The sequence below is a fragment of the Phyllobacterium sp. CCNWLW109 genome (genome assembly GCF_037203905.1).
GTDB classification, from domain to species: Bacteria; Pseudomonadota; Alphaproteobacteria; order Rhizobiales; family Rhizobiaceae; genus Phyllobacterium; species Phyllobacterium ifriqiyense.
Window position 1 is genome coordinate 969,888 of the sequence record NZ_JBBCBK010000002.1, and the last position, 52,920, is coordinate 1,022,807.

Sequence of the window (52,920 nt, forward strand, 5' to 3'; positions counted from 1 at the left end):
AACCTGGGTAAAGCAGGTCGTAGCCGTTGGCTCGGTCGCAAGCCTCACAATCGTGGTGTCACCATGAACCCGGTCGATCACCCCCATGGTGGTGGTGAAGGCCGTACATCCGGTGGACGTCATCCGGTTACTCCGTGGGGCAAGCCTACGAAGGGCAAGAAGACGCGCTCCAATAAGTCGACGGACAAGTTCATCGCTCGTTCGCGTCATCAGCGCAAGAAGTAAGAGAGGTAGTCTGAAATGGCTCGTTCAGTTTGGAAAGGCCCGTTCATCGATGGCTATCTTCTCAAGAAGGCTGAGAAGGTACGTGAGGGCGGTCGCAGTGAAGTTATCAAGATCTGGAGCCGTCGCTCCACGATCCTGCCACAGTTCGTCGGTCTGACCTTCGGTGTGTATAATGGTAACAAGCATGTGCCGGTTTCGGTCAACGAAGAGATGATCGGACACAAGTTTGGTGAATTCGCTCCGACGCGTACCTATTACGGTCATGGCGCGGACAAGAAAGCGAAGAGGAAATAACGATGGGCAAGGCTAAGGCTCCGCGCCAGCTAAAGGACAACGAGGCGAAAGCCGTTGCCCGCACGCTCCGCATCAGCCCTCAGAAGCTCAATCTGGTGGCTGCTCTGATCCGTGGCAAGAAGGTTAACGCCGCTCTTGCCGATCTGGAATTTTCGCGCAAGCGCATTGCAGGAACGGTGAAAAAGACTCTCGAATCAGCTATCGCCAACGCAGAGAACAACCATGATCTGGATGTTGATACTCTGGTTGTTGCTGAAGCCTATGTAGGCAAGTCAATCGTGATGAAGCGTTTCCACGTTCGTGGCCGCGGTCGTGCAAGCCGGATCGAGAAGCCATTCTCGCATCTGACGATCGTTGTTCGCGAAGCTGAGGAAAAAGGGGAGGCCGCATAATGGGCCAGAAGATTAATCCGATTGGTTTCCGCCTGGGCATCAATCGCACCTGGGACTCGCGTTGGTACGCGAATACTGGTGAATATGGCAAGCTGCTGCACGAAGACCTGAAGATCCGCAAGTATCTGATGGATGAGTTGAAGCAGGCTGCCATTTCCAAGGTAGTTATCGAGCGTCCGCACAAGAAGTGCCGCGTTACGATCCATGCTGCCCGTCCAGGTCTGATCATCGGCAAAAAGGGCGCCGATATCGAGAAGTTGCGCAAGAAGCTGTCAGAAATGACCAATGCGGATACAACGCTCAATATCGTCGAAGTCCGCAAGCCAGAGACAGACGCTGTTCTGGTTGCTCAGTCGATCGCGCAGCAGCTTGAACGCCGCGTCGCTTTCCGCCGTGCCATGAAACGTGCCGTTCAGTCGGCAATGCGTCTTGGTGCAGAAGGCATTCGTATCAATTGCTCGGGTCGTCTTGGCGGCGCGGAAATTGCTCGTATGGAATGGTACCGTGAAGGCCGTGTGCCTCTGCATACCCTTCGTGCCGATATCGATTACGGAACTGCTGAAGCGCACACTGCCTACGGCATTTGCGGTGTTAAAGTCTGGGTATTCAAGGGCGAAATCCTTGAGCATGATCCAATGGCTTCCGAACGCCGTGCTGTTGAAGGCGATGCCAGTCATCAGGGTTCAGGCCGTCGTCGCGAAAACGCTTAAAATAGCGTCTTTCGTAACTGAGAATTTTGGAGTAGAGAACAATGCTGCAGCCTAAGCGCACAAAGTTCCGCAAGCAGTTCAAGGGCCGTATCCACGGCGCATCGAAGGGCGGCACGGATCTGAATTTTGGTGCTTTCGGCCTGAAGGCCCTCGAGCCGAACCGCGTTACAGCGCGTGAGATCGAGGCCGCTCGCCGTGCAATTACCCGTCACATGAAACGTGCCGGTCGCGTGTGGATCCGGATTTTCCCGGATGTGCCAGTTACATCGAAGCCTACTGAAGTCCGCATGGGTAAAGGTAAGGGTTCGGTTGATTATTGGGCGTCCCGTGTCGCACCAGGCCGCATCATGTTCGAGCTCGACGGTGTTTCGGAAGAAACCGCCCGTGAGGCACTTCGCCTCGGAGCTGCGAAACTTTCGGTCAAGACGCGCTTTATTCAGCGCATCGCAGAATAAGGGGTGGATGTTATGAAATCCGCAGAAGTTCGGGCCTTGAGCCTCGATCAGTTGAATGAAGAACTTGGTTCGCTGAAGAAAGAGCAGTTTAACCTGCGCTTCCAGAAGGCAACCGGTCAGTTGGAAAAAACCGCTCGCGTTCGGCAGATCCGCCGTGATATTGCGCGCATCAAAACTGTCGCCCGCCAAAAAGCGGTCGAGAGCAAGGCTTAAGGAAGAAAACCATGCCTAAACGCATTCTGCAGGGCGTTGTCGTGAGCGACAAAAACGACAAGACCATCGTGGTCAAGGTCGAGCGGCGCTATTCGCACCCGCTCCTCCAGAAGACTGTGCGCCAGTCCAAGAAGTACAAGGCGCATGATGAGAGCAACCAGTTCAAGGTTGGCGACCGGGTTTCCATCGAGGAATCCAAGCCAATTTCGAAAGACAAGTGTTGGGTTGTCGTAACTGACGCCCCGGCAAGTTAATATTAATATCTGTATGTAAGTACGCAACAATCGCGAGGGGCAAAGAAAGCCCAGTCCGGTTGAACAAGAAGAAGGCGGCTAGTCATGATTCAGATGCAAACAAACCTCGACGTGGCGGATAATTCCGGCGCACGTCGTGTCATGTGCATCAAGGTGCTGGGCGGCTCGAAGCGGAAATATGCTTCGGTCGGCGACATTATTGTCGTTTCGATCAAGGAAGCAATTCCGCGCGGCCGTGTTAAAAAGGGTGACGTGATGAAGGCTGTGGTTGTTCGTACAGCCAAAGACATCCGTCGCGCAGATGGTAGCGTAATTCGTTTCGACAAGAACGCTGCTGTTTTGATCGACAATAAGAAAGAGCCTATCGGCACGCGTATCTTCGGACCGGTTCCGCGCGAACTTCGCGCAAAGAGCCACATGAAGATCATCTCGCTGGCTCCAGAAGTTTTGTAAGGAGCAGACGATGCAGAAGATCCGTAAAGGCGACCGCGTTGTCGTTCTGGCTGGTAAGGACAAGGGCCGTACCGGCGAAGTAATCAAAGTTTTGCCGAAGGATGAGCAAGCGCTCGTTCGCGGCGTTAATCTTGTAAAGCGTCACCAGAAGCAGACACAGAGCCAGGAAGCCGGCATTATTTCGAAAGAAGCGCCGCTCCATCTGTCGAACATTGCTATTGCCGACAAGGACGGCAAGCCAACTCGCGTTGGTTTCAAGGTCCTAGAGGACGGCAAGAAGGTACGTGTAGCAAAGCGTTCAGGAGATCTGATCGATGGCTGATGCAAACATTACACCTCGTCTGAAGACACAGTACTTTGACGTGGTTCGTAAAGCTCTTCTCGAAGAGTTCAAATACGAAAACGAGATGCAGATCCCACGCATCACCAAGGTTGTTCTCAACATGGGTGTAGGCGAAGCAACAGCTGACTCGAAGAAGCCAACTGTCGCAGCTGAAGATCTGGCATTGATTGCTGGCCAGAAGCCGGTTATTACCCGTGCGCGCAATTCGATCGCTACCTTCAAGGTGCGTGAGAATATGCCGATCGGTACGAAGGTAACTCTTCGTAAAGAGCGCATGTACGAATTCATTGACCGCCTGATCACGATCGCGCTTCCACGCGTTCGAGATTTCCGCGGCCTGAATCCAAAGAGCTTTGACGGCCGTGGCAACTTTGCCATGGGTATCAAGGAACACATTGTGTTCCCGGAAATCAACTACGATAAGGTTGATCAGATCTGGGGCATGGACATCATCGTTTGCACGACTGCAAAAACGGATGATGAAGCCCGCGCTCTTCTGCGCGCCTTCAACTTCCCTTTCCGCCAGTAACGGCAAGCGTAGCGAGGTATTTGAAATGGCAAAGACGAGCGCAGTCGAAAAGAACAAGCGCCGCGGTCTTCTGGTTAAGCGTTTCGCTGCAAAGCGGGCGCGCCTGAAGGCTGTCGTGATGAATCAGTCGCTTCCTCTGGATGAGCGCTTCCGCGCCACCATCCAGCTGGCAGAACTGCCACGCAATTCCACCAAGGTTCGTATTCGCAATCGTTGCGAAGTATCGGGTCGTCCGCGCGGTTATTACCGCAAGATCAAAATGTCGCGTATCGCATTGCGCCAGCTGGGTTCGCTCGGCCAGGTGCCTGGCATCGTGAAATCGAGCTGGTAAGGAGAGAACGCGATGTCTATGACAGATCCTCTCGGCGATATGCTGACACGTATCCGTAACGCAATCATGCGCAAGAAGGGCAAGGTTTCAACACCAGCCTCCAAGCTTCGCGCTCGCGTTCTGGATGTTCTTCAGTCCGAAGGCTATATCCGTGGATACAGCCAGGTAGACTTCGACAACGGCAAGTCCGAAATCGAAATCGAACTGAAGTATTTTGAGAATGTACCGGTAATTCGTGAGATTACCCGTATTTCGAAGCCCGGTCGCCGCGTTTACGTGTCGGTCAAGTCGATCCCGCAGGTTGCGAACGGTCTTGGTATTTCGATCCTGTCGACGCCGAAGGGCGTTATGGCAGACCACGAGGCACGTGAACAGAATGTCGGCGGCGAACTGCTCTGCCGTATATTCTAAGCACCGGCTTGAAAAGGTTTGAAAAATGTCTCGTATCGGTAAAAAACCAGTGGCAGTCCCGCAAGGCGTAACAGCCAGCGTAGACGGCCAGACCATCAAGGCCAAAGGCCCGAAGGGCGAATTGTCCTTCGTTGCCAATGACGACGTAGTGGTCAAGTTTGAAGACGGTGCTGTCAGCGTTAACCCGCGTGACAACTCCAAAGTCGCTCGTTCAAAGTGGGGCATGAGCCGCACTATGGTCGTCAACATCTTCACGGGTGTTAAGGACGGTTTTGAAAAGCGTCTTGAAATCAGCGGCGTCGGCTATCGTGCAGCCATGCAGGGCAAAAACCTGCAGCTGTCACTTGGCTTCAGCCACGAAGTTGTCTATCAGGTGCCGGAAGGCATCACAGTTGCAGTGCCGAAGCCGACGGAAATCGTCGTAACCGGCATCGACAAGCAGCAGGTAGGCCAGGTCGCAGCTGAAATTCGCGAATATCGTAGCCCAGAGCCTTACAAGGGCAAGGGCGTGAAATATGCGGGCGAGAAGATCGTTCGCAAAGAAGGTAAGAAGAAGTAAGGAACTCGTGTCATGGCATCGCCGAAAGAAATCATTCAGCGTCGCGCTTCGCGTGTTCGCCGCCAGCTCAAGGCGGTTGCCGGTGACCGTCCGCGGCTCAGCGTCCACCGTTCTTCAAAGAATATCTATGCGCAGATCATTGATGATGCGCATGGTCACACTATTGCATCCGCATCCACTCTCGAAGCTGACCTCAAGGGCAAGCTGAAGACTGGTGCAGATTCGGATGCAGCGGCACTGGTTGGCAAGCTCGTTGCAGAGCGCGCCGTCAAGGCTGGCATCAAGGAAGTTGTCTTCGATCGTGGCGCGTATATTTACCACGGCCGTGTAAAGGCGCTTGCTGAAGCTGCCCGCGAAGCAGGTCTTAGTTTCTAAGATCGGACTTCAGGGTCAAGACTTTCGAAGTCCGGGACTGCAAGGGCTCGTCTCTTGTAAGCCGGACTTCGCGTACTAAAACTGTTACCGCGATCTATGTGGATCAATTCATATCCACGGCGCTGTAATGTCATTCGTGCTACCGGAAAAGAAAAAGGAATTAGGAGCATGGCACAGGAAAAGAGAGGCCGCGACGATCGTGGTGGCCGTAACGAAGAGCGCGATAGCGAATTCGTTGACAAGCTCGTACACATTAACCGCGTCGCCAAAGTTGTTAAGGGCGGACGTCGTTTCGGTTTTGCTGCTCTCGTCGTTGTCGGCGATCAGAAGGGCCGCGTTGGTTTTGGTCATGGCAAGGCGCGCGAAGTGCCGGAAGCTATCCGTAAGGCAACTGAAGCTGCCAAACGCGAAATGATCTTCGTTCCGCTGCGTTCGGGCCGTACATTGCATCACGATGTGCATGGCCGTCACGGCGCCGGCAAGGTTCTGCTTCGTGCAGCTACAGCTGGTACGGGTATCATCGCCGGTGGTCCAATGCGCGCAGTCTTCGAGACTCTCGGCGTACAGGACGTTGTTGCCAAGTCGCTCGGTTCGTCGAACCCATACAACATGGTTCGCGCGACATTCGATGCTCTCAAGCATCAGATGCACCCGAAGGACATCGCTGCACAGCGCGGTATCAAGTATTCGACACTGCAGGCTCGCCGCCGCGATGTGGTCGGTTCGGAAGAATAGGCCATAAGTGGCGCAGCAGGGCAGGGCCTACGGCTTTGCTCACTGTAGAGACTAAAGGACAAAGTCATGGTTGAGAAGAAGAAGGGTAAGACGGTTACGGTCGAACAGATCGGCAGCCCTATCCGCCGTCCGGCAGAACAGCGTGCAACGCTTGTTGGCCTGGGCCTCAATAAAATGCATCGTCGTCGCACACTTGAAGATACGCCTTCAATTCGCGGCATGATTGCCAAGGTTCAACATCTCGTCCGCGTCGTGGACGAGGCTTGATACCGGAGATTAGACAAATGAAACTCAATGATCTGAGTGAAAATCCAGGCGCAACCAAGGCTCGCAAGCGCGTCGGCCGCGGTATTGGTTCTGGTTCCGGCAAGACAGCCGGTCGTGGTGTCAAGGGTCAGAAGTCCCGTTCGGGCGTTGCCATCAACGGTTTCGAAGGCGGACAGATGCCAGTTTACCGTCGCTTGCCAAAGCGCGGTTTCACCAACATCTTCTCGAAGAACTTCAACACCGTGTCGGTCGGCCGCGTGCAGACTGCAATCGATGCCAAGAAGCTCGACCCGAAGGCTGCTGTCACGATTGAAACGCTCAAGGCTGCCGGCGTTATCCGCCGCGCCAAGGATGGCGTTCGTCTTCTGTCTGACGGCGAAATCACGACTGCGGTAACTTTCGAAGTTTCCGGTGCATCAAAGGCTGCGATCGAAAAGATCGAAAAGGCCGGCGGTACAGTCAAGCTGCCAGCTGCACCTGCAGCAGCAGAATAATACGGACAGACAAGCGGCGATCTTTACGATCGCCGCTTGTACCTTTTCTCCCCACATCATATTTGGGGGTAAGACCGTCGATTCTCGATACCGGGTTTAGAACGGGCTCTAACGCAATTTCAGGAAAAGTGGCTGCCGGTTTTCCGTTTGAAATGGCGAAAGAACAAAAGTCGAAGCGGGATACCGCTCTGACGGCACAGACCGGAGACTATAATGGCTTCAGCCGCTGAACAGCTCGCGTCAAATCTCAATTTCTCAGCTTTTTCAAAAGCCAGTGAGCTCAAGAAGCGTATCTGGTTTACACTTGGCGCATTGCTGGTTTACCGGCTTGGCACCTATATCCCGTTGCCGGGCATCAATCTCGGCGCATTCGCTCAGGCTTTCAACAATCAGGCGCAGGGTATCCTCGGCATGTTCAACATGTTCGCGGGCGGTGCGGTTGAACGCATGGCGATCTTTGCGCTTGGTATCATGCCTTATATCTCGGCATCGATCATCGTCCAGCTCATGACGTCCGTCATTCCTGCTCTCGAGCAGTTGAAGAAGGATGGCGAGCAGGGCCGCAAGGTTATCAATCAATATACACGCTACGGCACCGTGCTGCTTGCGACTGTACAGGCCTATGCGATTGCTGTCGGTTTGCAGGGCAGTCAGGGCATTGTCACCGATCCGGGACCCTTCTTCCTGTTCTCGACGGTGATCACTCTTGTCGGCGGCACAATGTTCCTGATGTGGCTTGGCGAGCAGATTACTGCGCGCGGCATCGGTAACGGTATTTCGCTGATCATCTTCTCGGGCATCGTCGCCAACCTGCCGCAAGCCATTTCCGGTACGCTGGAACTTGGCCGTACCGGCGCTTTGTCCACGGGCGTCATTCTGGCGATTATCGTGCTGACGATTGCTGTTATCGGTATTATCGTCTTTGTTGAACGCGCACAGCGCCGCCTTCTGATCCAGTATCCGAAGCGTCAGGTCGGTAACCGCATGTTCCAGGGCGATACTTCGCATCTGCCTTTGAAGCTGAACACTGCTGGCGTTATCCCGCCGATCTTCGCTTCCTCGTTGCTGCTTTTGCCTGCAACCGTTGCCGGATTTGCCCAGAATGAACAAATGCCTGCCTGGGCGACGAGCATCCTGTCTTCGCTCGGCCATGGCCAGCCTGCCTATATGTTCCTCTACGCTGCGATGATCGTTTTCTTCGCCTTCTTCTACACGGCGCTTGTCTTCAATCCGAAGGACACTGCCGATCAGTTGAAGAAGCATTCAGGCTTCATTCCTGGCATTCGTCCCGGTGAGCGTACAGCAGAATATATCGATTTTGTGCTCACCCGTATCACAGTCCTCGGCGCAGCTTATCTGGTTCTGATCTGCATGCTGCCGGAGTTCCTTATTTCGTGGGCTGGTGTTCCTTTCTATCTCGGCGGCACGTCGCTGCTGATCGTCGTGAGCGTTACGCTCGATACGGTTGCACAGATCCAGGGGCACCTGATCGCGCATCAATATGAGGGGCTTATCAAGAAGTCGAAGCTCCGTGGAGGGAAACGCAACAGATGAGATTAATACTTCTCGGACCACCGGGGGCAGGTAAGGGAACTCAATCTCAGCGCTTGGTCGAAAAGTTAGGCATACCGCAACTCTCCACGGGGGACATGTTGCGCGAAGCAGTCACTAAGGGAACAGATGTAGGCCTGAAGGCCAAAGCCGTCATGGATGCCGGCAATCTGGTTTCTGACGAGATCGTCAATGCGATCGTCTCCGAACGCATTGATCAGCCGGATGCAGTCAAGGGATTTATTCTCGACGGCTATCCGCGCACTCTGGTTCAGGCCGATGCAGTAGAGCGCATGCTCGCTGATAAGGATCTGGAGTTGGATTGCGTGATCGAGCTTGAAGTGGACGACAACGTTCTCGTCGAGCGCATATCGGGCCGATATACCTGCGCAAAATGCGGGACCGGGTATCACGATACCAATAAAAAGCCGAAAGTTGCGGGTGTTTGCGACAAATGCGGCTCGACGGAATTCAAACGCCGTCCGGACGACAATGCTGAAACGGTGCGCACGCGCCTTGAGGCATACTACAAGCAGACTTCGCCGTTGATTGGCTACTACTATGCCAAGGGCAAGTTGAAGAAGGTTGATGGCATGGCCGACTTTGAAGAGGTCACGGCATCGATCGAGAAAATTCTGTCGGAACTCTAGGACTGACTTAATTTTCTTGGAGGAGTTGACTTTTGACAGCGATTCCTTCAAGTACGGCGCAAATTCGCTTGGATATAAAGCGGTCGGCGCCGATCCGGTAATAAAGGTTCGGGGCTGATCGTTTATGTTTGTCCTCGAATATTAATTTTCATCCCGTCATCTGGCTGCCGTATCGGTAATCCAGCTCTGCCGGTTAACAAGGAGAACAGACGTGGCTCGTATCGCTGGCGTCAACATCCCGACGAACAAGCGCGTTGTTATCGCGCTTCAGTACATTCACGGGATTGGTCAAAAATTTGCACAGGAAATCGTCGAGAAAGTCGGCATTCCTGCAGAGCGTCGCGTCAATCAGTTGACCGATGCCGAAGTGCTGCAGATCCGTGAAACGATCGATCGTGATTACCACGTTGAGGGTGATCTGCGTCGTGAAGTTTCCATGAACATCAAGCGTCTGATGGATTTGGGCTGCTATCGCGGCCTGCGTCATCGCCGCTCGCTTCCGGTCCGCGGTCAGCGCACGCATACAAATGCGCGCACCCGTAAGGGTCCTGCCAAGGCAATTGCCGGCAAGAAGAAGTAATATTGTCCGGCGCGGTTCGCTGCGCCGGTTCTGCCTTTTGGGGCGGACGTGCTGGTTTCACACGTTAACTGAACCACGGTGGAGCCTCTGGAAATACGGAGGCGTCGAGATCAACTGAAAGGACTACTATGGCCAAGGAAGCCACACGCGTTCGCCGCCGCGAGCGGAAGAACATTTCGTCGGGCGTTGCCCACGTGAATTCGACATTCAACAATACAATGATCACCATCACTGATGCGCAGGGCAATGCGATTGCCTGGTCGTCGGCTGGTGCGCAGGGCTTCAAAGGCTCGCGCAAGTCCACACCATTTGCTGCTCAGATGGCTGCTGAAGATTGTGCAAAGAAGGCACAGGAACACGGCATGCGTTCTTTGGAAGTTGAAGTTTGCGGACCTGGCTCCGGCCGTGAATCCGCTTTGCGCGCATTGCAGGCTGCGGGTTTCACAATCACATCGATCCGTGACGTGACACCGATCCCGCACAATGGCTGCCGTCCGCGCAAGCGTCGTCGCGTCTAGTCTTTTGCTCTAGGATTTGGCCGGTGGGTTGATTTCAACTCATCGGCTTCAAGCCCCTGACGGGGTTTCCACGCTTCAAGGCCACGATTGGATGGTGGCACTGGCAAGGATAAGGAAAACATAGATGATCCAGAAAAACTGGCAAGAATTGATCAAGCCGAACAAGGTCGAGTTTCAGACTTCCGGCTCGAAGACCAAGGCTACTGTCGTCGCTGAACCGCTAGAGCGCGGTTATGGCTTGACGCTGGGCAATGCCTTGCGCCGCGTTCTTCTGTCTTCGCTGCGCGGTGCTGCCGTGACTGCGGTACAGATCGACGGCGTTCTGCATGAATTCTCGTCGATCCCTGGCGTTCGCGAAGATGTTACAGACATCGTCCTCAACATCAAGGAAATCGCTATCCACATGGAAAGCGATGGTCCAAAGCGCATGGTCGTCCGTAAGGAAGGCCCAGGCGTTGTAACAGCTGGCGATATTCAGACTGTTGGCGATATTGAAATTCTCAACCCGGAACACGTTATCTGCACGCTCGATGAAGGCGCTGAAATCCGCATGGAATTCACTGTCAACACCGGCAAGGGTTATGTTCCAGCTGACCGCAACCGCGCTGAAGATGCTCCGATTGGTCTTATTCCAGTCGATAGCCTTTACTCACCGGTCCGCAAGGTTTCCTATAAAATCGAGAACACCCGTGAAGGTCAGGTTCTCGATTATGACAAGCTGATCCTCCAGATCGAGACTGATGGTTCGATCTCCGGTGAAGATGCTGTTGCTTACGCAGCACGTATTCTTCAGGACCAGCTGGCGATCTTCGTCAACTTTGACGAGCCGCAAAAAGAAGTTCAGCAGGAACAGGTTACTGAACTCGCGTTCAATCCTGCTCTGCTCAAGAAGGTCGATGAACTCGAACTTTCGGTTCGCTCGGCAAACTGCCTGAAGAATGATAATATCGTCTACATTGGCGATCTCATTCAGAAGACAGAAGCAGAAATGCTGCGCACACCGAACTTCGGTCGCAAGTCGTTGAACGAAATCAAGGAAGTTCTGGCTTCCATGGGCCTCCATCTTGGTATGGAAGTTCCAGCTTGGCCGCCAGAGAACATCGAAGATCTCGCCAAGCGTTACGAAGACCAGTACTAATCCGGGCTCTGCCCGACAAATAAGCCCGGGCAATGAGCCCGAACTGAATAATTAGCCCGGGCAATGAGCCCGAAAAGAAAACTGAAGGAGAAGGCTCATGCGCCACGGTAATTCAGGCCGCAAGCTTAACCGGACTGCCAGCCATCGTAAGGCGATGTTTGCCAATATGGCTGCATCTTTGATCGAGCATGAGCAGATCGTGACAACGCTGCCCAAGGCCAAGGAAATTCGTCCAATCGTAGAAAAGCTTGTCACACTCGGCAAGCGCGGTGATCTGCACGCTCGTCGTCAGGCCATCTCGGCTATCCGCGATGCCAAGCTGGTTGCCAAGCTGTTCGATACGCTTGCACCACGTTATGGTCAGCGTAATGGCGGCTACATCCGCATCATGAAGGCGGGCTTCCGCACCGGTGACAATGCGCCGCTCGCAGTTGTCGAATTCGTTGATCGTGATGTCAGCGCAAAGGGGTCCAAGGATTTGGCCCGCGTTGAAGAAGAGCGCGCTAACGAAGCCGAAGCAGCGTAATCAACGCTTCTACGGTAGAAAGTTTAAAGGGAGCTTCGGCTCCCTTTTTCTGTTTGTGGCTTTGGGGACTATCCAACCAGCGCAGAGGGTGCGCAACATTGTGGCTCTCGTTGGTAAGCGAGGCGTATCGACTGCCTATCGATAGCTTAGTGATTGTGGATATCTTGAAGCCACCCACCCGAACTTAGCGCTGTGTCAAAGCAAGCTTTATACCCAACCCGATAAAAGCAGCGGCGAATGAGCGGCGCATCCATGTGAGAACGATGGGCCGGGAAATTACCTTGTCTCGAACAGAAGCTGCAAAGAGCCCATAAATGGCGAAGACAACGAATGTCATTGCCATGAATACACCGCTGAGACCGAGCATGGTCAGCACGGGTCGCCTTTCATCTGCGGTTACGAATTGCGGCAGGAAAGCGAGAAAGAAGATCGATAGTTTCGGATTAAGAATATTAATGAGGATTGCGGTCAAAGTTACACGACTAAATGAGCTTTCGGTGTTTTCCTGATCCACCCGTAGTGAGCCGTTATCGCGCAAAGCATTCCACGCCATGAACAAAAGATAGATAACGCCGAGATATTTGAGCGTCTGAAACGCAATGGCGCTCGTATGCATGATAGCAGCCAGCCCGCCTATCGCCGCTGCCATATGGGGAATTATGCCGATTGTGCAACCAAACGCCGCGGCGATGCTCGCTCTTGCGCCCCGCGTCAATCCGGTCGCCAGCGTATAGACCACGCCGGTACCGGGCGATATGACAATGATCAGTGATGTGATGATAAATTCCAGACTCATAGACTAAGCTCCTTACTCTTATGGAGAAGGATTAAATCAAGGAATGCTGGCAGCGTCTTGGACAGGATTGCAGCGCTTATCGCCAGATGGCCGGAGGCTTACTATAGCGATGCCGCATAGGAACCGGGCGACAATCCAAACTTTTGCGCGAAAATGCGGTTCATGTGGCTTTGGTCGGCAAAGCCGCTAGCTGCCGCAGTTTCTGCAAGCGCCATGCCTTGCAAGATCAGGCGGCGGGCAATATCGGCGCGTCGCTGCATAAGATAGGCGTGGGGGGTAAAGCCAGTTGCCGCTGCAAAGCCTCGCAGAACCTGAAAGCGGCTGAGGCCGCTTATTTTTGCCAGATCCGACAAAGTATATGATGCGGTTGGTGCATCATCTATGTGCTGCCTCACCATATGAATGGCAGGGGGGATCGGTTCTGATTTAGCTGGTTTTTTGTGCGTGATGGAAAGCAGGTCAATCAGTTTTTCTTCAGGAAGAAGCGGCTCATGCGCATTGCGCGTCAAAGCGCTGAAAAGCTCCTGAAATTGTTTGGCGGCGAGGGCGTTATCCATGGCCGGTTCAGTGAATTCTGTTGTGGTCGCACCACCTTCGTTAATATCATCAATGATATTTTCAATGAGAGCGGGGTCAAAATAGATCATCCGCCAAGAGCGGCCTGAATCGCCGATTGGTACGCCATCATGTATTTCGCCGGGATTGACGGTGATGACATAACCCGGTCCGGCTTCCACAGTACCGCGCCCGCTAAGGGATTTTTGTGCCCCTTGATGAATGACGCCAATGCCGAACTGGTCATGTGTATGGCGCGCAAAAGAATGGCGCGTAGCTGCCTCGACAATTTGTATGCCAGGATTGCCGCTCGGATAAATCCGGAAATGGCCTCTTATATTGCCCAATCGTCCATTGCCTGTTTGGTGCATATTATCTGAATGCCGATTAAAGAGGAAGTCGCATCAAATAAGCTGATGGTGAAACGATATGTCTCAAATTTGCTTTGTTTAATAGCTGGTATCCTCGCTCGAAATCACCACATTGGTCGAAGCAGTTTGACTGATTCATTAGCTATCGGAGATTAATATGGGTTCTGTTTCGCGAAGCTCGACAATAGGCGCTTCGGCCCGGGCGATTTTGCTTGGTGCGGCTGTCTTTTCCGCTACCGCTCTTCCGGTTTATGCGCAGACTGCAGATACTACAAAGCAAGTGCCAGAAAGCCGCACCGAGGCGCAATTATCCTTTGCGCCACTGGTCAAACAGACGGCAGGCGCTGTGGTCAATGTCTACGCGGCCCATTCGGTTCAGCAACGCTCGCCTTTTGCGGGTGATCCATTTTTTGAACAGTTCTTCGGTGGGAGACAGTTTAGCGGTCCGCCTCGCGTTCAGTCGTCCCTTGGCTCCGGCGTGATTGTGGACAGTTCGGGTATTATCGTAACCAATAATCATGTCATCCGCGACGCTGACACCGTAAAAATCGCGCTGTCAGATGGCCGCGAGTTTGAATCGAAAGTCCTTCTCAAGGATGAGTCGACAGATCTGGCCATATTGAAAATTGATGCCGGCGAACCGCTGCCATCTTTGAAACTTGCAGATTCCGACAAGGTTGAGGTGGGTGATCTGGTTCTGGCTATCGGCAACCCGTTCGGTGTCGGTCAGACTGTGACGAGCGGTATCGTCTCGGCACAGGCGCGCACGCGCGTCGGTATTTCCGACTTTGATTTTTTCATTCAGACCGATGCGGCCATCAATCCCGGTAATTCGGGCGGTGCCTTGATTGGCATGGATGGAGAACTTGTCGGTGTGAATACCGCAATTTTCTCCAAGTCCGGTGGCTCCGTTGGAATCGGATTTGCCATACCGGCCAATATGGTGCGCGCAGTTGTTGATACAGCCAAGGGCGGCGCAGACACATTCGAGCGCCCCTATATCGGCGCTGCTTTCCAAAACGTGACCGCTGATGTGGCCGAAAGTCTTGGAATGAGACAGCCTTACGGCGCGCTCGTAACCGATATCACCAAAGGTGGCCCGGCTGATAAAGGCGGATTGCAGGTTGGTGACGTGGTGTTGAATGTTGATGGCGTTCGCATTGAAAATCCGGATGGGCTTGGATATCGCATGACGACGGCGGGCATCGGCAAGACAGTCAAGTTCGACATATTGAGCCGTTCCAAGGAAAAGTCCGTCTCAGTGACTTTGCAAAAGCCCGATCCTGACTCTGCGGACAATAAACTGATGATTCAAGGCAAGAACCCGCTTTCGGGTGCACTTGTTCTCAAGCTAAGCCCTGCAAGCCTCGCGCGTTTGCGCTTGCCGGAGGGGACGGACGGTGTTGCTGTTGACAAGGTCTATCCAAACTCTCCAGCTGCGCGTATCGGTTTGCAACCCGGCGATATTATCCGGGGCATAAATGGCACCTCAATTGACAGTATTGCCGATCTTAGCAAGGCAATGTCGACCAATCCCGTGCTTTGGCGCTTCGAATTTGAGCGCGGGGGTGCCATAATTCGTCAGATCATTCGGTAGAGCGTTTTGCTTTTTAAAAACGACGCTCTAAACTTTTTTACGCAATTTCGGACGCAAAACCGCTTCACACTTTTGCTGGAATTGCTTTAGACGCGACAAGGCAGCAAGAGCATGGCGGATTTATTTTCAGTAAGCGGCGATCCTGCTTCGGACAGAAGCAGGCCGCTTGCTGACCGCCTGCGACCGCGTAACCTGAGCGAGGTCACCGGCCAGACACATCTGACGGGACCGGAAGGCGCGCTGACGCGGATGATCGATTCCGGTTCGCTCGGATCGATGATCTTCTGGGGACCGCCCGGAACAGGCAAGACCACCGTTGCCCGGCTGCTCGCCAATGAGACAAATCTCGCATTTGAGCAGATATCTGCGATATTTTCCGGTGTGGCCGACCTGAAAAAGGTCTTTGAGATGGCACGGTCACGGAAAATGTCCGGCCGCCAGACATTGCTCTTTGTTGACGAAATTCATCGCTTCAACCGCGCCCAGCAGGACTCATTTCTGCCGGTCATGGAGGATGGAACGATCGTGCTGGTGGGCGCCACGACGGAAAATCCCTCCTTTGAACTCAATGCGGCTTTGCTATCGCGGGCGCGGGTTCTGGTGTTTAAACCCCATGATGAAACCAGTCTTGTGGCATTGCTCGAGCGGGCGGAAAGCCATGAGGGCAAAGCGCTTCCGTTGAATGACGAGGCGCGGGCAAGTCTGGTACGCATGGCGGATGGTGATGGCCGCGCAATTTTGACGCTGGCTGAAGAGGTTTGGCGCGCGGCGCGTGAAGGCGAGGTTTTTGATGCGGAACGGGTGCAGCAGATCGTGCAACGGCGCGCTCCTGTCTATGATAAGGGGCAGGATGGCCATTACAATCTGATCTCTGCCTTGCATAAATCGGTGCGCGGCTCTGATCCCGACGCGGCATTATACTATTTGTGCCGCATGTTCGATGCTGGTGAAGACCCGTTGTTTCTGGGACGCAGGCTCGTGCGCATGGCAAGCGAAGACATTGGCCTTGCCGATCCGCAGGCTCTGGTCATCTGCAATGCAGCAAAGGATGCCTATGATTATCTGGGGTCGCCCGAAGGTGAACTGGCGCTGGCGCAAGCCTGCGTCTATCTCGCTACGGCGCCGAAATCCAATGCGGTTTATACAGCCTATAAGGCAGCAATGGGAGCGGCCAAGGCCAATGGCTCACTGCTTCCGCCCAAACATATTCTCAATGCGCCGACCAAGCTGATGAAGGGTGAGGGTTATGGCAAGGGTTATGCCTATGATCATGACCAGCCTGACGCCTTTTCCGGACAGAACTATTTTCCGGAAGCGCTTGGACGGCAAAGCTTCTACGATCCGCCGGAGCGCGGGTTTGAACGGGAAATCCGCAAGCGCATGGAATATTGGCAAAAGCTGCGCCAGGAGCGGGGCGAGGAGTAGCGTTGGCTGCACAATCGCTATGCGTGGTTCGACGGGGCTCACCATGAGGAAGATTGATGTACTGCAATAATAGTCTCCAGCGTGGAAAATTCAACTTTCTGCAATCAACGAGTTTCCTCATGGTGAGCCCCGTCGAACCACGCACATGATCTATGCATGCTTTTATCCCAAACCTCTTTACCTCAAAGCAATCTGCATTTAGAAGTCCGCGACCGGATAAGAAATCCGGGAGTTTTAGAAAACCACCCGCAATCGTTGGCGGGACTGGATAGGAGAAGTCTTATGTCGCAAGCAGTTGCCAAAACTGTATCGATGCAATTCCCCGATGGCTCAAAGCGTGATTATGACGCCGCCATGACCGGTGCGGAACTTGCAGAATCCATTTCAAAATCGCTCGCCAAGAAAGCTGTGGCCTATGCTGTCGATGGCACGGTCCGCGATTTGTCTGATCCGCTTGGTGCCTCAGGCGCTATCGAAATATTGACCCGCGATGATCCGCGCGCGCTTGAACTCATCCGTCATGATTGCGCGCACGTTCTGGCAGAGGCGGTACAGGAGCTTTTCCCCGGAACGCAGGTCACTATCGGGCCTGTTATTGAAAACGGCTTCTATTATGATTTTGCCAAAAACGAGTCGTTCACGCCGGAAGATCTTCCGCTGATCGAGAAGAAGATGCGGGAGATCATCGCCCGCAACAAGCCTTTCACCAAGGAAATCTGGTCGCGTGAAAAGGCCCGTCAGGTCTTTGCCGAAAAGGGCGAAGTCTACAAGGTTGAGCTCGTTGATGCGATTGCCGAAGGGCAAGACCTGAAAATCTATGCGCAGGGCGACTGGTATGATCTATGCCGTGGACCGCATATGGCCTCAACAGGGCAGATCGGCAACTCCTTCAAGTTGATGAAGGTTGCAGGTGCCTATTGGCGCGGTGACAGCAATAATCCGATGCTGAGCCGCATTTATGGTACGGCCTTTGCCAATGATAATGATCTCAATGCCTATCTTCATATGCTGGAAGAGGCGGAGAAGCGCGATCATCGCAAGCTCGGCCGTGAAATGGACCTGTTTCATTTCCAGGAAGAGGGTCCGGGCGTCGTGTTCTGGCATGCCAAGGGCTGGCGCATGTTCCAGTCTCTGGTCAGCTATATGCGTCGGCGGCTTGATGGCGTCTATCAGGAGGTCAACGCACCGCAAGTGCTCGACAAGTCGCTTTGGGAGACTTCCGGTCACTGGGGCTGGTATCGTGACAATATGTTCAAGGTGACGGTCGCAGGCGACGAGACCGACGATGAACGCGTCTTTGCACTCAAGCCGATGAACTGTCCGGGCCATGTGCAGATATTCAAGCATGGCCTGAAATCATACCGTGATCTGCCGGTGCGCCTTGCAGAATTCGGCAATGTGCATCGCTATGAGCCATCAGGCGCGTTGCATGGCTTGATGCGTGTGCGTGGCTTTACGCAGGATGACGCGCATGTGTTCTGCACGGATGAGCAGATGGCCGCAGAATGCCTGCGCATCAATGATCTGATCCTTTCAGTGTACAAGGATTTCGGCTTCGAAGGGATCACGATCAAGCTTTCGACCCGTCCTGAAAAACGCGTTGGCTCGGATGAATTGTGGGACCGTGCCGAGGCGGTCATGACCGGCGTACTTGAGCAGATCCAGCAACAGTCAAACGACATCAAAACTGGAATTCTGCCGGGCGAGGGTGCGTTTTACGGCCCCAAATTCGAGTATACGCTGAAAGACGCTATTGGCCGTGAGTGGCAATGCGGCACGACGCAGGTCGACTTCAACCTGCCGGAGCGTTTCGGTGCATTTTATATCGACTCAACATCGGAGAAGAAGCAGCCGGTTATGATCCATCGCGCCATTTGCGGTTCCATGGAGCGCTTTCTCGGCATTTTGATCGAGAACTTTGCGGGTCACATGCCGCTATGGTTCGCGCCGGTGCAAGTTGTGGTTGCGACGATCACGACGGAAGCCGATGATTATGGCCGTCAGGTCGCCAAGGAGCTGAAAGCCGCGGGTCTTCAGGTCATAACCGACTTCCGCAATGAGAAGATCAATTACAAGGTGCGTGAGCATTCCTTGCAGAAAGTTCCGGTGATTCTCGTTTGCGGCATGCGTGAAGCAGAAGAGCGGACAGTGAATATGCGCCGTCTTGGTTCGCAAAACCAGACTTCTCTCTCATTGGACGAGGCAATACAGCAATTGAAGCACGAGGCTACGCCTCCCGATCTTCTGCGTCTGGCTGCCGAATGACAATGCCGTTGACAGCGCGGTGATTTCATCGCGCTGTCACAAATATCCGGGATAATCCCCGAATTAACCTCCGGGGTTTTCACGCGGTGCAGTTTTCCGAACTTTCCTATGCCAACGATACTCAGACGCGCCTTACGCAATGGCTGATCCGCTCGATTGAGGCGATCTCGGGCAGAAATCATTATGTCGGGCTGTATAATGTATGGCGAACTGAGATAGTCCCTGCTGGTATCGATGTTTTTTGCCGCATGATGGAACTGATCAACATCAGGTTAGAGGGGCCGGATCAGTGGCCGCCGCAAAATCTGCCTAACACGCCGCTGGTGCTTATTGCTAATCATCCATTCGGTATTGGAGACGGCATCGCAGCTTTGGCGCTGGCCGAACAATTGGGCAGGCCTTTCCGCGTGCTGATCAATAATGATCTGCTGAAAGTACCGGAAATCCGCCCTTATGCTTTGCCGGTATGTTTCGACGAAACCAAGGAAGCCATGGCGATGAACATGGCAACGCGGCACGAAGCAGTGCGCTTGCTCAAGGAAGGCGTGACAATCATTGTCTTTCCAGCAGGCGGTGTTGCGACAGCGCGCAAGGGTTTTGGTCGTGCGGAAGATCTGCCTTGGAAAATATTCCCTGCCAAGCTCATCAGGCAAGCACAGGCTTCTGTCATTCCAGTCTACTTCAGCGGGCAGAATGGCTGGCTATTTCACCTCGCCAGCAAAGTATCGATGACGCTGCGCATATCATTGTTGATTCGAGAATTCCGGCGTCTTTCCGGTAAATCCATCAATGTGCGGATCGGCAATATCATCAGTTGGGATGAATTGAAGGTGCTGGAAGATCGCCAGACGCTTTTGCAATATCTCTATAATGCTGTTTTTTCGCTGCAGCCGGGTTCATCGAGCAAATAAGAGCTCAATACTCATGTCGCTGGCGTTTAGTGAATTTGCGCATGTGGTGCGTGGTTCGACAAGCTCACCATGAGGAAGGGTGGAGGTTACAGAGGCAAAACCTGCACCGTGGCGGCTGTCATGCAAAACACCATCTTCCTCATGGTGAGCTTGTCGAACCACGCAAAGCAGCCATGCAGCCTGTTTTGAGCAGATGGTAGGGGTCAGTCCAGCGGCTCTTCGCCTTTCGCCGGCTGGTTGGCGCTTGCCGCCGTGCTTGCGCCATTGGAGGCGATGACCTCCACATCCTGATTGCGACCGGCAACAACCTTGAAGTCACGCTGGTAAATCTTGTCCTTGTTCTTGGCGATGATGACATAATCACCTTCCGCAAGCACCATGGATGCGAAAGCCCCCACGCTTTCCCGGACAATATCACCTGACGTGGTGAGAACAGACCAAGCCGTATCGGCAAGCGCTTCGCCGCCAGCTTCGCGCACCAGTTTCATCGTCATCAGTGCCGCGCGGTGTTCAACATTCGCTTCCGTGATTTTACCTGCCTCAACGCGGATGTCAGACCGAATGACGGCGTTCGCCGTGCCGTAGTTTGACACGATTTGATAGGTTCCAGTGTTCAGACGGACAACGCTGTCCGGCTTGACATCGGGAATGATCAAAGCGCGTTCGCCATTGGCGTCTTCATGATCCTCATAAATCGAAAATCGCAGACGATCGGGAGGAATGCGACCACCGCCAGCAAGCACAGCATTAAGCTTGATCCCGCCAGCATCGAGAATCATTGTTTCAGTGCGCTTGGCGCGTGTCATGGAAATGCGCTTGGTTGCGCCAGCACGGCCAAAGGCGACGTGGATCAGGTAGCTGCCGGGAGCAAGATTGAACGAAGTGGTACCGCCTTTGGCAGTGGCGAGAAGCGCCAGCTTGCCGTCGGGGCCGGGATCGGGTGAGAATACCCGCCATACCAGCCCCCGGCCAATCGCTTCACTCTCGTCTGAAAGTTTTGCAGTAACAACAAGCTCGGGCTCATTGACCAGCGGATTGTTCTGCGGAGCCTTTGGATTGGCATATTCATTCAGATTGGGAATTTTAGGTATATCGCCTTTACCGGCGGGCGGCGCAATGGTGGGTAGCTCAAGCGGGGCGACTTCCGGTGAATCCGGTGTCAGCGACTGTGCAAATGCGACTGGTCCCGACGCCAGACACGCACATGCCGCGATAGCAAACAAGGGTTTGCGGAAAATGCTGCCCGTGGCAATTGTCTGGAATACGCCCATGCAAGCTTTTGATCCGAAGCCGATGGCAATTTCAAGGCTTTTCTCGCTCTCATGTCTTTACTTGACCGACAAAACGAAGCCATTGTCCGCGCAATAGTGCAACAGGGTCGCTACGATTATTCCATGAACACTTCCTCATCCAATCCAATCCTCGATTTTTTGTCGACACGAAGCTCCACCCCGATCTCGGCCATCGGCCTTCCAGGACCATCTGACGAAGAGATTCGCAAGATCATTACGATTGCTTCGCGCGTGCCGGATCATGGTCGTCTGACGCCCTGGCGCTTTATTCTGTATCGGGGTGATGCACGTGTCGAAGTCGGGAAATATCTCGCCGAACTTTGTGAAGAACGTGAAGGGCCACTGACTGAACAACGCCGCGAGCAGGAACTGAAGCGCTTTGCTCGCGCTCCGCTGGTCATTGGCGTGGTGTTCTCTCCAGTTGAACATCATATTCCGGAGTGGGAGCAGTTTCTTTCCTCGGGTGCGGCGGCGATGAAGCTTTGCCTGGCCGCCAATGCATTGGGCTATGTCACCAATTGGATCAGCAATTGGTACTCGTCGGACGAAAAGGGCCGGGCGCTGCTAGGGCTGGCCCCACATGAGCGGGTCACGGGGTTTGTTCATATTGGAACTTGCGCGCAGAAAGTGCCGGAGCGGCCTCGCCCGGAAGTGGATGCGGTACTTTCCGAATATTCGGGGCCGTGGAAAGGCTAGCGTAAGATCAAAATGATCGCGCTCTGGCAATGAGCCGCTCCGCCCGCTTCAGATGCGGGCGGTCGAACATTTTACCATCAATACCAATTACACCGGCAGCGGGCTCAGCCGCGAAGGCTGCAACGATACGCTCTGCCTGATCGACCGCTTCAGCCGAAGGCGTGAAAATCTGATTGATGATTGCGACCTGGGCCGGATGAATTGCCAGTTTGGCTGTGAAACCATCGCGCGCGGCTTCGGTGCATTCGCGGGCAAGACCTTCTTCATTGCGATAGTCGATGTAGACCGTATCAATGGCCGCAACATCAGCGGCGGATGCGCCAAGGACCGTCAAGGCGCGAGCCATGCGAAACACGTCCGTGTAATGACCCGCCTCGTTGCGCACCGCGGTTGCGCCGATAACTGCCGAAAGGTCTTCCGCACCCCAACTGAGGCCGATTAATCGTTTGGATGCATCCGGATAGGTGGCTGCAGACAAGGTACCAATTGCAGTCTCGGTAATGATTGCAATGATCTGCGTGACGCCTTCAGAAAGCCCTGCCTGCGCTTCGTGCACATTCAGTTTCACCGAAAGCCGCGTCACATCCTTACCGCTATTGGATTTGGGCAGAAGAATGCCAACGGGCAGCGACGGCATAATGGCGGCAAGATCATCATCGGCGAAACCGCTGGAGAGATCATTGATGCGAACGAAAAGGCGAGGCGAGGCCGTACCGCGGTTCGATTTCAGAAAATCAGCGGTGATCTGCCGCGCGGCGGCCTTGCGCTCTGCGCTTACCGAATCTTCAAGATCGATCAAAAGCATGTCGGCTTCGCTGGCGAGTCCTTTTTCAAGTTTCTTTTCCGAATCGCCGGGAACAAACAGGAGCGAGCGCATCACGCCGCACTCTTTGATTTCATCATGGCTTGCCGCGTGCATTTTGCAACGAGAACACCATGCTGGTTGAAGGCACGGTGTTCGAACTCGACAATGCCGCGATCAGGCTTGGATTTGGACGGGCGTGTTGAAATAACCTCAGTCTCAACATGTACTGTATCGCCATGAAATAGCGGGGAAGGAAAAGTGACATCGGTCATGCCGAGATTGGCAATTGTCGTGCCAATCGTCGTGTCATTGACAGAAATACCGATCATTAAACCCAACGTAAACAATGAGTTGACGAGAGGCTTTCCCCATTCTGTCTTGCTGGCAAAATCAAAGTCAATATGCAGCGGCTGGGTGTTCAATGTCATGACCGAAAATAGCATATTGTCACTTTCAGTGATCGTTTTGCGAAGCGAATGATTGAAAACGCGTCCGACCTCGAACTCTTCCAGATACAATCCAGCCATGATGATTTCGAACCTCCGCAATGATTTGCGGGACATTATGACGGTGCTCTGCGGATCGCAACAGGGGCAAAACCCTTGTCGTCATGGTTAATGGATATGGTGAACTGATCGTAAACCTTTTTCCGCTAGGCTTTTGCTAGAAAAAATGGGGGCGATAAGGGATGCCGGTACAGCAATATCTCAGAATGATCGAGAATGCGTCAGTGGCGCAACGTTGTCATGCAACGGCGGCTTTGGCGCATATCTATCTGCATTCAGAACTCGACAATGATGAGCGTTGCGCGACAGAGGCTGTACTAACGCTCCTGCTGGACGATTCTTCGCCAAAAGTGCGCCTCGCGCTGGCTGAGGCGTTTTCTACAAGTGTCCGCGCTCCTGCCCATATCGTTGCTAGTCTCGCACGCGACCAGATTGAAATCTCGACCTATATGCTCGGCCGCTCGGTTTTGCTCAGCGATAGTGACCTGATTGACTGTGTTGTGAGTGGTTGCGGCGAGGCGCAACGCGTCATTGCCGGTCGGGCACGCGTTTCGCCAACTGTTTGTGCCGCCATTATCGAAGTTGGCGAGACCGATGCCATACTGGAGCTGCTGGCCAATACACAGGCGAAAATAATGCCGGTGAGTTATCGTCGACTGCTTGAACGGTCAGGACATATTGCCGAAGTGCGTGCATTGCTCGTCGATCATGAAAGCCTGCCAGCCGATTGCCGCCACTCGCTTGCAGTCAAGACCGCAGAGGCGCTGTGCCAGATGAATATTGTGCAGGCACTCATGGGAGGTCGCAGAGCGGAACGAATGACACATGATGCCTGTGTTAAAGCATCCATCGGCCTCGTTGCCGCAACGCCTATCGAAGAATATCCGGCTCTCGTTGAACACCTACAACTGCGCGGAGACATAACAACAGCTTTTGTCATTCGGGTGGTTGCGAAAGGACAGATCGATTTCTTCGGCGCGATCCTTGTTGCGCTGTCCGGTTACAAGCATAGTCGCGTGCGCGGCCTGCTCATTGATGGCCGTCCGAACGTGCTGGGGGCGCTGTTTAGCGCTGCGGGTCTGGCCGAAAGCACGCACGCTTCCCTGTACACCGCAGTTCAGGCATGGCGCGATATTATCAACGGCAAGCGCAAGCTGGGTTTGCATGATGTCGCGCGCGCAATGATTGAGCAGATTACGGGGTTAGAGGCCTATGCAGGGGCTGTTCCCGCCGCCGCCAATGATGATCTGCTTTCCTTGCTCAACGGTATTCACCGCGATGCTATTCGCGAAAATGCGCGCCGAAGCATGTTGTCGATAGCGGCGGCATAGGCTTCTGACCGCTTGATCGAACATTTCATTACAAAATAGTGCCACTCTTTGAATGAAATAATCGATGCGCCGCACCAGAACCGGCGCATCATTGCTTTTTTATTGGCATTGAAAGCCAGGATTTCCAATATTATACTTGGTAAACCTAATTAAATCAGGCGTTTATGTCTGACTTCTGATTCAAAACTCTAGATACAGCAATTCGATTGTGCCAAACGGCCCGTTGCCGTCCCATTGGTCTTTTATGCTATTATGGACAAAGGCATAATCGATTGGGAGGTCTGCATAATGTCGGACAATGGTAGTGTTGAGTTTGGCCCGCTAAGTCTGCACGTCCCTGAACCGGCTGTGCGTCCGGGCGGTACGCCGGATTTTTCCAACGTCACCTTTCCCGATGCAGGCTCGGTGAGACGCCCCGATGTCGATACAAACCCTGAAGACATGCGTGACCTCGCATTTTCGATTATTCGTGTGCTTAACCCTGAAGGCGAGGCTGTCGGGCCATGGGCAAATCTGCTGACCGACGATCAGCTGGTTGAAGGTCTGCGCCATATGATGACGCTGCGCACGTTCGATGCGCGTATGCAGATCGCCCAGCGGCAGGGCAAGACTTCATTTTATATGCAGCATCTTGGCGAGGAGGCAGTCAGTTGCGCTTTCCGTAAGGCGCTGGTGCAGGGCGATATGAATTTTCCGACCTATCGTCAGGCTGGTCTGTTGATCGCCGGCGGGTATCCCATGGTTGAAATGATGTGCCAGATCTACTCCAACGAGCGCGATCCGTTGAAGGGCAGGCAGCTGCCAATCATGTACTCTTCCAAAGAACACGGTTTTTTCTCGATCTCTGGCAATCTGGCCACCCAGTATATTCAAGGTGTTGGCTGGGCCATGGCATCCGCCATCAAGAAAGACAGCAAAATAGCTGCCGCATGGATCGGCGATGGCTCCACGGCCGAGTCTGACTTCCATGCCGCGCTGGTTTTCGCTTCAACCTATAAGGCGCCGGTAGTTCTCAATATCGTCAATAATCAATGGGCGATTTCGACATTTCAAGGCATTGCGCGCGGCGGCTCAGGTACATTTGCAGCGCGTGGCCTTGGTTTCGGTATTCCGGCGCTGCGCGTCGATGGCAATGATTACCTCGCGGTTTTTGCAGTGGCGCAGTGGGCAACCGAGCGCGCGCGCCGCAATCTGGGCCCGACGCTGGTGGAATACGTCACCTATCGCGCCGGCGCGCATTCGACCTCGGATGATCCATCTGCTTATCGGCCCAAGATGGAGTCGGAGGCCTGGCCGCTGGGCGATCCTATTGTTCGGTTGAAGAACCACCTGATTGCACGCGGCGCATGGTCGGAAGAGCGTCATACCCAGACCGAAGCCGAGATACTCGACACAGTCATCGCTGCGCAGAAAGAAGCCGAAAGCTTCGGAACATTGCATGCCGGAGGCAAGCCATCAGCGCGCGATATGTTCGAGGGTGTTTATGAACAAATGCCTCCGCATCTGCGTCGTCAACGTCAGCAGGCGGGGGTTTAAGCCAAATGCCACGCAAAACAATGATCGAATCCATTCGTGATGCAATGGATACAATGATGGAACGCGACGAAAACGTGGTTGTGTTCGGCGAGGATGTCGGCTTTTTCGGTGGCGTCTTTCGCTGCACGCAAGGGCTGCAGGCAAAATATGGAAAGACGCGGTGTTTCGATGCGCCCATCAATGAGGCGGGCATCGTCGGAGCTGCAATTGGCATGGCGTCCTATGGACTTAAGCCATGTGTTGAAATCCAATTCGCAGATTATGTCTACCCCGCCTATGACCAGATTGTCTCGGAGGCTGCACGCTTGCGCTATCGCTCGAATGGCGACTTTACCTGCCCGATGGTCGTGCGCATGCCGGTCGGCGGCGGCATTTTCGGTGGGCAAACACATAGCCAGAGCCCGGAAGCGCTTTTTACCCATGTTTCGGGCCTGAAGGTGGTTGTGCCGTCCAACCCATATGATGCCAAGGGGCTGCTTATTGCGGCAATAGAAGATCCGGATCCGGTGATCTTCCTTGAGCCCAAGCGCATTTATAATGGTCCGTTTGATGGACATCACGACCGGCCAGTCACGCCGTGGTCCAAGCACGATCTCGGCGAAGTGCCTGATGGTCATTATACGGTGCCGCTGGGCAAAGCCATCAAGCGCCGTGAAGGCTCACAGCTAACGATCCTGACCTATGGCACCATGGTTTACGTGGCAGAGGCCGCTGCAGCTGAACATAATATTGATGCGGAAATCATCGACCTGCGCACATTACTCCCGCTCGATCTCGAAACGATTATTGAATCCGTTTCAAAAACCGGGCGCTGTGTCGTGGTTCACGAGGCGACCTTGACATCGGGCTTTGGCGCGGAACTGGCGGCACTCGTGCAAGAACATTGTTTCTATAAGCTTGAAGCGCCGGTGGCTCGCGTTGCCGGTTGGGACACGCCTTATCCCCATGCCCAGGAGTGGGATTACTTTCCCGGGCCATCGCGGGTCGGGCGTGCGCTGGTTGAAACGCTGGAGGGGCTCTAAGATGGGCGAATATGTCATCAAGCTGCCGGATGTCGGCGAAGGCGTTGCAGAAGCAGAGCTTGTCGAATGGAATGTAAAGGTCGGTGATCTGGTACGCGAGGATATGGTTCTTGCCGCCGTGATGACCGATAAGGCAACGGTGGAAATCCCGTCGCCGGTCGATGGTGAGATTATCTGGCTTGGCGGTGAGATCGGTGAGGTCATTCCGATCGGCTCGCCGATCATTCGCCTGAAGATCGACGGCGAGGGCCATGCACCGGCAGCCACGGAGCCCTCCAAGCCTGCCAAGGCTGAAGCGCCTGCACCGGATGAAAAGCCTGCCGAGGCCGCAAAGTCCCAGAGCAAGCCTGCAGCAGCTGCTGCAAAGCCACAGGAAGCTGTAAAGCCCGCTGCCAAACCTGTTTTCAATACGAGCGCGCCGCGCAGCGAAGGTGAAAAGCCTTTGGCTTCTCCAGCTGTACGCCAGCGTGCGCGTGATTCCGGCGTTGATTTGCGTCAAGTGAGCGGCACAGGACCGGCAGGCCGGATTACTCACGAAGATCTTGATGCCTTCTTCGCGCGCGGCTCGCAGAAACCCGGTAGTGCAGCGCTCAGCCCGGACAATTCCGTCAAGGAGATCAAGGTTGTCGGGCTTCGCCGCAAGATTGCCGAGAAAATGGCAATCGCGAAATCCCGGATTCCGCATATTACCTATGTCGAAGAAATCGACGTGACATCCTTGGAAGAGCTGCGGGCAGCCCTGAATAGCAAAAGGCGCCCGGATCAGGCCAAGCTGACGATCTTGCCGTTCTTGATGCGGGCCATGGTCAAGGCCATTGCCGATCAGCCGCAGCTCAATGCTCTGTATGATGACGAGGCGAATATTATTCATCAGCATGGGGGCGTGCATATCGGGATTGCCGCGCAGACGCCTGGCGGCCTCGTGGTGCCGGTGGTCAGACATGCCGAGGCAAGAACGCTTTGGGACTGTGCTGCAGAGGTTAATCTGCTGGCAGATGCTGCAAAAACGGGTACAGCGACACGTGAACAGCTGAGTGGCTCGACGATAACGATCACTTCACTCGGTAGCATGGGCGGCGTGGTGACCACGCCTGTGATCAATCACCCGGAAGTAGCAATCATCGGCGTCAACAAGATCATGATCCGGCCCATGTGGGACGGCACTGCCTTCATACCGCGCAAGATGATGAACCTGTCGTCAAGCTTCGACCACCGGGTTATCGACGGCTGGGATGCCGCCGTATTCATCCAGCGCATCAAGGCGCTTCTCGAAACGCCAGCCATGATATTTGTTGAGGACTGAGCCATGAAGGATATTTCCTGCAAACTGCTGGTCATTGGCGCCGGTCCGGGTGGCTATATCTGCGCTATTCGTGCCGGGCAGCTGAATGTTGATACGGTGATTGTTGAAGCGGCCAAGGTCGGCGGCACTTGCCTGATGGTCGGCTGCATACCCTCCAAGGCGTTGATTCACGCCGCTGATGAATTTGCAAAGGTTGCGCATTTTGCAGCAAATCAGACGCCTCTAGGCATATCCGTCAGCAACCCGGCAATCGATTTCACGCAAACTATCGCTTGGAAAGACGGAATTGTCAGCCGTTTGAACAATGGCGTAGCCGGACTTTTGAAGAAGGCCAATGTGAAGATCGTCACGGGCAGGGCAAAGTTCCGCGACGGAAAAACCGTCGAAGTGGAAACCCTGACGGGCCAGCAAATCATCCGCGCTGAAAACATTGTAATCGCAACAGGCTCTGCGCCGGTGGAGGTGCCTTCATTGCCATTTGGCGGCAATGTCATTTCATCCACCGAAGCTCTCTCACTTGAAACTGTGCCCGAAAAACTGGTGGTTGTGGGAGGTGGTTATATTGGCCTTGAGCTTGGCACTGCCTATGCCAAACTCGGATCAAAGGTCACTGTTGTTGAAGCGCAAGCAAAAATACTGCCACAGTATGATGCAGAGCTGACGCGGCCAATCATGAAGAGTCTCAATAGCTTAGGTGTGACAGTTCTTACCGGAGTTAAAGCAAAAGGGGTGAGCACCAAGGGTGATGCCCTGCTCATCGAAACGGCTGATGGCAAGGATGACAGGATTGCAGCGGATAAAATACTGGTAACTGTCGGCCGCAAGCCTGTGACCACCGGTTGGGGGCTTGAGGAAGTTGTTCTGGACATGGACGGAAAGTTCGTTCGCATTGACGACAAGTGCCGTACCTCTATGCGGGGCGTCTATGCCATCGGTGATGTGACAGGCGAGCCAATGCTGGCCCATCGTGCCATGGCACAAGGCGAGATGGTGGCAGAAATCGTCGCCGGGCATAATCGCAGCTGGGACAAGCGAGCCATTGCAGCTGTCTGCTTTACCGATCCGGAAATCGTGACTGTCGGCCTTTCGCCAGAAGAGGCAAAGCAGGCCGGGCACGAGGTCAAAATTGGTCTGTTCCCATTTGCTGCCAATGGCCGCGCCATGACACAAGAAGGCGAGGAGGGGTTTGTCCGTGTGGTTGCTGCTGCGGGCAATCATCTTGTATTGGGAATTCAGGCGGTTGGAACCGGAGTCTCCGAACTGTCAGCAGCGTTTGCACTGGCCTTGGAAATGGGCGCGCGCCTGGAAGATATAGCCGGGACAATCCATGCCCATCCAACGCAGAGCGAGGGCTTCCAGGAAGCTGCGCTGAAAGCACTGGGACACGCGCTGCATATTTAAAGCACCTTTGCAAAAGCAATTTGCGTGCTTCGACAAGCTCAGCATGAGGAATGGGGTCTGATTGCAGGACGCTAAATCCTGCAATCTTTGAGACTATTATGCCAGGCGCAATGTCACCTCATGCTGAGCTTGTCGAAGCACGCAAAGCGCTACTGCTGAATAAATTGGGTTACTCAGCGGCCTCGGCGACAGCGGGCAGGCCAAGCCAGGCACGGCAATCTGCCAGTGCGCGGGCGCTCATGGCGCGTTTTTTGGCATTGGTCTTTTCCTTGCCACGCAAACGCTTGCCCTCAGAGACGGGCGCTTCAATCGGCGGGAATAACCCGTAATTAACATTCATTGGCTGGAATGAACGTTTGCCGGGTTCTTCATCCGATACGATATGCCCGCCGGTAATGTGTCCGAGCAGCGCGCCGAAAGCCGTTGTCAGAGGGGGCGGCGTGACTGGCTGACCCAAACGCTCGGCAATCATGAAACGGCCCGCCAAAAGACCGATGGCCGCGGATTCAACATAGCCTTCGCATCCCGTGATTTGTCCGGCAAACCGCAGTCCTTGCCGGGATTTCAGTTGCAAGGTCGGATCAAGCAAAATCGGTGAATTGAGGTAAGTGTTGCGATGCAGTCCACCCAGCCGGGCAAATTCCGCATTTTCAAGGCCCGGGATCATGCGGAATATGTCAGTCTGCGCGCCATATTTCAGCTTGGTCTGGAAACCGACCATATTATAGAGCGTGCCAAGCGCATTGTCCTGACGCAACTGCACCACCGCATAGGCTTTCACTGTCGGATTATGGGCGTTGGTCAGACCCATTGGCTTCATCGGTCCATGACGCAATGTCTCCGGTCCGCGTTCTGCCATGACCTCGATTGGCAGGCAGCCATCGAAATAGGGCGTGCCTTCCCATTCCTTGAATTCGGTCTTGTCGCCCGCAATCAATGCTTGAATGAAGGCGTCATATTGCTCCTTTGACATGGGGCAGTTGATATAGTCCTTGCCATTGCCGCCGGGGCCAACTTTATCGTAGCGCGACTGGAACCAGCAAGTGTTCATATCGATGGAATCGAAATGCACGATCGGTGCAATTGCATCAAAAAAGGCGAGGGAGTCCGCCCCTGTTTCATTGCCGATTGCTTCGGCAAGTGAAGGCGCCGTCAGCGGGCCGGTGGCGATAATAACCTTGTCCCACTCCGCTGGCGGCAGGCCGGTAATTTCTTCGCGCTCGATAGTGATAAGTGGATGAGCTTCGATTTTCGCGGTAACTGCCTGCGCAAAACCATCGCGATCAACAGCAAGCGCACTGCCGGCCGGAACCTGATGGGCATCGGCAGAGGCAATAATGAGTGAATTGGCCAGACGCATTTCCGCATGAAGCACGCCAACAGCATTAGTTTCGGCGTCATCGGAACGGAAGGAGTTGGAGCATACGAGCTCTGCAAGGTCCTGCGTTTTATGGGCATCTGTGCCGCGAACAGGACGCATTTCGTGCAGGATAACGGGAATGCCAGCCTCTGCGAGCTGCCATGATGCTTCGGAACCGGCGAGACCGCCGCCAATAATGTGTACGGGTTTATGTGACATGGCGCACCAATAGTCTTTTTGATTGCTGGCTTCAATGAAAAAGCCGTCACAGGTGATTGTGACGGCTTTCATGACGCCTAGGGCAGATCAGGCGCTGGCAGTATCAAGCGTCGCCAAATCATCTTTGCTGAGTTCCATAGTGGCAGCCTTGATCAGACTATCAAGCTGTTCAAGCGATGTTGCACTGGCAATTGGTGCAGTTACGCCATCGCGGTGGATGATCCAGGCCAATGCGACTTCGGCCTGTTTTGCCTTATGCTTGGCGGATATATCATCAAGGGCTGCGAGGATACGATTTCCACGGGGGTTGAGATAATCCTTCACACCGCCGCCCCGCGGGCTTTTGCCAAGATCGGCTTCGCTGCGATATTTGCCGGATAGAAAGCCTTTCGCGAGACTGAAATATGTGATGACGCCGATATCTTCAGCTATACAGAGATCGCGCAGTGGGCCATCATAGCTTGCGCGATCGTAAAGGTTATATTCCGGCTGCAAAACATCGTAGCGATGCAGCCCCTTATTCTTGGCCACATCAAGCGATTTCCGCAATTGATCAGCGTCGAGATTGGAGCAGCCCATTGATTTGATTTTGCCAGCCTTGAGCAGCTTCTCGTGCGCGGCAAGGGTTTCTTCATATGGTGTGTCCGGATCCGGCCAATGCGAAAGATAAAGGTCAATTTCTTCAATCTGAAGCCGTTTCAAGGAGGCTTCGGCGGCCTTTGCAATGTAGGCGGGAGACAAATCCTTCTTGCCTTGTCCCATATCGGAGCCAACCTTGGTGATTATCACCACCTTGTCGCGGGATTTTCGTTCTTTCATCCATTCGCCGATTATGGTTTCGGACTCGCCACCTTCATTGCCCGGCACCCAGCGCGAATAAGCATCCGCAGTATCAATGGCGTTGAGGCCCGCATCAACGAACCGATCGAGCAGATCGAAGGAAGTTTTCTTGTCAGCGGTCCAGCCGAAGACGTTTCCGCCAAAGACCAATGGAGCGATAGTGAGGCCCGTACGGCCAAGACGACGTTGTTCCATGATGAACTCCCGGGGATTATTGAGGTGGGAGCTTGAATGTAGGACGTGACGATGCGGGTTTCCACCCCGTCATTGCAAACACAATTTCTTCAACAGGCCGAAAGGCAATTTCTGATATATTCTCTCATGATGAGATATGCCTTTCTTATTTTGCCCGCTGCCATTGCCTGGGCATGCGTATCAAACGCCAATGCGCAAACATTCAGCGTTTGCCATGGCTATGGCTGTACGTTCAAAACCAGTGTGACGCTTTCTCCTGCCGATCGCGGCAGAATCGCGTCAATCATGAAGAGCGGAGGCAAGTCGGCACAAGCCGAGCGGGCTGCGGTGCGGCGCGCTGTGCAGATATTTGAGCGTCGCAGCGCTCAAATAATCGGTATCCAGGATCGCCCGAAAATGGATTTTGGCCAAGGGCGCGAGAGAGGGCAAATGGATTGCGTCGACGAGGCAGCCAATACAGGCGGCTTCCTCAGCTATTTGCAGCGCGCCGGGCTGTTGCGCCACCACACAGTGGGAAACAGGGATTCACGCGGGAGTTTCCTCGATGGCCGCTATCCGCATTTCACCGCAGTGTTGCGGGATCGCTCGGGTACATCCTGGGCCGTCGACTCCTGGTACGAACCAGCAGGAGGGGCGCCAGATGTGATGCGTTTGTCGGAATGGAAAGAGCGGGGTTATGGCGGGCAGCGCTGATATCAGCGCATCCTACAAACAACAACACCCACCGCGGGAGGAGGTGCGGTGGGTGTCGTTATATAAAGACCGGCTGGGAGGAGGAGTGCCGGGCTTTGATCGCGGGAGGCTTTGGGAGGAGGTAAAGCCCCGGCGATATTCGTCAAACTATTAGCGTACTGCGGACTTCTTGGCGACGAACGGAATGTCCGAACGGGCAATGCCCAGATCGCTAAGTTCGCGGGTCGACAGACGGTTCAATTCAGTAACCGTGTCGCGATAACGGCGCCAGTTGCTGTAAGAGCGGATAAGGTTCATTTCAATCACCACTTCGGTTGTTGTTCGGTTGATCACTCTTGATCGTTGAACTGAAGATAGTGCAGCCCATGCAGAATTTGCAGAGACAAGATTGCAGATCAGCTATGCATATGTTGCATTGCATCATTAATCGATTTTAATTGCTGCGGCGCACAAATGTCAAAATCGCGATCAGTTCGGCAATGCGGTGACAATTGCGTTTTTCCTGCCGCTGGCGTTATTTGAATCCCCGTACGACTCAGGAGCACTTCGTGGCATTTTCGATCGGCATCAAAAAACACATTGCCCGCTGGCAGCAGGCAGGTCTGATAGACGAGGTGACAGCCGATCTTTTGCGCAAGGACGTAGAGAAAACCCGGTCCGGCTTTGGCCTTGGCGGGATTCTTGCGGTGCTCGGCGCAGTTCTCTTGGGTGCTGCCATCATTTCGCTTGTCGCGGCAAATTGGGAAGTAATGCCGCGCCTTGTTCGCGTCGTGATGATCATCGTGGTGCTATGGATCGGCTATGTTGGCGGCGCATGGCGGGCGAGCCTCGGCGATAATCGTTTTAGTCAGGCGCTCTATCTGATTGCTGCAATCACCTTTGGAGCCGGTATAGCGCTCATCGGGCAGATGTATCATTTATCGGGCGATGCAACGGAAGCCGCGTTGCTTTGGACGGCGGGAACAATGGTTGCGGCGCTTTTGCTACGCTCGCCTGTGTTGGTCGCAACCGGGGTGGCGATAACTGCGCTCTACCTTTTCATGGTTTTGGATACCAATGACTCGCACACCTATAGCTGGCTTCTGCCGGTATTGCTTTTCATCAGTGCGGGACTTGTCTGGTATACCAAGGCGCAGATCGCCCGCCATTTTATCGCGCTGGTACTGATGGCCTATGTTTTCGCCCTTTATGATGATTTGAGCGGTGATTGGATATTGTGGCTCGCCGCTATGGCGGGCGGGGCGCTCTTTCTTGGCGATGCGCTGTCGACTGCAGTGCTGCAACGGCTCACCGGCTGGAGCAAGGCAATCGGCGCTTACGGGTTTCTGATGCTTCTTCTGGTGCTGAGCTATTTTCAGTTTGATCGCTTCGATAGTGAAGTAAGCGATCAGGTCATTATCGGCTTTGGTATATTGGCCTGTGCGATTGCCGGGCTGGTTCTCTCCGGTTATCGCAATCTTGCCGTCAGATGGATGTCTTACACCGTATTTTCGCTCGAAGTGCTTTATCTGGCATTCAAGACGATAGGGACTCTCATCGGAACCGCGAGCTTCTTCTTGAGTGCGGGCGTGCTGGTATTGCTGCTGGCCGCCTTTGTTGTGCGCATGGAGCGGCGGCTGCAAAAGAAGATTGCGCAAGCGGAAGGAGCCGCCTGATGTTCACTGGCAAGCGCATTATCTGGCTGGGTATTATCGTCGCCTTGCTGCAATCGGGCGCTTTATACGCAATGGTTGAGCAGCGCGCATCCATCCTGCGGAGCGGCAAAGACGTGATCCTGCTAAGCCAGCCCATTGATCCCCGGGATTTCCTGCGCGGAGACTATGTGATCCTCTCCTATGATATCTCCAATGTCAGCATCGACAAGATATCCGGCACGCGCCCGGAGGCGAAGGGCCTCATTGACGTCTATGTCACACTGGTCAAAGGGGCAGATGAGCGTTGGAACTTTGCAAGTGCTTCGTGGCAGGCCCGCACTGACCTGAAGCCCGATGAAGTGCAGCTTCGGGGACGTACGCCAAACTACGCTTATTTTGCCTCCGACAACACCTATCATGTCGATTATGGCATTGAGCGCTATTACGTTCCGGAAGGTCAGGGCCTGGCAATCGAAGAACAGCAGCGCGAGAGAAAGATCGATGTCGTTATTGCCGTATCGAATGAGGGAGACGCCCAGATACGGGCTTTAAGGAGTGAAGGAAAGGTTCTGTACGAGGAACCCCTCTATTAGAAATAGGTGGGAAATTACGGGTTTGAAATAATAGTGTCGATTACCCGGCTTTTTCCTTTGACCCTCAGAAAGACGGTGCTATAGAGACCCGCGCTTGAGGTTCGGCTACGTGCCTCGGATGCGGATATGGCGAAATTGGTAGACGCACCAGATTTAGGTTCTGGCGGGAGACCGTGGGGGTTCGAGTCCCTCTATCCGCACCACTTACTTTTCACTAAGTTATTGTAAACACTGCATAATTTACCGTTAGAAATAGCGCCTATTGCAAGCTATCCCGATTATGTGCCACATTTCACGCCACATAATGCGCCACACGCCGAATTGAACGGGATACATTCTTGACGAGAAAACGCGAGAAAACCAACTATGACCGCTTCCTTCAGCAGCGGGCAGGGAACTTTTATTACAAGCGCCGCGTGCCGATAGAAGTGGCGGACTTGGATGACAGGGCACCACATGTTCGGATTGCTTTAAAAACCGATGACGTTGCGATGGCACGCATAAAACGTGATGCGCTTGAGTTGGCGGACAATGAGTATTGGGCTTCTCTGTTGAGTGGCAGCGAGCATGCGCTTGCTCAAAAACAGTACACGGCTGCTATGAAGCGGGCGCAGGCTTTCGGGTTCTCATACAAGCCAGCGGGCGACTTGGCGCGGGACGAGTCAATTTCCGAGATTGTCCGGCGATTTGATGCATTGAGCGAACGTTCGCAACCGGCTGTCGAGACAGCAGTACTGGGCGTCGTGGCCCAGCCCAAAACGAAAGTATCAGAAGCCTTCCAAATCTATTGCGATAAGATCGTTCCGGATGAAATCCGTGGGAAAAGTAAGCCGCAAAAGTATCAATGGAAAAAGGTCAAGCAGCGCGCCGTCAACAACTTCATCGAGCTTATTGGCGACAAGGCAATGACGGATATCACCCGCCACGATGCGCAAGAGATTTACGATCTTTGGATGGCGCGCATTGCGCCGAAAACGGGCCGTGCAACGCACTCGGCCTCATCCGGCAACAGAGACGTTGGAAACATGCGCGTCCTCTACAGCGCCTATTTCAACTACATGGGTGAGAGAAATCGGGCCAATCCTTTCGATGGTCTGTCATTTAGTGAAAAGAAGAAAAAGACCCGCCCGCCGTTTTCCGTCCAATGGATCAAGGAAAAAATACTTGTTCCTGGCGCGCTCGCATCCATGAACAGTGAGGGGCGCGGCGTGATCCTTGCTCTGATCGAAACGGGCGCGAGGCCGAGCGAGATATGCAACCTTACGCCTGACTCTATCTGTTTGAATGATCCTATTCCGCACCTTAAAATCAAGCCACGCGACGATCCGGACGATCCGCGCGAAATTAAAACGGTATCCTCTATCCGTGAGGTGCCGTTGGTAGGGGTTGCGCTTGAGGTTTTTAAGAAGCATCCGAACGGGTTCCCGCGCTACTGGAACAAAGAACATTCCATGTCGACCGCGCTGAACAAGTATTTTCGGGAAAACAAGCTCTGTCCCACGCCAAAGCATAAGGTTTATTCGCTTCGACACTCATTCGAAGATCGAATGAAAGATGCAAATTTGCATGATGACTTGCGGCGTATTCTAATGGGGCACACGATTGACCGGCCCGAATATGGTTCTGGCGGCTCAATGGAATGGAAGCGCGATCAGCTGCTTAAGATCGCGCTCCCGTTTGATGCTTCGATTGTTTGAGGCGGGCGCGGGCGACGGCCAGCATGTCGTCAACATCGCGGCGCATGGCGAGTTCGTTTTCCAGTCGCTTCCAGATCGGAAGGTATGCGCTCGGGTCTTTTGACCTGTTCATGAAAAATGCCAGCTTATCGAGACATTCCTCGATCTTAGCGGCGGTGATTGTGGGCGGGTTAACGTGAGCCATTACTCGCCCCAATAGCTCATGTCGGAATCGGCGCATACTTCTGGTGTTTCCAGAGGATCGTTGACGTATTCATCAAAATAGGAGGGCGCTGTGTCTTTCGCGTACTGCTGGATGCTCGAACCATCGTCGAATGTAGGGCCGGCTACGGCCAGCATTCTCGCAACAAATCGGTCTACGAATTCTTGCATCGTCATGGCATCACCCTTCCAGCTTTGAGAAGCGTTCTGTTGCCTGTTGGACGCTCATTTCCACCATTTCCACGGCACCATGCGGCGGAAAATGGTCGCGCTTTGAAAGCAGAAGCATGGCGCTAAGAATAATGGTTTCAATAACAACCATCATTTCGGAGTAGCTGTTTGTTTCCGATGCGACCTTGAGAACAAATTCACGTGCAAGCGCGTTGTGTTTTTCGGCGGCGTTCATCGGGTTGTCTCCGATTTCAGGACGGCGCGCTCTTTGGCATTTGCCTCAGCAAGTTTCTGGATTAACTCGAACTGATGGACGTTCCCAGTTTCCCAAAACAGTTCATGACATGCATTTTCCCAGTCTTCTGCATTGCACAGGCCCGATGGTTGAGCGGTTTGGCGACGGCGTTGCAGTCCGGCGCTATCAAAAGCCGCGTTGAATGCCGATTCGATGTTGACATCGCTCTCACCGTTCCCGATCTCTGTGTCCCCTAAATAGATTATCGCGCCATACAATGGCTCGTTTTCCGTCAGCTTTCCTTTGCCGACGCTCCAGTAAAGGTCGGGGTGGTTTTTTTCAAATTCTGTCAACGTGTCCACGAAATTGGTCATGATCTTGGACTCCAATTTTGCAGCGCTTCGACAAGGGCCATTTCTGTTGAGGGAAAATCGACGTGATGAATTCCAATGCCGCCCTCGGCATTCCAGCCAGTGATATTGCTCTCGTAATCATCAATCAGGATGTCGCCGGGGGCGTGCATGAACATTGGTTTGAAGCGACTGCCATGCACTGGCAGGATTGTAATAGTCTTCGACAAATGCTTCCGAACCCAAGCCCGCTTCTGGCGCGCGACGTTCTCGAAATTGTCCTTTGAACAGGCCGTGAGAACTATCGGATTGAGCCGCTCGATGGACTGAAAGAAATCGAGCGCGCCAAGGCATGGCGGCATGTCGAGGAAATAGCTCGGATGCGCGTTTATCTTTGCCCAAATCTCCTTGGATGCCAGCTGGCGATGATCTAGGTTGAAGGTCGCCGGAAAATGATGATTGAAATCAGCCATCACGCCGTCAAGGTCGAGGTACAGGCGGGGCGTGTTCATGCTGCCACCATGTCAATGTTCAGTTTAATGACCTGATATCGAACCGCCACTACGGTAGGGTTGGTGTCCCATCCGTGCCCGCGTTTTGCGTTCAAGCTGTCCCAAAGATCGGCATACCAATCTCGTGCGCAGCTCCATTCATCGCCCCCAAGGCGCATGCTGGTACAGCTGGCGAATACTCGGCCTGTCACCTTGCCGACAAAGCATCCTTCCGCCCGCGCATCTTCCTCGGTGATTTGCTGAAGTTTCTCAAAAGTCTTATTTTGCACTATCGCAGTAATGCGTGAGGTTTCGCGATAGCATCCCATCGAAAGGCGCTGCCCTGTTTCCGGCCGGAACTTGAGACGGTCCGGCAGCGGAAACCAAATATCTGGTTCGTGATTATCCGCTTCATATCGAACCTTTATTTCACCGTCTCTTACAGCAATGCACATGGTTCTCTCGCGAAACCAAAGGCGGTCACCCATCTTTGCTTTGGCCAGCGGGCTATTTTCAAGCCGACGCGTCATTGTTTTCAGATCGTCGAGCGATGCCCGGATCATCTGGCCGCTGAAAAGCAATGGACGATCCACCACAACCGGAAAATCCTCGGGACAAAGCTTTTCGCCTTTATCAAGCGCAGCTTTTGCACCATCCAGGGTTAGCCAGAACATTGAGTCGCCACCGAAAGGGAGTGTGTCGCCGCTGCGCATGCGTGCCGATCCCGATACCACCATGGCTGACCATTCTGGATGATCAGCGTTGGTCACGAAGCGATTGCGGTAGGTGCGGCGGCTACGGTTTGGCAAGCCAAGCGCGTGGCGCGCCAATTTCTTCTGCTCTGGAGTCATGCTGCTACCTTCCATAGAACCGGCATTTGATCGCGGGGGATTCGGTGATGGCCTCGGGCCAGCGGATGCTTGGGTTGACCGCCGAGCGTGGTGCCGAGGCAGATCAGATCAACGCCCCAAATCTCAGCTTCACGTATGAAGCTGGTCGCCGGAATGCTGGCATTGCCCCAAGCGGCGAGGGCGGGTTTCTTTGTCTCGTGCGCATAACGCAACGCGGCGCGGATAAAATCGTCGTTGTCCGGACCTTCCGCATCGGATGCGGCATACATTTCCGATGGCTTCGATGTGCGGAAGGCCCGCAGATTGACGACAAGCAACCCGCCATAGCCCCAAACCTTGGCGAAGTGGATCAAGGTTAGGATTGTCGGATCATTGGCGGTGCTGTCGGCGGTGCTAGGATTGAGCATGCATACCGGCCTTCCGCGACTTTGGAGTCTTGGCCTTGATGACCGGTCTATCGAACAGTTCCCATGGCCGCTTCACCAAAACCTCTCTGAGTACCCCGCAAATGATGCCGAGCCGAAGCAGCAAACTGTTGTCCCTCTCAAGCCTCGGAGTGAACGCGCATGACTGCACTCGCCAATCAGAAACCGCTTTGGTCGCGAGCTGAGAAAGACTTCGTCGAGCAGCTCTACTTCGAAAAGTGGTCGCCTTCCGGCATCGCCGCACGGGTTCACGAAAAATTCGGAACGGATCGCACCCGCCAGCAAGTCAGCGACCTTAACCGTAACCTGAAACCTTTGACACTGACGTCGTGGATATCCCTGCGCCTGCGGGGTTTCCAGTCATGGAGAAAATACAATGGGTGAGATTTTAACGTTGGGCAATAAAGCCTTCCGTGACTATGTGACTGATGGTGTTCCAGGTACCGGACCAAACAAGCCGTCCAAGCAGGAAATCCGTGATTTCGTTAGCATTGTAGATATCACTACGATGAACCAGCAGGGCTATATTGATGCCTTGCAGACCGAAGTTGATAATCTGTCAGTTTCCGGTGATGTGATAGCTGTTGCCACATGGGCGCAATTGAACGCCATCACGGGTGTGCGGGCCAATCAGCGCGCAACGGTTGAGAACGACCCGACAAGTCATACTGGGCCAGGCGGAGTTAATGTTCCTGTAAGTACAGGTGTCTACGGCTGGAAAACAACTGCTCCCATCGGCTGGGTATGGCTCAGCCCGTTGGTTACTCCAGACGCCTTGATGCTGAACGCGGGTAAAGATTATCCGCTTAAGGCGGTTCCGCGAAATAACGTTGTCTCAGCTGCGAACTTCCGGCCTGTCAATGGTTTGCTCGATATCAAGGTGTTGGGTGCCCGCACAGGAAAACTGTATCGTCTCGAATATTATGGCAACGGCAACGTCACCTATGGCTATGAAATTCGCGTCTATGAGTATGACGCAGCCACCTATTACACGGGCGTTGCCGCTGGATTTGCCATTATCGAATTGGGCGACACGCCACGCCCGACGATCGAAACCGGCCCTATAGTCACCTATACTGCAAAGTCCACACGCGTCGATGGCATGAGTGTGCAGTTCACAGTCGATCGGACAAAATCAGATGAGCCCAATCCATGGGCGTTAAACGGCTCAGGCAACCCAGCTGTGGCAAGTTACTCGTGGATTATTGATCCTTCTTGCTATTTCCCGGTTGAAACCCCTGCGGTGATAACTGCTGGTGGCGCATATGGCAGTATCGCGATAACCGCCATCAAAGCGACCAAAGTTATGACAATGGTGTGGTCGCATGGGGAAACCCAAATGCTCCGTCTGACCATGGGGCCTAACGGTAAGAATGGGCTGTTCAACATCATATCTTACGAGATTGCGGACCTTGGCGATCCCGGAACTGCAAACTGGATTCCGATCAACTCCACATCCACGGATTACTTTCCTCCGCTCATTGTGCAATCCAACGGATCACCGGTCGATGCTGGCGCCCCTCAAATCTATACCGGTGGCAATCACGGCTCTGATGGTTCGGCAGGTGGCAACATTACTGCAATAATGAGCGCATGGGTTTGCGAGATCGATGGCCGCGTGCTTGGCGAAAACTTTAGCGGCGCTGCTGAACGGATCGTGGTCCGCTGGAGTAATGATCTTCAGGCCTACAACACCTTGTCCATGGCTAGAACAGTTGTTCGGCAGCATTTCATGGCGATCATCAATCCGGGCAGCATCGAGTTCTTTGCCGAGATTGAAGCGTTGGAAAGCATAACTGTCATCACTGACAATGGCCCTCAGATAGTACCGACAGGATACACTGACTATATCTACTACAATGGCCAGCCGACCACACGCATTCCCATTGCTACTGCCGGAAACTCTGGACCTAAATCAGGATACGCAACTGCTTGGGCGATTTCATTGAAGCACGCAACCTATGGTTTTCTTACAGCCTGGGTAAACCGTGGCTATGAAGCCGGAGACGGCCGCTATGTCACGGCCGCCAATCCGTACATGCGACAAGGTGGAGGTGGGAATACCAAGCAATATCACGCCATCGTATCAGGAACGTCCGCCGTGCTTACTGTCGGGCAGAGCTACAAGTATCAGGGCGGTTATAGCTGGGGGCCGATAAGCTTAATTAGTGGTGGAGTGGATAGCGCATTCGTGACCACGATGAAAAACCTGCCTGTAGTGGCTTATGCGTTCCTCGCTGCTGGCAGCGGTTTTCTCAACTTTGCGCCAAAGTATGCTGGAATGTCGGTTGGATCAACATCGCTCACACCGCGAAATCGCTTGCCTCTCACGGTTGGCGGAGTTGCCTATCAATTGGCACAAATCACCTAATGATGCTTTGGCTGGGGCGGGTATTCAGTTGCCCCAGTCACTTTCTTCAAGACGGATTAACGCCTTCTCCGGGATAAGGTCTTTCCGCTTTGCGGCAGCACCTTTCCAAAAGTAAGAGAAGTGTTTGCTGTCCAACTCTTTGTCATCAGCATTCTCTAAGTCGAAACGTATCTCCTCAATATGCTGAAGAATGACTTCATTTGTGATCGGTTTGATATCATCTTTAACTGTCAGCCTCTTTTCATCGATTTCTTCAATGAAAGCTAGCAGAGCGGCGCGCCTGTCCTTTGGTGGCGTCGGCATTGCACGGATGACTGTTCCGAATCCAAAGTCCTCGAAGAGAGATGTGAAGTATTTCCATTTCCGGTAGTAAATTCTGGCTCTGTTGTGAGGATTGAACATATACCAGCAGTCAGGAGCCACCAGGGACGCTGCAAAATAACCAGTATGGCCTTCAGCGCGCACTGATTGAATTGATTGCCCGTTTGGAAAGTCAAAAACGATGATGGCGTCGTCACTTGCCAGTGCAGAAATGTTTTCGAGTAAGCTCACTGTGTCGTAAATATGCTCGAGAACATGGTTGACAATGAATACGTCGAACTTCCTGCCGGCAAACATTTGAAGAGTTTTCTTGTTGGTGAAATCACCCAGGAAAAACTCAGACGATACTTCGCCGCTAGCATTGGATCGGGCCAAATTGATGTAGCTTGTAATGACATCTATCCCGACAGTCTTTGCTCCAGCTTTCGCAAGCTCAATGCAAATCCCGCCATAAGCGCAGCCTATATCAATTACCGATGCGCCTTTCAGTGGCTTGGTATATAGCTTCTTTATACGCTCGATGTATTCCGCGCCTCGCGTCCTGTTGGACAAGACATACTTAATCGCGGATTGGGTTTTCGCCATCTCTTCAAGTTCAGTGACTGAAACGCTTTTCAGTTTCGCATACGCTTCCAGAAAATCAGAATAGGCCACTACTTCCTCCCGAATGTGCACTCACACATATCGGATTTGGAGGAATAGACAACGCTGACATAGCAAATATTCACTAGTTGGGAAAATCATCATGAAACTGACAGCAGAAATGCTGCGTCGGATCGCGAAGGCGACTCCGAATGCGACGAATGCCGCTTCGTTGGTGGATGCGCTGGACAAGTTTGGTGCTGGCATTGGCCTAGACCAACCTCACCGCCTCGCACAGTTCGTCCCCCAGATCATGCACGAAAGTGGCGGGTTGAAGTTCAATAAGGAAATCTGGGGGCCGACAGCGGCACAGAAGCGCTACGAGGCCCGTAAAGACCTCGGCAATACTCAGAAGGGTGATGGTAGCAAGTACCGTGGCTATGGCCTTCTTCAAGTTACCGGCCGGGCAAACGTCACGTCATTTTATAGCTGGTGTAAGCGCCAAGGCATGAATCCTCCTGACTTCGTTGCCAAGCCTGAACTTATAGCGACCGCTCCATGGTCTGCCGTATCTGCCCTTTGGTATTGGGATATGCGCAATATCAATCGCCTGGCTGATCGAGGAGACAACGAGAACGTTACTCGGGTGATTAATGGCGGGTTGAACGGCTATGACGATCGTCTCGATTATTACAATAGAACTGCACTCGTTCTGCTCGGATACGCGGTCAATGAGGTGGCGAAGTTCCAGAATGATCACGGCTTGGTTGCGGATGGGCTGTCTGGGCCTCTCACAAGGTCGGAGATGCACAAGGCGCTTGTTGCGCTAACTGACAAGCCAGAGCAGTCAAAAGCTGTTCAGTCGGCTCCTGTAGTCGAAGAAGTCAAGGTTCCTGTCAAACTCGGAAATCCCGAGAAGCCTTGGTACCAATCAAGAGAGGTGGTTGTGCCTATCCTTACCGGCGGCGGTATTACCGGTGCTGGAACAATCGTTGAGAAGTTCGGCGGCATTCCTTGGCAAAACCTGATTGTCATCGTGGTTGCAGTTGCTGCTGCTGCCATTGGCTATGGGTTGTATGCCCGTCACCAAGATCGAAAGAAACAGCAAGCCACAGCGGAGGCAATTAAGTCATGACCGCTCTACTCGCACTTATCCCCAGACCCATCAAAACCGCTCTAATCTGGGTGCTGGCAGCGTTCGTGCTTGTGTCCGCCTCATACCTATACGGCAAGCGAGAAGGCGCTCAGCAAGCCGTTGTGGAGCAACTTCAATCCGATGCTCAAGCAGAGCGAGACAGGAACAAGAGCGATGCGAAACTACAGGCCCTTAGCGATTTTGATTTGTGTATTCAGTCTCTGCGTTCTCGCGGGATGCCCGTCGATGCCTGCGAGCAGTTGCGCGGGCTTCCGGAAAGCAAACCTTAATCCGGCTGCCACTGTTGCGGTGATCCAACTGGATCGCCCAGGTGCAGAACGCATCGAGGGCAACGATCAGAACGGCCAAAGACAAGGATGCTGGAAATGATTGACCGGCAGATGATGGGAATGAGCATAGAAATGAAAATGAGCCTGGGGAATATACTCACGATTCTGACCGTCGTTGTGGGTATTACCCTCTCATACGCAGTCATTCGCGAAGGGGTGGACCGGACAAAGATCGATGTCACCAAGCTAGAAACTCGGATCGAGCGGCTGGAAACTCAGAACGGTGACGTTCGGGATCGCATGACCCGTATGGAAGTCACACTCCAGAATATGGCAATTAATATTGATCGGGTGGCGCGTTACGTGGATAGCACTCAAGCGCCACGGGGAAACCCACAAAAGTGATTGGGCTCTTCAATAAATGCGGTTTTAACATGCCGGTATTGGATCAGATGGAACGGATAGAACGCGAGCGAAAACGGTTCAATCGCCGCCATGATCTTGTCGGTTTAGCAGTGCGCCCGCAAAGAATAAGAAAATCTGAAAGAGGCCTCCGGCCATGATCAGCTGCAATGCGATATCGAGGCCATTTTCAATTCCTCCAATCAAAAATCCCAATATGGCCGTCGCGAAAATCGCCATCATGTAACGCCTCAAGTTGTATTTCTTTTCGGCTATTATCTGTGCGCGTTCTTCGGGCGTTTGAGGCTCCACGTCAGTCTCCTAGCAATCTTTCCCTTCTCGGAATGACTGATAATTGAGACTTATGCTTCCCGAAGCTACCTGTTCGAATGAACTATGCCGAGCGTGTCACTGACAGTGTTTCAGCCGCCGACCTTCGAAGGGATGGAGTAAGTGCAATAAATGCACATACTGAGCTATAGACTGCCATCCAATAAATCAGCCCCGGTGTCCTTGCGGATGCCGGGGCTTTTTCGATTGTCCGTGTGTCAGATCACGAGGAAATCCGCATTGGTCAGGGCAAGACCGTTGCCCAAAGTGGCAAATTGCACTGCCGCACCTGAACCCGATCCATCGGCATCGTAGTATAGAGCGCCAGAGGATGAGTTGTAGATGATACGGTCACTTGCATCTGCAGCGCCTGCTCCGATGTGGAAAGCGCCAGCTGCGAGCGTGCCATTGGCACCAAGGACTGCGAATGCAGCATTGTCCATCCAGACCGTATCAGCGGCGACATTGAAGTCGGTGATTGTATCACGGTTGGTAGTGCTGTTTGGCGCTGTGTTAAAGACGAAAGCGTCGCGTCCACCACCACCAGTCAGAAGATCATTTCCGGTACCGCCGCTGATGATATTGGCACCAGAATTTCCGACTAGATAGTTGTTTAATGCATTGCCAGTGGCATTGACGCTGGCTGAGCCGGTGAGAAGGATATTCTCGATGTGTTGACCGCCCATAGCGAAGGACACTGAACTGGACACAACATCGACCCCAGCGACGTTTCCTTCGTAAACACGGTCGTTGACGTTGTCGACATAGTATTTGTCGGCACCAGCTCCACCACTCATGCTATCGGCACCGGCGCCACCATCGAGCGCATTGTTACCGGCGTTTCCAGTTAGTATATTGGCAAGTGCATTGCCGGTAGCATTGATGTTAGCGGCACCGGTAAGCGTGATATTCTCGATGTGTTGTGCGCCCGCAGCAAAAGATACCAAGCTTAGTACCCTATCGATACCGGTTGCATTGGCCTCGATAATCTGGTCACCGGCATTGTCTACGTAAAAGGTGTCATTGCCCGCGCCGCCATAGAGTTTGTCTTCGCCCGCGCCGCCATCAATCGTGTCATCGCCCTCGTCGCCATAGAGTCCGTCTTCACCCACACCGCCATAGATTGTGTCATTGCCAGAGCCAGCCCAGACTCCATCATCGCCCTCGTCGCCATAGAACACGTCATTTCCTGTATGGCCATAGAATGCGTCGTGGTCATCGCCGCCATAGAACGTGTCATCGCCCTCGTCGCCGTCCATCTGATCTTTGCCATCGCCGCCGTAGATCGTGTCATTGCCTCCATTTCCATGAATCGTGTCATCGCCCCCTAGACCAAAAACAGTTTCATCAGCACCTGTGCCAATCCAACTATCTGCGCCCTCAGTCAGCCGTATGTCTGCCATGCTTCACCTTTTGCCATCTGGTTAAACTTTCCTGCACCATATTTCATTACTAGTAACCAATAAAGTTAGCGATAACTGTGAACAATCGGCACTATCCTTAACAATTGTAGTGAACAATGCTTTCGTTGCGCATCCTCAAATCAGGGTGCCTCCCATGCTTACAGAAATCGAAATCGCTTGCCCTGCTAAGCCCTGCGCCGCGCAGGTTTTCGCTTTCCCCAACGTTCCAGCTTGCCAGTTGATACCGGACGGCCAACCGCCTCGACGTATATGTCAGCTTCCTTCGCAGCTTCAATGAAAGCCATGCGCGCAACGCCGGGTGACAGCTTCCCGTCATAACATTCCAGCAACGCATGCTTGGCGATATCAAGCCTTTCGGTCTCTTCGCCCGGCCACTCATTCACAATGAACTCTGCCGCCTGCATGATTGAGGTGATAACCTTCATCTTGCCGAGTTGGCGGGTCATCACAGTTACTTCTTTGAAGGGTTTATCTTCCATGAGTCGGTGAACGACTCTTGCCGCGATTCAGTTCCGCAATCAGTCATCCTTCAATTTTAAGCGCTCGAGCCGATATTCAGCGCACTCTCTAGCGTCTTTGCTAAACTCTTCCGGGAATTTAAGAACAGCCGCTTCTATGGTGTAGTCTAGCAAACCCAACGCATCTAATCGCTTAAAACCGCTTTGTATCTCTCCACTGATTACCAATCTAGTGATTGCCGGGATGGTATCGTAATCCCTCCGCATTCTTATGAACTCGGTAGGATGATAACCTTTCTCCGCTGATATTCTGATAGTTTCATCTATGAACGCCTCAAGTTGGGGGCTGGCTTTTTTCATTATCTGACCTTTCCTTCACTCTTATGCTCGCCGCAGTACCAGCTTATCCCGTATCTGCCAGTAAAACCAAAGCTACCCCACGCCTTGCAGTCTTTATGATCGCACCAATGCACGAACAACCCGGCAGGTGCGGACTCCATATGAGCGGGGTATTCTGGCTTAGGCGAGGGCGGTGTCTCAGACATTTGAGTTAGGTTCCGCGAAATCTAGAAACTCTCTGAGAATTTCCAAAAGAGTTTCAGGGCCGCCAGCGGCTGTGAAAATATCATTTTCGATATTGAACGTGTACCAGTTGGTTTCATGTTCGTAGTCAACTTTTTTTGGCTCAAATCGATGATATTCATCTACCAATGAGGTAGACCGAAGGTCTATTTGTACGTGCCACCCGGGATTATCCAGCGTGCTGATCTTTATTGCCTGATGGTGTTCCCACTCGCCATCGCAATGGCTTTTGTACCAAGCTTGCAGCTTTGCTAGTTCAGTCCCATCGGGAATGGCTCTTTTGGCGGTCGCATTCAACTGCTCAGACATCAGGCTTCTTCATTAATTTCGACATATGTGTTCTCACGGACTCGGCCACAGTTGCATCAAGGGCGAGGGCAGTATTGTCAGCCACGGCAATCATAGCCGTTAAAACCTCGGCTTTTGTCCATCCCAAGGTGTTCGCATCTCCCAATATCTTCAACAGCGCATCTTCGATCGCCATTTGACAGTCGATTTCTCTTTCCGGATAACGGCCTTCCAGCTTTGGAGCAATGATGATCATGTGCCATCGCCCTCAAATGCTGTCTCGTTGTACACGGCATCGTGTGCAGCCGCATTGGAATAGAGAACGTGTAACTCACCCTCGGTTTCATCCGGCACGCCAGTGAAAATGTAAATCTCGCCTAGTTCAGGATGATTGGCTTTTACAGCCTCAAAAGGAAACTCGGTAGGATCGGCAGACTCTGCGATAGTAATATTCTCTACGATTTCCTCGCCGTGTGAGGCGACATTGAATGAACCGGACAGTTCCTCAACGTCAGTCATGTTCGCTTCGACTTCTCCCATGTAGTCTTCATCGAAATAGCTCTCGAGATTGTAGGTTTTCCCGCGAAATCTGACTTTCCAAGGCATGACAATCCCTTCTAAAGCAAAAGCGGCTCTTCTTCGATCTTCTTTGGCGGGGCTAGAACAATCAAATCATTGTCCGGCAGCGGCCGTTGCAACTGAAGCGCTTCCTCGGCCGGAGCATTCATCCAAATATCGAGCTCTTCGCTGGTTCTGAGAATGACCGGCATTGCCTTGGGATGGATTGGCGCGACTATCGCATTGGGTTCGCATGTGAGGAATGCGAAGATGTCAGCCTGGACAGGCCCTTCCTTCTTCTTTCGCATGCTGAACCAAGGCGTCCAGATGCCAGCAAACCAAAACAATGGCTGCTCTTCATTGAGGGCAAACCAGTACAGCGGGAGTTTCTTCGTTTCCGGATCGCGCACCTGACCATATTCCGAAAAGCTTGTCGCCGGAACGATGCAGCGGCTTTCTGGCCCCAGCCATCGCCTCCAGTGCGGAGATTTCACATTGCGGATATTGGTCACGCCATAATCAACTTCGCCTTTGATAAAGGCCGGAGGTGTTGGCATGCCCCAACGCAGCATTGACACTTCAAGCTCGCCATTTTCATCCTTGCGCGCGACCGGCGCTGGATAGTCTGGGTAAATGTCGATGTTGAAATCTGTGATATTTGTTCTGTTTCCGATCCCATTGAAGAGATTTCGGACCGCATCAAAGCCAGTCGATATTTTGTAGAGGTTACACATAGTCATCCTCGGTCAGAGCGTGCAGCGGTGACTTGTCATCAATCCACCGATTGTAATTCCGGTCAACTCTGCCAGCTCTAATATCCTCGATCCGCTTCCAGAACTCTTCCGGCCGGTTTGCCTTCATCCAGCGAAGCCTATCCGAAGATTCGCTTGGCCGCATCTCTTCCGGCTCGAGTCCTTTCCCGCCGCCATCCTCAACTGGTGTCGCAAGATAGAGTTTAATCCGTTGCCGCAACTGCTCTGATGCAGCTTGGCTAGTCTGTTCGGCTCCGGAACTTGCTCTCATAAACTCCGGGTTTCCGCACCAAAAGCTCCAGTTCCAAACCAAGGTCATTCCGGCTTGGTACTGGCCGTAGACACGTCCGACACTCACGCCCAATAGGTACGCGCAGAAATCGTCTGGCTTCACTTCGCCACCGATGCAAGTCGGCTTCCATCGTATTTTCATTGCGTCCTGCGGCATCATTGATCTTGACGGTTTGGGATTATGTTCTCATTCTGTTCTCATGACAACCACCATTAGAAGATTAGGTCAGGCGGCACGTCACGGCATGTTTTTGCTCGTGTGCTGCCGCAGTTGCGATAAGGAGACGACGTTCTTTGCCCGTGATGTTGCGTTGATATGCAACCCTGAGACGCCTTTGGAGCAATTGCCGTTCCGGTGTTCCCGCTGTGATGCAAGGGCAACCGATGTAATGGCCTATGAAGTGTGCCGGGACCGATCAAACAAAAAGGTGCTGGTCTGGCGACCGGTTGAAATGTGATGGGTGTATTTCGAATACGAGGACCACGACGCATCTTCGGTCAACAGCTGTCAGCCCAATGCAATCGCTGCGGCCACATTGCTGATATCGATCCTCAATCAGTCAGCGCCGATCTTGCCAACGCCACAGATATTTACGCATTAAGGGCAAAATTAAAATGCTCTCCATGTGGCTCGAAAGACGTGGAACTAATGATCTCGGATCGTACAAATAAACGCCCGATTTAGGTTTCAACTTTTTCGAGTTTTGCTACGTGTTATTACAGCGGGAAATTTGAAACACTCCTTGAAATAACAAAGCAATCTATCGGCCTGTCACGCCGGGCATTTCAGTGGTATCTCATTGTACACAAGCTCGGGAGATTTAAGTGTCAGCGATCACGATCAACAATAAGAAGGTGCTGTTCTCTGGCCAAATAGCACTATCGTCACGCCAGAACGAGTTCACGGTCGAAATTCAAGGTGAAAAGCTATTTAAAGTTCGCTTCGAAAACGATGGTATTGGGAAATCCTTTGGACTTCCCGAGTTAACCGATGACGGGATTGTTGTTACGTTGAACAACTTTGGCCATCCGCTTGGAATGACGGTTAACGGCAGCTTTGCCCGATTTGGAATTCTGTCAAAACCAACAGCTTACACAATCGTTGTGCACGTCATCGGCGACGTTGAACCGACAAGGTTAGTAGCACTGACGTTGAGTGAGGCGTGAAATGGAGCAAGACCTCGTCCAGATATCCGATCCCGCTACTGGATCATTCGTTAAAAACCTTTATGCTTCACGCAGCGTCAAGGTGCTTGCTGTTCACGAACACGAGCTAGAACATGTCTCATATTTGAATGATCAAAGTTCAGCATATAATTCGATAGGCGCGGCTTTATTCTCGTTCGCTGTCGGCACTTGGGTGAACGCTATGTTCCAGGACTCCTTAACTCCCGAAGCTCGAATTATGGTACTTTTCGTTGGCCCCGTCGCGTTATTGTTTTCCGTTGTGGCGTTGGCGTTCGCATGGAACGCTAGGAAAGCCAAGAATTCGACCTTAGCCCGCATCAAGGCTCAGTCTCGTTTTGAGGACGTCACGGATAAGTAGCATTGGGTAAGAATTGTGTGACAATCTTGGGGGGGGCACATAATCTGTGAGTCTAATTGATAGTTTTCAAATGTCACCAATAGTGAATTCAACGGGAGGGCAGTATAGTGAATAGTACTGAAGTCATTCTATGGGGTCTGGGCATCATTGTATCGGTGTTATTGGCATTTCTCGCTGTAAAGAAGATTAGGAAAAGCCGCGACCAAAAGGCCACGGCTCGAGACAAGTCCACAGTCATCCAGTCTGGACGCGATACCCATATCAAATGACCGATTCACAAAAGGGCACCGCGCACGGATCTGCAACGGTTATTCAAAGCGCTAGAGATACCATCGTTGGTAACAGCGCCGAAGACATGAAACTTATAATTGAAGCTCTTGGCGATCAGATGCTGAAATTCGCGTCGGTTGCAAAGGAGACTGCCCAAGCGCGACTTGATAAATTCGAAGAGATGGTACTGAACAGATTTGCTAAAATGGAAGACAAATATTCCTCTGCATTTCAAGACCCGGATTTTCAGTATCTGATTGGCCAATCTCAACGCGCCTATGCGAGGTCAGGTGAAGATTACACTGCAGAAATTCTCGTTGATTTAATCGAACAGCGCGCTTTGGAGCCAGCTCGGAACCGACTGTCACTTACGTTGAACGATGCGGTTGAGAAAACTGCCGTTCTTACCGCGAGTGAACTTGCTGAGCTTAGTCTGATCTTTGCACTGCGCTATACGCTTCAGCCCCAGATTCAAACGATCGCTGATCTGGGTGCATATTTAAGCGAGGTGTCGAAGGCATTCCTAAGTGATGTCGAGGAGGATAGTTCAAGCTATACCTACCTCGCTTCACACTCATGTGTATCGATTGAAATCACCGCGCTGTCTTTGTACGAAATTATTAATGAAACCTACGCTAGAATCTGCAGTAACGGTGCTGATAAGTCAGAGTATACTCCTGCCCTTAACGGAATGGTCGAGGTTTTGGATACCGCCTTGCTGGTGCCAAGTCAGTATGACCAAGGTCGTTTTGTGCTGGCGACGAATAGTATGACGCATTTACGGAGTATTCTTAATCCAGTGGGCCTTGGTCATCTAGTTGAACCACTTTGGAATCTGCAAAAAAACTTCCGAATGCCACAGGAAGAGCTCATAATAAAGCTTGAAAAATTCTTTCCCGAGATTCGCAACCTCGTTGCCATATGGGATCACAGTCCCCTAAAATCTTGCATTCTGACCAGCACAGGCATCGCGATAGGATACGCCAACTATAAGCGGAAATGTGGATTCGAGCCCGACCTAAGTGTTTGGATAAAGTAGAAAGCAATGCGGAAAACTTGGTCTAAGGATGTTCCAAGTTTCGCCCTTTATTCATGGCGCTAATTGTACCTTCAAAAAGTCGGAACACATTGATGTGGATAACTTTCCGCTCGGCCTGTCATGCCGGAGCTCTACCGGTCAGCGATGTGATCGGGGTGCTTCAGTTTCGATGTGATTCCGACCCGAGCTATGTTAAAAATGCGCACATAAATTGGGGTGGGGGTGGCGTTGAGGATTGAATTGTTACCGCACTTTGAGCCACATAACACGCCACTTAATGCGCCACACCTCTCAACAAAAAGGCCAGAAACCTCAATAATTACGGATGGTGCGGCGATTTCACGGTGCACTCTATCCGCACCACAATCTTTCCAAACACAATTGAGAATAAGGCACTGGACAGATAAACTCGCGTGCATGTGGGGGAAACCTGATCATGATTGAAACAAGCCGCCTTTTGTTGCGCCCGCAACGTATTGAGGATTTCGAACTCTATAAGGCGATATGGATC

Annotated in this window: 71 protein-coding genes and 1 tRNA gene (2 of these 72 running past the window's edge); 47 read left to right on the forward strand and 25 right to left on the reverse strand. The window is 53.0% G+C overall.

The window, feature by feature from the left end; genetic code table 11:
* The 23 genes from rplB to rplQ form a co-directional block, all read left to right on the forward strand.
* On the forward strand, positions 1-225 hold the end of the coding sequence (gene rplB, locus V9K92_RS10030; protein WP_008124910.1) for a 50S ribosomal protein L2. The gene continues 609 nt to the left of window position 1, outside the view; only the last 225 of its 834 coding nucleotides appear in the window; its start codon lies off the left edge, out of view; the stop codon is at positions 223-225.
* Between the two features lie 15 nt (positions 226-240).
* Positions 241-519, forward strand: a complete 279-nt coding sequence (gene rpsS, locus V9K92_RS10035) for a 30S ribosomal protein S19 (RefSeq protein WP_008124912.1) — start codon at positions 241-243, stop codon at positions 517-519.
* Positions 520-521: 2 nt separating this feature from the next.
* Positions 522-911 carry a 50S ribosomal protein L22 gene (gene rplV / locus V9K92_RS10040; protein WP_106716807.1) on the forward strand — a complete coding sequence of 130 codons (390 nt, stop codon included), beginning with the start codon at positions 522-524 and terminating at the stop codon, positions 909-911.
* Complete coding sequence (gene rpsC / locus V9K92_RS10045; protein WP_115055393.1) at positions 911-1,621, forward strand: 30S ribosomal protein S3; 711 nt, start codon at positions 911-913, stop codon at positions 1,619-1,621. The genes rplV and rpsC overlap by 1 nt, the downstream gene beginning before the upstream one ends.
* A gap of 41 nt (positions 1,622-1,662) precedes the next feature.
* Positions 1,663-2,076, forward strand: a complete 414-nt coding sequence (gene rplP / locus V9K92_RS10050) for a 50S ribosomal protein L16 (protein ID WP_115055391.1) — start codon at positions 1,663-1,665, stop codon at positions 2,074-2,076.
* 12 nt (positions 2,077-2,088) lie between these two features.
* Positions 2,089-2,289: a 50S ribosomal protein L29 gene (gene rpmC / locus V9K92_RS10055; RefSeq protein ID WP_008124920.1), complete on the forward strand. Its 201-nt coding sequence runs from the start codon at positions 2,089-2,091 to the stop codon at positions 2,287-2,289.
* Between the two features lie 11 nt (positions 2,290-2,300).
* The gene (gene rpsQ, locus V9K92_RS10060; RefSeq protein WP_115055388.1) at positions 2,301-2,543 is read left to right on the forward strand and encodes a 30S ribosomal protein S17; all 243 of its coding nucleotides are present in this window, start codon (positions 2,301-2,303) and stop codon (positions 2,541-2,543) included.
* Positions 2,544-2,627: 84 nt separating this feature from the next.
* A complete protein-coding gene (gene rplN / locus V9K92_RS10065; RefSeq protein ID WP_008124924.1) occupies positions 2,628-2,996 on the forward strand; it encodes a 50S ribosomal protein L14 in 369 nt (122 codons plus the stop codon).
* Between the two features lie 10 nt (positions 2,997-3,006).
* The gene (rplX, locus tag V9K92_RS10070) at positions 3,007-3,318 is read left to right on the forward strand and encodes a 50S ribosomal protein L24 (RefSeq protein ID WP_008124927.1); all 312 of its coding nucleotides are present in this window, start codon (positions 3,007-3,009) and stop codon (positions 3,316-3,318) included.
* Entirely contained in the window at positions 3,311-3,868 is a 558-nt protein-coding gene (rplE, locus tag V9K92_RS10075; protein WP_115055386.1) for a 50S ribosomal protein L5, read from the forward strand. The genes rplX and rplE overlap by 8 nt, the downstream gene beginning before the upstream one ends.
* A gap of 25 nt (positions 3,869-3,893) precedes the next feature.
* Positions 3,894-4,199 (forward strand): 30S ribosomal protein S14, encoded by a 306-nt coding sequence (gene rpsN / locus V9K92_RS10080; RefSeq protein ID WP_008124931.1) that lies wholly within the window; start codon positions 3,894-3,896, stop codon positions 4,197-4,199.
* A 12-nt stretch (positions 4,200-4,211) separates the two neighbouring features.
* Positions 4,212-4,610 carry a 30S ribosomal protein S8 gene (rpsH, locus tag V9K92_RS10085; RefSeq protein ID WP_008124933.1) on the forward strand — a complete coding sequence of 133 codons (399 nt, stop codon included), beginning with the start codon at positions 4,212-4,214 and terminating at the stop codon, positions 4,608-4,610.
* 25 nt (positions 4,611-4,635) lie between these two features.
* On the forward strand, positions 4,636-5,169 hold the full coding sequence (rplF, locus tag V9K92_RS10090; protein WP_115055384.1) for a 50S ribosomal protein L6: 534 nt from the start codon (positions 4,636-4,638) through the stop codon (positions 5,167-5,169).
* Positions 5,170-5,181: 12 nt separating this feature from the next.
* Positions 5,182-5,544 carry a 50S ribosomal protein L18 gene (rplR, locus tag V9K92_RS10095; RefSeq protein ID WP_008124937.1) on the forward strand — a complete coding sequence of 121 codons (363 nt, stop codon included), beginning with the start codon at positions 5,182-5,184 and terminating at the stop codon, positions 5,542-5,544.
* Between the two features lie 168 nt (positions 5,545-5,712).
* Positions 5,713-6,279 carry a 30S ribosomal protein S5 gene (gene rpsE / locus V9K92_RS10100; RefSeq protein ID WP_008124939.1) on the forward strand — a complete coding sequence of 189 codons (567 nt, stop codon included), beginning with the start codon at positions 5,713-5,715 and terminating at the stop codon, positions 6,277-6,279.
* Positions 6,280-6,345: 66 nt separating this feature from the next.
* Positions 6,346-6,546, forward strand: coding sequence for a 50S ribosomal protein L30 (gene rpmD / locus V9K92_RS10105; RefSeq protein WP_008124941.1), 201 nt, complete (start codon positions 6,346-6,348; stop codon positions 6,544-6,546).
* Between the two features lie 17 nt (positions 6,547-6,563).
* Positions 6,564-7,040, forward strand: coding sequence for a 50S ribosomal protein L15 (gene rplO / locus V9K92_RS10110; RefSeq protein ID WP_115055382.1), 477 nt, complete (start codon positions 6,564-6,566; stop codon positions 7,038-7,040).
* Between the two features lie 213 nt (positions 7,041-7,253).
* Positions 7,254-8,594, forward strand: coding sequence for a preprotein translocase subunit SecY (secY, locus tag V9K92_RS10115; protein WP_115055380.1), 1,341 nt, complete (start codon positions 7,254-7,256; stop codon positions 8,592-8,594).
* Complete coding sequence (locus tag V9K92_RS10120) at positions 8,591-9,241, forward strand: adenylate kinase (RefSeq protein WP_307284552.1); 651 nt, start codon at positions 8,591-8,593, stop codon at positions 9,239-9,241. The genes secY and V9K92_RS10120 overlap by 4 nt, the downstream gene beginning before the upstream one ends.
* 211 nt (positions 9,242-9,452) lie before the next feature.
* Entirely contained in the window at positions 9,453-9,821 is a 369-nt protein-coding gene (rpsM, locus tag V9K92_RS10125) for a 30S ribosomal protein S13 (RefSeq protein WP_008124949.1), read from the forward strand.
* A 128-nt stretch (positions 9,822-9,949) separates the two neighbouring features.
* Entirely contained in the window at positions 9,950-10,339 is a 390-nt protein-coding gene (gene rpsK, locus V9K92_RS10130; RefSeq protein WP_008124952.1) for a 30S ribosomal protein S11, read from the forward strand.
* Positions 10,340-10,463: 124 nt separating this feature from the next.
* Complete coding sequence (locus tag V9K92_RS10135; RefSeq protein WP_008124954.1) at positions 10,464-11,477, forward strand: DNA-directed RNA polymerase subunit alpha; 1,014 nt, start codon at positions 10,464-10,466, stop codon at positions 11,475-11,477.
* Positions 11,478-11,574: 97 nt separating this feature from the next.
* On the forward strand, positions 11,575-12,003 hold the full coding sequence (rplQ, locus tag V9K92_RS10140; RefSeq protein WP_115055376.1) for a 50S ribosomal protein L17: 429 nt from the start codon (positions 11,575-11,577) through the stop codon (positions 12,001-12,003).
* Between the two features lie 184 nt (positions 12,004-12,187).
* Here the strand turns inward: rplQ and V9K92_RS10145 are convergent, their stop codons facing one another.
* Both V9K92_RS10145 and V9K92_RS10150 read right to left on the reverse strand, forming a co-directional pair.
* Positions 12,188-12,799 (reverse strand): LysE family translocator, encoded by a 612-nt coding sequence (locus tag V9K92_RS10145; RefSeq protein ID WP_115055374.1) that lies wholly within the window; start codon positions 12,797-12,799, stop codon positions 12,188-12,190.
* Positions 12,800-12,900: 101 nt separating this feature from the next.
* A complete protein-coding gene (locus V9K92_RS10150) occupies positions 12,901-13,725 on the reverse strand; it encodes an AraC family transcriptional regulator (protein ID WP_337353876.1) in 825 nt (274 codons plus the stop codon).
* A gap of 157 nt (positions 13,726-13,882) precedes the next feature.
* Between V9K92_RS10150 and V9K92_RS10155 the strand changes: the two genes are divergently transcribed.
* From V9K92_RS10155 to V9K92_RS10170, 4 genes are all read left to right on the forward strand, one after another.
* Positions 13,883-15,322: a DegQ family serine endoprotease gene (locus V9K92_RS10155; RefSeq protein ID WP_337353877.1), complete on the forward strand. Its 1,440-nt coding sequence runs from the start codon at positions 13,883-13,885 to the stop codon at positions 15,320-15,322.
* A 111-nt stretch (positions 15,323-15,433) separates the two neighbouring features.
* Complete coding sequence (locus tag V9K92_RS10160; protein ID WP_115055370.1) at positions 15,434-16,747, forward strand: AAA family ATPase; 1,314 nt, start codon at positions 15,434-15,436, stop codon at positions 16,745-16,747.
* 282 nt (positions 16,748-17,029) lie between these two features.
* Positions 17,030-19,012, forward strand: coding sequence for a threonine--tRNA ligase (gene thrS / locus V9K92_RS10165; protein WP_337353878.1), 1,983 nt, complete (start codon positions 17,030-17,032; stop codon positions 19,010-19,012).
* Positions 19,013-19,098: 86 nt separating this feature from the next.
* The gene (locus tag V9K92_RS10170; RefSeq protein ID WP_336441841.1) at positions 19,099-19,923 is read left to right on the forward strand and encodes a lysophospholipid acyltransferase family protein; all 825 of its coding nucleotides are present in this window, start codon (positions 19,099-19,101) and stop codon (positions 19,921-19,923) included.
* A gap of 203 nt (positions 19,924-20,126) precedes the next feature.
* On the opposite strand, the gene V9K92_RS10175 is transcribed toward V9K92_RS10170, so the two are convergent.
* Entirely contained in the window at positions 20,127-21,194 is a 1,068-nt protein-coding gene (locus tag V9K92_RS10175; protein ID WP_337353879.1) for a hypothetical protein, read from the reverse strand.
* A gap of 123 nt (positions 21,195-21,317) precedes the next feature.
* On the opposite strand from V9K92_RS10175, the gene V9K92_RS10180 reads away from it, so the two are divergent.
* Positions 21,318-21,911 carry a nitroreductase family protein gene (locus V9K92_RS10180; protein WP_115055413.1) on the forward strand — a complete coding sequence of 198 codons (594 nt, stop codon included), beginning with the start codon at positions 21,318-21,320 and terminating at the stop codon, positions 21,909-21,911.
* A 7-nt stretch (positions 21,912-21,918) separates the two neighbouring features.
* On the opposite strand, the gene V9K92_RS10185 is transcribed toward V9K92_RS10180, so the two are convergent.
* Positions 21,919-22,788, reverse strand: coding sequence for an HpcH/HpaI aldolase/citrate lyase family protein (locus V9K92_RS10185; protein ID WP_115055362.1), 870 nt, complete (start codon positions 22,786-22,788; stop codon positions 21,919-21,921).
* Positions 22,788-23,279 (reverse strand): MaoC family dehydratase, encoded by a 492-nt coding sequence (locus tag V9K92_RS10190; RefSeq protein ID WP_337353880.1) that lies wholly within the window; start codon positions 23,277-23,279, stop codon positions 22,788-22,790. Before V9K92_RS10190 ends, V9K92_RS10185 begins: the two co-directional genes overlap by 1 nt.
* A gap of 125 nt (positions 23,280-23,404) precedes the next feature.
* Between V9K92_RS10190 and V9K92_RS10195 the strand changes: the two genes are divergently transcribed.
* The 5 genes from V9K92_RS10195 to lpdA all read left to right on the forward strand — a co-directional run bounded on the left by V9K92_RS10195 (position 23,405) and on the right by lpdA (position 29,815).
* A complete protein-coding gene (locus tag V9K92_RS10195; protein ID WP_337353881.1) occupies positions 23,405-24,553 on the forward strand; it encodes a DUF2336 domain-containing protein in 1,149 nt (382 codons plus the stop codon).
* 288 nt (positions 24,554-24,841) lie between these two features.
* Complete coding sequence (locus V9K92_RS10200) at positions 24,842-26,089, forward strand: 3-methyl-2-oxobutanoate dehydrogenase (2-methylpropanoyl-transferring) subunit alpha (protein WP_115055358.1); 1,248 nt, start codon at positions 24,842-24,844, stop codon at positions 26,087-26,089.
* Between the two features lie 5 nt (positions 26,090-26,094).
* Entirely contained in the window at positions 26,095-27,111 is a 1,017-nt protein-coding gene (locus V9K92_RS10205; protein ID WP_115055356.1) for a transketolase C-terminal domain-containing protein, read from the forward strand.
* A 1-nt stretch (position 27,112) separates the two neighbouring features.
* Positions 27,113-28,414, forward strand: coding sequence for a dihydrolipoamide acetyltransferase family protein (locus tag V9K92_RS10210; RefSeq protein ID WP_337353882.1), 1,302 nt, complete (start codon positions 27,113-27,115; stop codon positions 28,412-28,414).
* A gap of 3 nt (positions 28,415-28,417) precedes the next feature.
* Positions 28,418-29,815, forward strand: coding sequence for a dihydrolipoyl dehydrogenase (lpdA, locus tag V9K92_RS10215; RefSeq protein ID WP_337353883.1), 1,398 nt, complete (start codon positions 28,418-28,420; stop codon positions 29,813-29,815).
* A 169-nt stretch (positions 29,816-29,984) separates the two neighbouring features.
* Here lpdA and trmFO read toward each other — a convergent pair whose 3' ends face one another.
* Positions 29,985-31,394, reverse strand: coding sequence for a methylenetetrahydrofolate--tRNA-(uracil(54)-C(5))-methyltransferase (FADH(2)-oxidizing) TrmFO (trmFO, locus tag V9K92_RS10220; RefSeq protein WP_337353952.1), 1,410 nt, complete (start codon positions 31,392-31,394; stop codon positions 29,985-29,987).
* A gap of 87 nt (positions 31,395-31,481) precedes the next feature.
* The gene (locus V9K92_RS10225) at positions 31,482-32,429 is read right to left on the reverse strand and encodes an aldo/keto reductase (protein WP_337353884.1); all 948 of its coding nucleotides are present in this window, start codon (positions 32,427-32,429) and stop codon (positions 31,482-31,484) included.
* Positions 32,430-32,555: 126 nt separating this feature from the next.
* Here V9K92_RS10225 and V9K92_RS10230 point away from each other — a divergent pair, with 126 nt between their 5' ends.
* Positions 32,556-33,122: a hypothetical protein gene (locus V9K92_RS10230; RefSeq protein ID WP_337353885.1), complete on the forward strand. Its 567-nt coding sequence runs from the start codon at positions 32,556-32,558 to the stop codon at positions 33,120-33,122.
* Between the two features lie 150 nt (positions 33,123-33,272).
* Here V9K92_RS10230 and V9K92_RS10235 read toward each other — a convergent pair whose 3' ends face one another.
* Positions 33,273-33,419 (reverse strand): DUF1127 domain-containing protein, encoded by a 147-nt coding sequence (locus V9K92_RS10235; protein ID WP_081497128.1) that lies wholly within the window; start codon positions 33,417-33,419, stop codon positions 33,273-33,275.
* Between the two features lie 251 nt (positions 33,420-33,670).
* On the opposite strand from V9K92_RS10235, the gene V9K92_RS10240 reads away from it, so the two are divergent.
* The 4 genes from V9K92_RS10240 to V9K92_RS10255 all read left to right on the forward strand — a co-directional run bounded on the left by V9K92_RS10240 (position 33,671) and on the right by V9K92_RS10255 (position 37,046).
* Positions 33,671-34,777, forward strand: a complete 1,107-nt coding sequence (locus V9K92_RS10240) for a DUF2157 domain-containing protein (protein ID WP_337353886.1) — start codon at positions 33,671-33,673, stop codon at positions 34,775-34,777.
* A complete protein-coding gene (locus tag V9K92_RS10245; protein WP_337353887.1) occupies positions 34,777-35,349 on the forward strand; it encodes a GDYXXLXY domain-containing protein in 573 nt (190 codons plus the stop codon). Before V9K92_RS10240 ends, V9K92_RS10245 begins: the two co-directional genes overlap by 1 nt.
* A 120-nt stretch (positions 35,350-35,469) precedes the next feature.
* A tRNA-Leu gene (locus tag V9K92_RS10250) sits at positions 35,470-35,552 on the forward strand.
* Positions 35,553-35,687: 135 nt separating this feature from the next.
* Complete coding sequence (locus V9K92_RS10255; RefSeq protein WP_337353888.1) at positions 35,688-37,046, forward strand: DUF6538 domain-containing protein; 1,359 nt, start codon at positions 35,688-35,690, stop codon at positions 37,044-37,046.
* On the opposite strand, the gene V9K92_RS10260 is transcribed toward V9K92_RS10255, so the two are convergent.
* The 7 genes from V9K92_RS10260 to V9K92_RS10290 are packed head-to-tail and all read right to left on the reverse strand — an operon-like array spanning position 37,009 to position 39,752.
* Positions 37,009-37,230, reverse strand: coding sequence for a hypothetical protein (locus V9K92_RS10260; protein ID WP_337353889.1), 222 nt, complete (start codon positions 37,228-37,230; stop codon positions 37,009-37,011). The two genes, V9K92_RS10255 and V9K92_RS10260, sit on opposite strands and share 38 nt — an antisense overlap.
* Positions 37,230-37,424 (reverse strand): hypothetical protein, encoded by a 195-nt coding sequence (locus V9K92_RS10265; protein WP_337353890.1) that lies wholly within the window; start codon positions 37,422-37,424, stop codon positions 37,230-37,232. The genes V9K92_RS10260 and V9K92_RS10265 overlap by 1 nt, the downstream gene beginning before the upstream one ends.
* A 4-nt stretch (positions 37,425-37,428) precedes the next feature.
* Positions 37,429-37,653, reverse strand: coding sequence for a hypothetical protein (locus V9K92_RS10270; protein WP_337353891.1), 225 nt, complete (start codon positions 37,651-37,653; stop codon positions 37,429-37,431).
* Positions 37,650-38,027, reverse strand: coding sequence for a hypothetical protein (locus V9K92_RS10275; protein ID WP_337353892.1), 378 nt, complete (start codon positions 38,025-38,027; stop codon positions 37,650-37,652). The genes V9K92_RS10270 and V9K92_RS10275 overlap by 4 nt, the downstream gene beginning before the upstream one ends.
* A complete protein-coding gene (locus tag V9K92_RS10280; protein WP_337353893.1) occupies positions 38,024-38,515 on the reverse strand; it encodes a 5' nucleotidase, NT5C type in 492 nt (163 codons plus the stop codon). The genes V9K92_RS10275 and V9K92_RS10280 overlap by 4 nt, the downstream gene beginning before the upstream one ends.
* Positions 38,512-39,345, reverse strand: coding sequence for a hypothetical protein (locus tag V9K92_RS10285; protein WP_337353894.1), 834 nt, complete (start codon positions 39,343-39,345; stop codon positions 38,512-38,514). The genes V9K92_RS10280 and V9K92_RS10285 overlap by 4 nt, the downstream gene beginning before the upstream one ends.
* Positions 39,342-39,752, reverse strand: coding sequence for a DUF1643 domain-containing protein (locus tag V9K92_RS10290; protein WP_337353895.1), 411 nt, complete (start codon positions 39,750-39,752; stop codon positions 39,342-39,344). The genes V9K92_RS10285 and V9K92_RS10290 overlap by 4 nt, the downstream gene beginning before the upstream one ends.
* A gap of 159 nt (positions 39,753-39,911) precedes the next feature.
* Here V9K92_RS10290 and V9K92_RS10295 point away from each other — a divergent pair, with 159 nt between their 5' ends.
* Entirely contained in the window at positions 39,912-40,154 is a 243-nt protein-coding gene (locus V9K92_RS10295) for a hypothetical protein (RefSeq protein WP_337353896.1), read from the forward strand.
* Positions 40,147-42,141, forward strand: coding sequence for a hypothetical protein (locus V9K92_RS10300; protein WP_337353897.1), 1,995 nt, complete (start codon positions 40,147-40,149; stop codon positions 42,139-42,141). Before V9K92_RS10295 ends, V9K92_RS10300 begins: the two co-directional genes overlap by 8 nt.
* Positions 42,142-42,165: 24 nt before the next feature.
* Here the strand turns inward: V9K92_RS10300 and V9K92_RS10305 are convergent, their stop codons facing one another.
* Complete coding sequence (locus V9K92_RS10305; RefSeq protein ID WP_337353898.1) at positions 42,166-43,116, reverse strand: class I SAM-dependent methyltransferase; 951 nt, start codon at positions 43,114-43,116, stop codon at positions 42,166-42,168.
* A gap of 91 nt (positions 43,117-43,207) precedes the next feature.
* Between V9K92_RS10305 and V9K92_RS10310 the strand changes: the two genes are divergently transcribed.
* The 3 genes from V9K92_RS10310 (at position 43,208) to V9K92_RS10320 (ending at position 44,874) form a co-directional block, all read left to right on the forward strand.
* Complete coding sequence (locus V9K92_RS10310) at positions 43,208-44,179, forward strand: glycoside hydrolase family 19 protein (RefSeq protein ID WP_337353899.1); 972 nt, start codon at positions 43,208-43,210, stop codon at positions 44,177-44,179.
* Complete coding sequence (locus V9K92_RS10315) at positions 44,176-44,469, forward strand: hypothetical protein (protein ID WP_337353900.1); 294 nt, start codon at positions 44,176-44,178, stop codon at positions 44,467-44,469. Before V9K92_RS10310 ends, V9K92_RS10315 begins: the two co-directional genes overlap by 4 nt.
* Positions 44,470-44,565: 96 nt before the next feature.
* Complete coding sequence (locus V9K92_RS10320; RefSeq protein ID WP_337353901.1) at positions 44,566-44,874, forward strand: hypothetical protein; 309 nt, start codon at positions 44,566-44,568, stop codon at positions 44,872-44,874.
* A gap of 78 nt (positions 44,875-44,952) precedes the next feature.
* On the opposite strand, the gene V9K92_RS10325 is transcribed toward V9K92_RS10320, so the two are convergent.
* The 9 genes from V9K92_RS10325 to V9K92_RS10365 all read right to left on the reverse strand — a co-directional run bounded on the left by V9K92_RS10325 (position 44,953) and on the right by V9K92_RS10365 (position 49,696).
* Positions 44,953-45,183, reverse strand: a complete 231-nt coding sequence (locus tag V9K92_RS10325; protein WP_337353902.1) for a hypothetical protein — start codon at positions 45,181-45,183, stop codon at positions 44,953-44,955.
* 236 nt (positions 45,184-45,419) lie between these two features.
* Positions 45,420-46,604: a calcium-binding protein gene (locus tag V9K92_RS10330; RefSeq protein WP_337353903.1), complete on the reverse strand. Its 1,185-nt coding sequence runs from the start codon at positions 46,602-46,604 to the stop codon at positions 45,420-45,422.
* Positions 46,605-46,789: 185 nt separating this feature from the next.
* Complete coding sequence (locus V9K92_RS10335; RefSeq protein WP_337353904.1) at positions 46,790-47,071, reverse strand: DUF982 domain-containing protein; 282 nt, start codon at positions 47,069-47,071, stop codon at positions 46,790-46,792.
* A gap of 72 nt (positions 47,072-47,143) precedes the next feature.
* Entirely contained in the window at positions 47,144-47,443 is a 300-nt protein-coding gene (locus V9K92_RS10340) for a hypothetical protein (protein ID WP_337353905.1), read from the reverse strand.
* Positions 47,444-47,620: 177 nt separating this feature from the next.
* The gene (locus V9K92_RS10345) at positions 47,621-47,974 is read right to left on the reverse strand and encodes an immunity 53 family protein (RefSeq protein ID WP_337353906.1); all 354 of its coding nucleotides are present in this window, start codon (positions 47,972-47,974) and stop codon (positions 47,621-47,623) included.
* Positions 47,967-48,209 carry a hypothetical protein gene (locus V9K92_RS10350; protein WP_337353907.1) on the reverse strand — a complete coding sequence of 81 codons (243 nt, stop codon included), beginning with the start codon at positions 48,207-48,209 and terminating at the stop codon, positions 47,967-47,969. Before V9K92_RS10350 ends, V9K92_RS10345 begins: the two co-directional genes overlap by 8 nt.
* Positions 48,206-48,559, reverse strand: coding sequence for a hypothetical protein (locus V9K92_RS10355; RefSeq protein ID WP_337353908.1), 354 nt, complete (start codon positions 48,557-48,559; stop codon positions 48,206-48,208). The genes V9K92_RS10350 and V9K92_RS10355 overlap by 4 nt, the downstream gene beginning before the upstream one ends.
* A gap of 11 nt (positions 48,560-48,570) precedes the next feature.
* Positions 48,571-49,245 carry an SOS response-associated peptidase gene (locus tag V9K92_RS10360; RefSeq protein ID WP_337353909.1) on the reverse strand — a complete coding sequence of 225 codons (675 nt, stop codon included), beginning with the start codon at positions 49,243-49,245 and terminating at the stop codon, positions 48,571-48,573.
* Complete coding sequence (locus tag V9K92_RS10365) at positions 49,238-49,696, reverse strand: hypothetical protein (protein WP_337353910.1); 459 nt, start codon at positions 49,694-49,696, stop codon at positions 49,238-49,240. Before V9K92_RS10365 ends, V9K92_RS10360 begins: the two co-directional genes overlap by 8 nt.
* 683 nt (positions 49,697-50,379) lie before the next feature.
* Between V9K92_RS10365 and V9K92_RS10370 the strand changes: the two genes are divergently transcribed.
* The 4 genes from V9K92_RS10370 to V9K92_RS10385 all read left to right on the forward strand — a co-directional run.
* Complete coding sequence (locus tag V9K92_RS10370; RefSeq protein WP_337353911.1) at positions 50,380-50,721, forward strand: hypothetical protein; 342 nt, start codon at positions 50,380-50,382, stop codon at positions 50,719-50,721.
* 486 nt (positions 50,722-51,207) lie between these two features.
* Positions 51,208-51,369: a hypothetical protein gene (locus tag V9K92_RS10375; RefSeq protein WP_337353912.1), complete on the forward strand. Its 162-nt coding sequence runs from the start codon at positions 51,208-51,210 to the stop codon at positions 51,367-51,369.
* Positions 51,366-52,409 (forward strand): LPO_1073/Vpar_1526 family protein, encoded by a 1,044-nt coding sequence (locus V9K92_RS10380; protein WP_337353913.1) that lies wholly within the window; start codon positions 51,366-51,368, stop codon positions 52,407-52,409. The genes V9K92_RS10375 and V9K92_RS10380 overlap by 4 nt, the downstream gene beginning before the upstream one ends.
* Before the next feature lie 436 nt (positions 52,410-52,845).
* Positions 52,846-52,920, forward strand: the start of a protein-coding gene (locus tag V9K92_RS10385) for a GNAT family N-acetyltransferase (RefSeq protein ID WP_337353914.1). The gene runs 447 nt beyond the window's last position; only the first 75 of its 522 coding nucleotides appear in the window; it begins with the start codon at positions 52,846-52,848; its stop codon lies beyond the right edge, outside the window.

What these genes read in the sequence shown, in the direction of transcription:
- rpsS (WP_008124912.1), top strand. Translation starts at nt 241, where the DNA reads ATGGCTCGTTCAGTTTGGAAAGGCCCGTTCATCGATGGCTATCTTCTC.
- rplV (WP_106716807.1), top strand. Translation starts at nt 522, where the DNA reads ATGGGCAAGGCTAAGGCTCCGCGCCAGCTAAAGGACAACGAGGCGAAA.
- rpsC (WP_115055393.1), top strand. Translation starts at nt 911, where the DNA reads ATGGGCCAGAAGATTAATCCGATTGGTTTCCGCCTGGGCATCAATCGC.
- rplP (WP_115055391.1), top strand. Translation starts at nt 1,663, where the DNA reads ATGCTGCAGCCTAAGCGCACAAAGTTCCGCAAGCAGTTCAAGGGCCGT.
- rpmC (WP_008124920.1), top strand. Translation starts at nt 2,089, where the DNA reads ATGAAATCCGCAGAAGTTCGGGCCTTGAGCCTCGATCAGTTGAATGAA.
- rpsQ (WP_115055388.1), top strand. Translation starts at nt 2,301, where the DNA reads ATGCCTAAACGCATTCTGCAGGGCGTTGTCGTGAGCGACAAAAACGAC.
- rplN (WP_008124924.1), top strand. Translation starts at nt 2,628, where the DNA reads ATGATTCAGATGCAAACAAACCTCGACGTGGCGGATAATTCCGGCGCA.
- rplX (WP_008124927.1), top strand. Translation starts at nt 3,007, where the DNA reads ATGCAGAAGATCCGTAAAGGCGACCGCGTTGTCGTTCTGGCTGGTAAG.
- rplE (WP_115055386.1), top strand. Translation starts at nt 3,311, where the DNA reads ATGGCTGATGCAAACATTACACCTCGTCTGAAGACACAGTACTTTGAC.
- rpsN (WP_008124931.1), top strand. Translation starts at nt 3,894, where the DNA reads ATGGCAAAGACGAGCGCAGTCGAAAAGAACAAGCGCCGCGGTCTTCTG.
- rpsH (WP_008124933.1), top strand. Translation starts at nt 4,212, where the DNA reads ATGTCTATGACAGATCCTCTCGGCGATATGCTGACACGTATCCGTAAC.
- rplF (WP_115055384.1), top strand. Translation starts at nt 4,636, where the DNA reads ATGTCTCGTATCGGTAAAAAACCAGTGGCAGTCCCGCAAGGCGTAACA.
- rplR (WP_008124937.1), top strand. Translation starts at nt 5,182, where the DNA reads ATGGCATCGCCGAAAGAAATCATTCAGCGTCGCGCTTCGCGTGTTCGC.
- rpsE (WP_008124939.1), top strand. Translation starts at nt 5,713, where the DNA reads ATGGCACAGGAAAAGAGAGGCCGCGACGATCGTGGTGGCCGTAACGAA.
- rpmD (WP_008124941.1), top strand. Translation starts at nt 6,346, where the DNA reads ATGGTTGAGAAGAAGAAGGGTAAGACGGTTACGGTCGAACAGATCGGC.
- rplO (WP_115055382.1), top strand. Translation starts at nt 6,564, where the DNA reads ATGAAACTCAATGATCTGAGTGAAAATCCAGGCGCAACCAAGGCTCGC.
- secY (WP_115055380.1), top strand. Translation starts at nt 7,254, where the DNA reads ATGGCTTCAGCCGCTGAACAGCTCGCGTCAAATCTCAATTTCTCAGCT.
- V9K92_RS10120 (WP_307284552.1), top strand. Translation starts at nt 8,591, where the DNA reads ATGAGATTAATACTTCTCGGACCACCGGGGGCAGGTAAGGGAACTCAA.
- rpsK (WP_008124952.1), top strand. Translation starts at nt 9,950, where the DNA reads ATGGCCAAGGAAGCCACACGCGTTCGCCGCCGCGAGCGGAAGAACATT.
- V9K92_RS10135 (WP_008124954.1), top strand. Translation starts at nt 10,464, where the DNA reads ATGATCCAGAAAAACTGGCAAGAATTGATCAAGCCGAACAAGGTCGAG.
- rplQ (WP_115055376.1), top strand. Translation starts at nt 11,575, where the DNA reads ATGCGCCACGGTAATTCAGGCCGCAAGCTTAACCGGACTGCCAGCCAT.
- V9K92_RS10145 (WP_115055374.1), bottom strand. Translation starts at nt 12,799, where the DNA reads ATGAGTCTGGAATTTATCATCACATCACTGATCATTGTCATATCGCCC.
- V9K92_RS10150 (WP_337353876.1), bottom strand. Translation starts at nt 13,725, where the DNA reads ATGCACCAAACAGGCAATGGACGATTGGGCAATATAAGAGGCCATTTC.
- V9K92_RS10155 (WP_337353877.1), top strand. Translation starts at nt 13,883, where the DNA reads ATGGGTTCTGTTTCGCGAAGCTCGACAATAGGCGCTTCGGCCCGGGCG.
- V9K92_RS10160 (WP_115055370.1), top strand. Translation starts at nt 15,434, where the DNA reads ATGGCGGATTTATTTTCAGTAAGCGGCGATCCTGCTTCGGACAGAAGC.
- thrS (WP_337353878.1), top strand. Translation starts at nt 17,030, where the DNA reads ATGTCGCAAGCAGTTGCCAAAACTGTATCGATGCAATTCCCCGATGGC.
- V9K92_RS10175 (WP_337353879.1), bottom strand. Translation starts at nt 21,194, where the DNA reads ATGGGCGTATTCCAGACAATTGCCACGGGCAGCATTTTCCGCAAACCC.
- V9K92_RS10180 (WP_115055413.1), top strand. Translation starts at nt 21,318, where the DNA reads ATGAACACTTCCTCATCCAATCCAATCCTCGATTTTTTGTCGACACGA.
- V9K92_RS10185 (WP_115055362.1), bottom strand. Translation starts at nt 22,788, where the DNA reads ATGCGCTCGCTCCTGTTTGTTCCCGGCGATTCGGAAAAGAAACTTGAA.
- V9K92_RS10190 (WP_337353880.1), bottom strand. Translation starts at nt 23,279, where the DNA reads ATGTCCCGCAAATCATTGCGGAGGTTCGAAATCATCATGGCTGGATTG.
- V9K92_RS10195 (WP_337353881.1), top strand. Translation starts at nt 23,405, where the DNA reads ATGCCGGTACAGCAATATCTCAGAATGATCGAGAATGCGTCAGTGGCG.
- V9K92_RS10200 (WP_115055358.1), top strand. Translation starts at nt 24,842, where the DNA reads ATGTCGGACAATGGTAGTGTTGAGTTTGGCCCGCTAAGTCTGCACGTC.
- V9K92_RS10205 (WP_115055356.1), top strand. Translation starts at nt 26,095, where the DNA reads ATGCCACGCAAAACAATGATCGAATCCATTCGTGATGCAATGGATACA.
- V9K92_RS10210 (WP_337353882.1), top strand. Translation starts at nt 27,113, where the DNA reads ATGGGCGAATATGTCATCAAGCTGCCGGATGTCGGCGAAGGCGTTGCA.
- lpdA (WP_337353883.1), top strand. Translation starts at nt 28,418, where the DNA reads ATGAAGGATATTTCCTGCAAACTGCTGGTCATTGGCGCCGGTCCGGGT.
- trmFO (WP_337353952.1), bottom strand. Translation starts at nt 31,394, where the DNA reads ATGTCACATAAACCCGTACACATTATTGGCGGCGGTCTCGCCGGTTCC.
- V9K92_RS10225 (WP_337353884.1), bottom strand. Translation starts at nt 32,429, where the DNA reads ATGGAACAACGTCGTCTTGGCCGTACGGGCCTCACTATCGCTCCATTG.
- V9K92_RS10230 (WP_337353885.1), top strand. Translation starts at nt 32,556, where the DNA reads ATGATGAGATATGCCTTTCTTATTTTGCCCGCTGCCATTGCCTGGGCA.
- V9K92_RS10235 (WP_081497128.1), bottom strand. Translation starts at nt 33,419, where the DNA reads ATGAACCTTATCCGCTCTTACAGCAACTGGCGCCGTTATCGCGACACG.
- V9K92_RS10245 (WP_337353887.1), top strand. Translation starts at nt 34,777, where the DNA reads ATGTTCACTGGCAAGCGCATTATCTGGCTGGGTATTATCGTCGCCTTG.
- V9K92_RS10260 (WP_337353889.1), bottom strand. Translation starts at nt 37,230, where the DNA reads ATGGCTCACGTTAACCCGCCCACAATCACCGCCGCTAAGATCGAGGAA.
- V9K92_RS10265 (WP_337353890.1), bottom strand. Translation starts at nt 37,424, where the DNA reads ATGACGATGCAAGAATTCGTAGACCGATTTGTTGCGAGAATGCTGGCC.
- V9K92_RS10270 (WP_337353891.1), bottom strand. Translation starts at nt 37,653, where the DNA reads ATGAACGCCGCCGAAAAACACAACGCGCTTGCACGTGAATTTGTTCTC.
- V9K92_RS10275 (WP_337353892.1), bottom strand. Translation starts at nt 38,027, where the DNA reads ATGACCAATTTCGTGGACACGTTGACAGAATTTGAAAAAAACCACCCC.
- V9K92_RS10280 (WP_337353893.1), bottom strand. Translation starts at nt 38,515, where the DNA reads ATGAACACGCCCCGCCTGTACCTCGACCTTGACGGCGTGATGGCTGAT.
- V9K92_RS10285 (WP_337353894.1), bottom strand. Translation starts at nt 39,345, where the DNA reads ATGACTCCAGAGCAGAAGAAATTGGCGCGCCACGCGCTTGGCTTGCCA.
- V9K92_RS10290 (WP_337353895.1), bottom strand. Translation starts at nt 39,752, where the DNA reads ATGCTCAATCCTAGCACCGCCGACAGCACCGCCAATGATCCGACAATC.
- V9K92_RS10295 (WP_337353896.1), top strand. Translation starts at nt 39,912, where the DNA reads ATGACTGCACTCGCCAATCAGAAACCGCTTTGGTCGCGAGCTGAGAAA.
- V9K92_RS10300 (WP_337353897.1), top strand. Translation starts at nt 40,147, where the DNA reads ATGGGTGAGATTTTAACGTTGGGCAATAAAGCCTTCCGTGACTATGTG.
- V9K92_RS10310 (WP_337353899.1), top strand. Translation starts at nt 43,208, where the DNA reads ATGAAACTGACAGCAGAAATGCTGCGTCGGATCGCGAAGGCGACTCCG.
- V9K92_RS10315 (WP_337353900.1), top strand. Translation starts at nt 44,176, where the DNA reads ATGACCGCTCTACTCGCACTTATCCCCAGACCCATCAAAACCGCTCTA.
- V9K92_RS10320 (WP_337353901.1), top strand. Translation starts at nt 44,566, where the DNA reads ATGATTGACCGGCAGATGATGGGAATGAGCATAGAAATGAAAATGAGC.
- V9K92_RS10330 (WP_337353903.1), bottom strand. Translation starts at nt 46,604, where the DNA reads ATGGCAGACATACGGCTGACTGAGGGCGCAGATAGTTGGATTGGCACA.
- V9K92_RS10335 (WP_337353904.1), bottom strand. Translation starts at nt 47,071, where the DNA reads ATGACCCGCCAACTCGGCAAGATGAAGGTTATCACCTCAATCATGCAG.
- V9K92_RS10340 (WP_337353905.1), bottom strand. Translation starts at nt 47,443, where the DNA reads ATGAAAAAAGCCAGCCCCCAACTTGAGGCGTTCATAGATGAAACTATC.
- V9K92_RS10345 (WP_337353906.1), bottom strand. Translation starts at nt 47,974, where the DNA reads ATGTCTGAGCAGTTGAATGCGACCGCCAAAAGAGCCATTCCCGATGGG.
- V9K92_RS10350 (WP_337353907.1), bottom strand. Translation starts at nt 48,209, where the DNA reads ATGATCATCATTGCTCCAAAGCTGGAAGGCCGTTATCCGGAAAGAGAA.
- V9K92_RS10355 (WP_337353908.1), bottom strand. Translation starts at nt 48,559, where the DNA reads ATGCCTTGGAAAGTCAGATTTCGCGGGAAAACCTACAATCTCGAGAGC.
- V9K92_RS10360 (WP_337353909.1), bottom strand. Translation starts at nt 49,245, where the DNA reads ATGTGTAACCTCTACAAAATATCGACTGGCTTTGATGCGGTCCGAAAT.
- V9K92_RS10365 (WP_337353910.1), bottom strand. Translation starts at nt 49,696, where the DNA reads ATGAAAATACGATGGAAGCCGACTTGCATCGGTGGCGAAGTGAAGCCA.
- V9K92_RS10380 (WP_337353913.1), top strand. Translation starts at nt 51,366, where the DNA reads ATGACCGATTCACAAAAGGGCACCGCGCACGGATCTGCAACGGTTATT.